The organism is Candidatus Deferrimicrobiaceae bacterium (assembly GCA_036504035.1).
Classification (GTDB): Bacteria; Desulfobacterota; Deferrimicrobia; order Deferrimicrobiales; family Deferrimicrobiaceae; genus JANXPS01.
In genome coordinates this window covers 230,506-288,176 of record DASXVV010000011.1, presented here as the reverse complement: position 1 = coordinate 288,176, position 57,671 = coordinate 230,506, and the positions used below count along the sequence as shown (strand labels likewise).

Annotated in this window: 46 protein-coding genes, 1 tRNA gene and 1 riboswitch (2 of these 48 only partly in view); of the genes, 29 read left to right on the top strand and 18 right to left on the bottom strand. The window is 66.4% G+C overall.

The window, feature by feature from the left end; translation table 11 throughout:
- The 5 genes in view from VGK27_10345 to VGK27_10325 are tightly spaced (at most 25 nt apart) and all read right to left on the bottom strand, a layout consistent with a single transcriptional unit that may run on beyond the window.
- Positions 1-29, bottom strand: the start of a protein-coding gene (locus VGK27_10345; GenBank protein ID HEY3490502.1) for a hypothetical protein. Its footprint begins 853 nt before the window's first position; only the first 29 of its 882 coding nucleotides appear in the window; the start codon lies at positions 27-29; the stop codon falls past the left edge of the window.
- A 25-nt stretch (positions 30-54) separates the two neighbouring features.
- Positions 55-1,005 (bottom strand): NADP-dependent oxidoreductase, encoded by a 951-nt coding sequence (locus tag VGK27_10340; protein HEY3490501.1) that lies wholly within the window; start codon positions 1,003-1,005, stop codon positions 55-57.
- A complete protein-coding gene (locus tag VGK27_10335) occupies positions 1,002-3,542 on the bottom strand; it encodes a response regulator (protein HEY3490500.1) in 2,541 nt (846 codons plus the stop codon). The genes VGK27_10340 and VGK27_10335 overlap by 4 nt, the downstream gene beginning before the upstream one ends.
- Complete coding sequence (locus VGK27_10330) at positions 3,539-3,910, bottom strand: response regulator (GenBank protein HEY3490499.1); 372 nt, start codon at positions 3,908-3,910, stop codon at positions 3,539-3,541. Before VGK27_10330 ends, VGK27_10335 begins: the two co-directional genes overlap by 4 nt.
- Entirely contained in the window at positions 3,907-6,066 is a 2,160-nt protein-coding gene (locus VGK27_10325; protein HEY3490498.1) for an ATP-binding protein, read from the bottom strand. The genes VGK27_10330 and VGK27_10325 overlap by 4 nt, the downstream gene beginning before the upstream one ends.
- Positions 6,067-6,301: 235 nt before the next feature.
- Here VGK27_10325 and VGK27_10320 point away from each other — a divergent pair, with 235 nt between their 5' ends.
- The 8 genes from VGK27_10320 to VGK27_10285 are packed head-to-tail and all read left to right on the top strand — an operon-like array spanning position 6,302 to position 15,339.
- Positions 6,302-7,543, top strand: a complete 1,242-nt coding sequence (locus VGK27_10320; GenBank protein ID HEY3490497.1) for a hypothetical protein — start codon at positions 6,302-6,304, stop codon at positions 7,541-7,543.
- Positions 7,540-8,247, top strand: a complete 708-nt coding sequence (locus VGK27_10315; GenBank protein ID HEY3490496.1) for a hypothetical protein — start codon at positions 7,540-7,542, stop codon at positions 8,245-8,247. Before VGK27_10320 ends, VGK27_10315 begins: the two co-directional genes overlap by 4 nt.
- A gap of 8 nt (positions 8,248-8,255) precedes the next feature.
- The gene (locus VGK27_10310) at positions 8,256-10,805 is read left to right on the top strand and encodes a hypothetical protein (protein HEY3490495.1); all 2,550 of its coding nucleotides are present in this window, start codon (positions 8,256-8,258) and stop codon (positions 10,803-10,805) included.
- The gene (locus tag VGK27_10305; GenBank protein HEY3490494.1) at positions 10,802-12,325 is read left to right on the top strand and encodes a hypothetical protein; all 1,524 of its coding nucleotides are present in this window, start codon (positions 10,802-10,804) and stop codon (positions 12,323-12,325) included. The genes VGK27_10310 and VGK27_10305 overlap by 4 nt, the downstream gene beginning before the upstream one ends.
- On the top strand, positions 12,322-13,071 hold the full coding sequence (locus VGK27_10300; GenBank protein HEY3490493.1) for a hypothetical protein: 750 nt from the start codon (positions 12,322-12,324) through the stop codon (positions 13,069-13,071). The genes VGK27_10305 and VGK27_10300 overlap by 4 nt, the downstream gene beginning before the upstream one ends.
- Before the next feature lie 27 nt (positions 13,072-13,098).
- On the top strand, positions 13,099-13,830 hold the full coding sequence (locus VGK27_10295; protein ID HEY3490492.1) for a hypothetical protein: 732 nt from the start codon (positions 13,099-13,101) through the stop codon (positions 13,828-13,830).
- A 28-nt stretch (positions 13,831-13,858) separates the two neighbouring features.
- Positions 13,859-14,599, top strand: coding sequence for a hypothetical protein (locus VGK27_10290; GenBank protein HEY3490491.1), 741 nt, complete (start codon positions 13,859-13,861; stop codon positions 14,597-14,599).
- Positions 14,596-15,339, top strand: coding sequence for a hypothetical protein (locus tag VGK27_10285; protein ID HEY3490490.1), 744 nt, complete (start codon positions 14,596-14,598; stop codon positions 15,337-15,339). Before VGK27_10290 ends, VGK27_10285 begins: the two co-directional genes overlap by 4 nt.
- Here the strand turns inward: VGK27_10285 and VGK27_10280 are convergent.
- Positions 15,336-15,542, bottom strand: coding sequence for a hypothetical protein (locus VGK27_10280; protein HEY3490489.1), 207 nt, complete (start codon positions 15,540-15,542; stop codon positions 15,336-15,338). The genes VGK27_10285 and VGK27_10280 overlap by 4 nt on opposite strands.
- 95 nt (positions 15,543-15,637) lie before the next feature.
- Between VGK27_10280 and VGK27_10275 the strand changes: the two genes are divergently transcribed.
- The 8 genes from VGK27_10275 (at position 15,638) to VGK27_10240 (ending at position 34,784) form a co-directional block, all read left to right on the top strand.
- Positions 15,638-16,123 (top strand): hypothetical protein, encoded by a 486-nt coding sequence (locus VGK27_10275; GenBank protein HEY3490488.1) that lies wholly within the window; start codon positions 15,638-15,640, stop codon positions 16,121-16,123.
- Positions 16,124-16,269: 146 nt separating this feature from the next.
- Entirely contained in the window at positions 16,270-25,263 is an 8,994-nt protein-coding gene (locus tag VGK27_10270) for a glucoamylase family protein (GenBank protein ID HEY3490487.1), read from the top strand.
- 25 nt (positions 25,264-25,288) lie between these two features.
- Complete coding sequence (locus VGK27_10265) at positions 25,289-25,867, top strand: hypothetical protein (protein ID HEY3490486.1); 579 nt, start codon at positions 25,289-25,291, stop codon at positions 25,865-25,867.
- 86 nt (positions 25,868-25,953) lie between these two features.
- On the top strand, positions 25,954-26,895 hold the full coding sequence (locus VGK27_10260; protein ID HEY3490485.1) for a hypothetical protein: 942 nt from the start codon (positions 25,954-25,956) through the stop codon (positions 26,893-26,895).
- 93 nt (positions 26,896-26,988) lie between these two features.
- Positions 26,989-28,464, top strand: a complete 1,476-nt coding sequence (locus VGK27_10255) for an RNB domain-containing ribonuclease (GenBank protein HEY3490484.1) — start codon at positions 26,989-26,991, stop codon at positions 28,462-28,464.
- Between the two features lie 6 nt (positions 28,465-28,470).
- The gene (mgtA, locus tag VGK27_10250; GenBank protein HEY3490483.1) at positions 28,471-31,002 is read left to right on the top strand and encodes a magnesium-translocating P-type ATPase; all 2,532 of its coding nucleotides are present in this window, start codon (positions 28,471-28,473) and stop codon (positions 31,000-31,002) included.
- 130 nt (positions 31,003-31,132) lie between these two features.
- A complete protein-coding gene (locus tag VGK27_10245; GenBank protein ID HEY3490482.1) occupies positions 31,133-33,403 on the top strand; it encodes an ATP-binding protein in 2,271 nt (756 codons plus the stop codon).
- A gap of 166 nt (positions 33,404-33,569) precedes the next feature.
- A complete protein-coding gene (locus VGK27_10240; protein HEY3490481.1) occupies positions 33,570-34,784 on the top strand; it encodes an ABC transporter permease in 1,215 nt (404 codons plus the stop codon).
- A 221-nt stretch (positions 34,785-35,005) separates the two neighbouring features.
- Here the strand turns inward: VGK27_10240 and VGK27_10235 are convergent.
- Positions 35,006-35,092, bottom strand: a tRNA-Leu gene (locus tag VGK27_10235).
- Positions 35,093-35,179: 87 nt separating this feature from the next.
- Here VGK27_10235 and VGK27_10230 point away from each other — a divergent pair.
- From VGK27_10230 to VGK27_10220, 3 genes are read left to right on the top strand one after another with little or no spacing between them, the layout of a single operon-like run.
- A complete protein-coding gene (locus tag VGK27_10230) occupies positions 35,180-37,219 on the top strand; it encodes a PAS domain S-box protein (protein HEY3490480.1) in 2,040 nt (679 codons plus the stop codon).
- Positions 37,220-37,240: 21 nt separating this feature from the next.
- Positions 37,241-38,653, top strand: a complete 1,413-nt coding sequence (gene pyk, locus VGK27_10225; GenBank protein ID HEY3490479.1) for a pyruvate kinase — start codon at positions 37,241-37,243, stop codon at positions 38,651-38,653.
- Positions 38,654-38,672: 19 nt separating this feature from the next.
- A complete protein-coding gene (locus tag VGK27_10220; protein ID HEY3490478.1) occupies positions 38,673-39,161 on the top strand; it encodes a CvpA family protein in 489 nt (162 codons plus the stop codon).
- A gap of 13 nt (positions 39,162-39,174) precedes the next feature.
- Here VGK27_10220 and VGK27_10215 read toward each other — a convergent pair whose 3' ends face one another.
- The 7 genes from VGK27_10215 to hydG all read right to left on the bottom strand — a co-directional run bounded on the left by VGK27_10215 (position 39,175) and on the right by hydG (position 45,127).
- Entirely contained in the window at positions 39,175-39,951 is a 777-nt protein-coding gene (locus tag VGK27_10215; protein ID HEY3490477.1) for a dienelactone hydrolase family protein, read from the bottom strand.
- 23 nt (positions 39,952-39,974) lie between these two features.
- Entirely contained in the window at positions 39,975-40,661 is a 687-nt protein-coding gene (locus tag VGK27_10210) for a phosphoribosyltransferase (protein HEY3490476.1), read from the bottom strand.
- 121 nt (positions 40,662-40,782) lie between these two features.
- The gene (gene thiC / locus VGK27_10205) at positions 40,783-42,075 is read right to left on the bottom strand and encodes a phosphomethylpyrimidine synthase ThiC (GenBank protein ID HEY3490475.1); all 1,293 of its coding nucleotides are present in this window, start codon (positions 42,073-42,075) and stop codon (positions 40,783-40,785) included.
- Between the two features lie 12 nt (positions 42,076-42,087).
- A complete protein-coding gene (gene thiE, locus VGK27_10200; protein HEY3490474.1) occupies positions 42,088-42,717 on the bottom strand; it encodes a thiamine phosphate synthase in 630 nt (209 codons plus the stop codon).
- 7 nt (positions 42,718-42,724) lie between these two features.
- Positions 42,725-43,495 (bottom strand): thiazole synthase, encoded by a 771-nt coding sequence (locus VGK27_10195; GenBank protein ID HEY3490473.1) that lies wholly within the window; start codon positions 43,493-43,495, stop codon positions 42,725-42,727.
- 5 nt (positions 43,496-43,500) lie between these two features.
- A complete protein-coding gene (gene thiS / locus VGK27_10190; protein ID HEY3490472.1) occupies positions 43,501-43,707 on the bottom strand; it encodes a sulfur carrier protein ThiS in 207 nt (68 codons plus the stop codon).
- Between the two features lie 16 nt (positions 43,708-43,723).
- Positions 43,724-45,127, bottom strand: coding sequence for a [FeFe] hydrogenase H-cluster radical SAM maturase HydG (hydG, locus tag VGK27_10185; GenBank protein ID HEY3490471.1), 1,404 nt, complete (start codon positions 45,125-45,127; stop codon positions 43,724-43,726).
- A 60-nt stretch (positions 45,128-45,187) separates the two neighbouring features.
- Positions 45,188-45,308, bottom strand: a riboswitch (TPP riboswitch).
- A gap of 81 nt (positions 45,309-45,389) precedes the next feature.
- Between hydG and VGK27_10180 the strand changes: the two genes are divergently transcribed.
- Complete coding sequence (locus VGK27_10180) at positions 45,390-45,878, top strand: PDZ domain-containing protein (GenBank protein HEY3490470.1); 489 nt, start codon at positions 45,390-45,392, stop codon at positions 45,876-45,878.
- On the opposite strand, the gene VGK27_10175 is transcribed toward VGK27_10180, so the two are convergent.
- Together VGK27_10175 and bamD are read right to left on the bottom strand one after the other, a co-directional pair.
- On the bottom strand, positions 45,866-46,597 hold the full coding sequence (locus tag VGK27_10175; GenBank protein HEY3490469.1) for a tetratricopeptide repeat protein: 732 nt from the start codon (positions 46,595-46,597) through the stop codon (positions 45,866-45,868). The genes VGK27_10180 and VGK27_10175 overlap by 13 nt on opposite strands.
- On the bottom strand, positions 46,594-47,328 hold the full coding sequence (bamD, locus tag VGK27_10170) for an outer membrane protein assembly factor BamD (protein HEY3490468.1): 735 nt from the start codon (positions 47,326-47,328) through the stop codon (positions 46,594-46,596). The genes VGK27_10175 and bamD overlap by 4 nt, the downstream gene beginning before the upstream one ends.
- A 130-nt stretch (positions 47,329-47,458) precedes the next feature.
- Between bamD and VGK27_10165 the strand changes: the two genes are divergently transcribed.
- Complete coding sequence (locus VGK27_10165) at positions 47,459-48,958, top strand: leucyl aminopeptidase (protein HEY3490467.1); 1,500 nt, start codon at positions 47,459-47,461, stop codon at positions 48,956-48,958.
- A gap of 28 nt (positions 48,959-48,986) precedes the next feature.
- Positions 48,987-49,667: a hypothetical protein gene (locus tag VGK27_10160; protein ID HEY3490466.1), complete on the top strand. Its 681-nt coding sequence runs from the start codon at positions 48,987-48,989 to the stop codon at positions 49,665-49,667.
- On the opposite strand, the gene VGK27_10155 is transcribed toward VGK27_10160, so the two are convergent.
- Positions 49,588-50,313, bottom strand: coding sequence for a TIGR04282 family arsenosugar biosynthesis glycosyltransferase (locus tag VGK27_10155; GenBank protein HEY3490465.1), 726 nt, complete (start codon positions 50,311-50,313; stop codon positions 49,588-49,590). The genes VGK27_10160 and VGK27_10155 overlap by 80 nt on opposite strands.
- An 82-nt stretch (positions 50,314-50,395) precedes the next feature.
- Here VGK27_10155 and VGK27_10150 point away from each other — a divergent pair, with 82 nt between their 5' ends.
- The 7 genes from VGK27_10150 to tatA all read left to right on the top strand — a co-directional run bounded on the left by VGK27_10150 (position 50,396) and on the right by tatA (position 57,462).
- The gene (locus tag VGK27_10150; GenBank protein HEY3490464.1) at positions 50,396-52,015 is read left to right on the top strand and encodes a HEAT repeat domain-containing protein; all 1,620 of its coding nucleotides are present in this window, start codon (positions 50,396-50,398) and stop codon (positions 52,013-52,015) included.
- 58 nt (positions 52,016-52,073) lie between these two features.
- Entirely contained in the window at positions 52,074-52,961 is an 888-nt protein-coding gene (hisG, locus tag VGK27_10145; protein ID HEY3490463.1) for an ATP phosphoribosyltransferase, read from the top strand.
- A 29-nt stretch (positions 52,962-52,990) separates the two neighbouring features.
- Entirely contained in the window at positions 52,991-53,818 is an 828-nt protein-coding gene (locus VGK27_10140) for a TIGR02757 family protein (GenBank protein ID HEY3490462.1), read from the top strand.
- Between the two features lie 66 nt (positions 53,819-53,884).
- A complete protein-coding gene (locus tag VGK27_10135; protein HEY3490461.1) occupies positions 53,885-55,447 on the top strand; it encodes a PilT/PilU family type 4a pilus ATPase in 1,563 nt (520 codons plus the stop codon).
- Positions 55,444-56,253, top strand: coding sequence for a 2-amino-3,7-dideoxy-D-threo-hept-6-ulosonate synthase (locus tag VGK27_10130; protein ID HEY3490460.1), 810 nt, complete (start codon positions 55,444-55,446; stop codon positions 56,251-56,253). The genes VGK27_10135 and VGK27_10130 overlap by 4 nt, the downstream gene beginning before the upstream one ends.
- On the top strand, positions 56,250-57,251 hold the full coding sequence (locus VGK27_10125) for a 3-dehydroquinate synthase II (GenBank protein ID HEY3490459.1): 1,002 nt from the start codon (positions 56,250-56,252) through the stop codon (positions 57,249-57,251). The genes VGK27_10130 and VGK27_10125 overlap by 4 nt, the downstream gene beginning before the upstream one ends.
- 28 nt (positions 57,252-57,279) lie before the next feature.
- The gene (gene tatA, locus VGK27_10120) at positions 57,280-57,462 is read left to right on the top strand and encodes a twin-arginine translocase TatA/TatE family subunit (GenBank protein ID HEY3490458.1); all 183 of its coding nucleotides are present in this window, start codon (positions 57,280-57,282) and stop codon (positions 57,460-57,462) included.
- 50 nt (positions 57,463-57,512) lie between these two features.
- On the opposite strand, the gene VGK27_10115 is transcribed toward tatA, so the two are convergent.
- On the bottom strand, positions 57,513-57,671 hold the 3' end of the coding sequence (locus VGK27_10115) for a DUF3426 domain-containing protein (GenBank protein HEY3490457.1). 1,449 nt of this gene lie beyond the right edge of the window; the window shows 159 of its 1,608 coding nt (coding positions 1,450-1,608); the start codon falls outside the window, past its right edge; it ends in the stop codon at positions 57,513-57,515.

Below are 57,671 nucleotides of genomic sequence, written 5' to 3'. Positions count from 1 at the left end.
AGGATCGATCCGATCAGCAATTTCTTCATATCGTCACCTCTCCTGGCCCGGCTTTTAGCGGACCTTGAGTATGATCTTGCCGCGCACGTGCCCGGCGCGGCTCAGTTCCTGCGCCTTGGCGGCCTCTTCGAGCTTCATCAGCTTGTACGAAGGAGGCTGGATTGCGCCCCCCTCCAGGAGCGTGGATATCTCGCGAAGCTGGTTCCCGTCCGGGGAGACGAAGACGAAATCGGCCTTGACGTCCGGTCTTCCCGCGGCACCGGCATCCGGGATCGAGATGACGGAGACGAGCCGGCCCCCGGGTTTCAGGACCCGGTAGCTGTTTCCCTGCACCTCGCCGCCGATCGTGTCGAAGACGACATCGATCCCCTCGGGGGCGAGTGCCTTGACCCGGTCGACGAAACTTTCCTCCCGGTAATCGATCGCCGCGTCGGCGCCCAGGCCCCGGACGTAATCGTGGTTCTTCCGGCTGGACGTCGTGAAGACCGTCGCTCCCGCGTGCTTCGCGAACTGGATGGCGAGCGAACCCACGCCTCCCGCCCCTGCGTGGATCAGCACCTTTTCGCCGGCCGTCAGGTGCGCCGTGTCGAAGAGCGATTGCCAGGCGGTCAGACCGGCCAGGGGAATGGTCGCGGCGCTCGCAAAGGAGAGGTTGTCGGGGATGCGCGCCGTCACGGCGGCGGGCACGGCGACAAGCTCCGCGTAGGTGCCCAGATGGACCTCCGGCTTCCGGCAGTAGGCGTAGACGCGGTCGCCGGGCGCGAAATCGGCGACCCCCTCGCCGACCGCGCGGATGGTTCCCGCGGCGTCCCACCCGGGGACGATCGGGAAGCGGTGCGGCAGCATGTCGGCCAGCATGCCTTCGCGGACCTTCCAGTCGACCGGGTTGACCCCGGCATATTCGACCGCGATCAGCACCTCGCCCGGCGCGGGGCGCGGGTCGAGGAGCGTGACGAGCCGCAGTCGCTCGATCCCTCCGAATGCGTCGATCGCGATGGCTTTCAAGCGTTTGTCTCCTTTCCGGACCGCCGGATCGCGTCGCCCACCGTCCGCAGGAGCGTCCCGGGGCTGAGAGGCTTCTGGAGGAAGGACGCCGGCGCGTCCTTGCCGCCCCCGTCGGAAAACAGGTTGTCGGGGTAACCGCTCATGAAGACGACCGGGACGCCCGCCGTGACCCGACAGATCCTATCGTACATCTGCCGGCCGTTCATGCGGGGCATGACGAGATCGGACAGCACCAGCGCGATCGTGTCGCGGTTCTCCTCGAACGCGGCCAGCCCGGCCTCGCCGTCCCCGGCATACAGGACGCGATAGCCGTTGCTTTCCAGGATGGTGCCGGTGATTTTCCGGACGGCTTCCTCGTCCTCGACCAGAAGGATCGTTCCCGTGCCGCGGGGGATCTCGGCCTCGGGGGTGACGACCGGGACCTCTTCCCCCTCGGGGAGGAGCGGGAGGTAGACCCGGAATGTTGTCCCCCAATCCTTCTCGCTGTAGAGGTGGATGTACCCCCCATGCTGGGTGACGATGCCGTAGACGATGGAAAGGCCGAGGCCGGTTCCCTTGCCTTGCTCCTTCGTCGTGAAGAACGGCTCGAACGCCCGCTTCTGCGTCTCGGCGTCCATCCCGACGCCGGTGTCGGAGATCGTCAGGACGCCGTACCGGCCGGGGCGCAGCTCGCGGAACAGCTCGGAATCGCGCTCCTCGCGGACCTCGATCGTGGAGGTGGCGATCGACAGGACGCCGCCCGAGGGCATCGCGTCGCGTGCATTGACCACCAGATTGACGATGACCTGCTCGATCTGCCCCCGGTCCAGGAGCACAGGGACGGGATGGTCGTGCCATGTGGCGCGGAACTCGATGTCCTCGCGGATCAGCCGCTTCAGGCTCTTCTTCAACTCAACAAGCACCACATTGATGTCCCACGGGAACAGGTTCGCCGGCTGCTTCCGGCTGAAGGCGAGCAGGCTTCGCGTCATCTCGGAGGCGCGCTCGACCGAGGCGACGATCTCGTTCGCCAGCGACTCGTTCTTCGAGCTCTTTTCGAGCCCCATCTTCAGGAGCGAGGCGCAGCCCAGGATCACGGTCAGGACGTTGTTGAAGTCGTGGGCGACCCCGCCCGCCATCGTGCCGAGCGCCTCCATCTTCTGTGACTGGCGAAGCTGCTCCTCGACGATCCGATGGTCGGTCACGTCGAAGCCGACCAGGGCAACCGCGGTGATCCGGCCTTCGCCGTCCCGCAGGGCGCAGGCGTTCCAGGCAACCAGTCGGCGCTTCTCGCCCAGGGTGAGGACCTCGCCCTCGAACTTCCGGGGGGCGCCCGTCCCGGCGACCGCGTCGATCTCCCGGGATTGAGAAGCCCGCTGCGAAGCGGGGACGAACAGATCGAGCCAGTTCCCGCCGACCGCTTCGGATGCCGTGCGCCCGGCCATCCCCAGGAGGAAGGAATTGCAGAACGTCACCACGCCCGCGGAGGAGACGATGAGCGTCGCCAGGGAAACGCTCTCCATCAGGTCGCTGAAGCGCTTCTCGGACTCGCGGATGGTCCGTTCCATCTGCGTTCGCTCCGCCATACCCCAGATGGTGTCCATCAGGAGCGTCAGCTGGCGCGCGTCCGTCTCGTTGTAGTCGGCCGGCTTGTCGGCCACTCCGAGGACCGCCACGACATACCCGTGCCTGAGGACCGGAACGGTCAGGAAGCGTTCCAACCGGGCGTGTCCTTCCGGCATCCCGTGGCGAAGGGAGTTCTCGGTCCGGAGGTCGTTCAGGAGGATGGGCTTTCGCCGGCGGACCGCTTCGCCCCAAAGGCCGGTCCTGGCAAGCTCGTAGTCGAACGAGGGTTCCGGAATTGGGTAGGAGGCCTTGTCGTCCTGCGCCCAGCCGCTCAGGGAAAAATGCTCCGTGCCTTCGTCGTACCGGAAGAGGTAGCCGATTTGGCTGCCCGTCAGCACAAGCGCTTCGCGGAGAGCGCGGTCGAGCATCTCCTGCGTCGAACCGAAGCGGGCCTGCGCGATCCTCAGCAGACATTCGAGGCGCGCCTCGTCGCGGCGGGTCTTCGCGTTGGCCTTTTCCAGGTCCGAGATCTTGTCGTTGAGCTTCCGGAAGAGCGTCTCGTTGTGCCGGCGAAGGAATTCTTCCTCCGCGTGCGAAGGAGCGATATCGCCTTCGGGCGCCGCTCGGCGGGCGGCGGCCACCTCGTCGATCGACCGGAGGAGATCGGCGGGCTCCATCGGCTTGACCAGGAAACGGTCGGCGCCGAGGCTCATGGCGAAATCGCAATCCTTCGGGTCGGTATAGGTCGCGGTATAGAAGACGAATGGGATCCCCCGGAGCGCCTCGTCCGCGCGTACCGCGCGGCAAAGCTGGAATCCGTCCATCACCGGCATCAGGATGTCCGACACGACCAGGTCGGCTCCCTCGTCCCGGAGCCGACGGAGCGCCTCTTCCCCGTTCCGGGCGGTGAGGATCGCGTGGCCGCTTCCCCGGAAAAGCGATTCGAGCATGTAGACGTTTTCGGGAATATCATCCACGACAAGGATCTTCATGTCTTCTCCTCGAGGAACCCGGCGATATCGCCCATGATCGTTTCGGGATTGATCGGCTTCTCGATGTACCCGGTGCATCCCGAGGACAGGAGGCGCTCGCGGTCGCCCGCCATGGCGAAGGAGGTAATGGCGACGATGGGGACCGCCCGGCCCGCGGCGGATTGCCGGATCTGCCGCGTCGCCTCCTGCCCGTCGATGCCGGGAAGCTGGATGTCCATGAGGATGAGGTCGGGCTGCTCCCGGAGGGCGAGCGCGACGCCATCTTCGCCGGTCCCCGCCCGGATCGCCCGGTGTCCCATCCGCTCCAGGATGAAGCAGATCAGGTACATGTTCTTCTCGTTATCCTCGACCACGAGAACCTTCTTCATGCCCCCTCCGTCGCCCGGGACGCCGGCAGCGTCGCGATGAAGACGCTTCCCCGCCCGAACGTGCTCTCGACCCGGATGTCTCCCTGCATCATCCTCATCAGCTTCCGCGAGAGGTAGAGGCCGAGCCCCGTCCCCTCGTGCTTCGGCGTCTCGGCCAGGCCGACCTGGCTGAACTGCCGGAACAGCTTGCCGAGGTCCTCCGGCCGGATTCCCGGGCCGGTATCCCGGACCGCCACCGTCGCCGTCTCTTCTTCCTGCGTCAAGGAAACCGACACGCTTCCCCCCTCCGTGAACTTGACCGCGTTCCCGACAAGGTTGATGAGTACCTGCCGCACCCTCCGCGCGTCGGCCTCGATCGGGAGGCGATCCGGCGCGTCGATCGACAGGGAGACGGACTTCTGGGCAGCCGCGACGCGGAACTCGCCCAGAACCTCCCGGGCGACCTGGGCCAGGTCGACCGGCCCGAGGTCCAGCCCGATCTTCCCGGCCTCGATCTTGCTCAGGTCGATGATGTCCGTGATCAGGTCGAGCAGGTGCCGCGCGCTCCCCTTGACCATGCCGAGCTGCTTGGCCTGCTCTTCGTTCAGCGGGCCGGCAAAGCCCTGCAGCAGGATGCCCGTGAAGCCGATGATCGAGTTCAGGGGGGTGCGCAGCTCGTGGCTCATCGACGCGATGAACAGCGACTTGAGCCGGTCGAGCTCCGAGAGCGTGGCGTTTGCCTTCTCGAGCTCGGCGGTGCGCGCCCGAACTTTTTGCTCGAGCGTCTCGTTGAGGTTGCGAAGCAGCTCTTCGGCCCGCTTCAGCCCCGAGATGTCGGTGATGACGCCGAGGCGCCCCTTGCGGCCCATGTAGTCGACGTCGTGCGACCGGACCACGATCGTGATCAGCGATCCGTCCTTCAGGCGGTGGTGCCATTCGCCGACGTAGGCGACCCCGGTCAGGCGGGAAGCCATCGCCACGACCGGCGCCTTCTCCTCCTCGGGGTAGAGGTCGGGCAGCCGCATTCCGCGGATATCGTTGTCATCGTAGCCGTACAGGAAATGGAAGGCGTCGTTCACGGCGAGCATGTCGAACGTACCCTTCTCGTAGATCAGCATCGGGGCGGGGTTCTTCTCGAACAGCTCCCGGTATCGCCTCTCGCTCTCCCGCAGTTCCCCCTCGACCCGCCGGCGCTCTCCCTCTTCGCGGACGATCAGCCAGGCCTTCGCGCCCATCGTCGAAAGGACGACAGCGGAGGCCAGCACGGCGACCAGGAACAGCGCCAGCCGGTTCCGGAACGAGGCAAGGGAAGCCAGGACTTCGTCGTCGGAAGAGCCCACGGCGACGGACCAGAAGGTGTTCCAGAGATGGACGGGCAGGTAGACCGCGTGCCGGTTGGCCGGCTTGGCGCCGTTCGGGCGGGCCGGCCCCAGCGTGTACTCCGCGATCCCCTCGCGTCCCGCGAGCATCTGCCGCGTCATCGCGAGGAAAGACGGATTCCCCTTTCCGATCGCCAGGACCGATTGCCCGACGAGATCGGGGTTGGGGTGATAAAGCATCGCCCCGTTTTCGCTTGCGACCCACGCATAGCCGGTCTTGCCGACCCGGATCACCTCGAGATAACGCTTCGCGAGACTCTGGAAATTCACGACGACGGCGATCGTTCCCTTGAACGCATTCCTTCGGAAGACCGGGACGTGGAGCGCCACGCCGTCGAAACCCTGGACCGTGCGGAAGACGTCGCTGACGACCGGCTTCCGTTCGGCCAGGATCCTGCGGACGTGCGCCTGCCCGGCGATGCTGCTCCCGATGGATCCCCTGAAGGGAACCGTGTAGAGGATGACTCCGGTCTCGCTGATCCGGGAGATCGACAGGACCTGGTCCCGGTGGGCTTCCTGGAAGAAGTCGAGGTCCGCCCGGCCGTCGGGCGTGACGTCGACGACATCGTCGATCCGGGCCAGCGAGGCCAGGATGGCGGTCCAGTTCCGGAAGGACTCCTCGATGCCGGACGCGGCTTGCCGGGCATGGATTCGCTGCCGCTCGTTCAATTGCTCCACGGCGTCCCGCTTCGCGTTTTCGAAGATGACGGTGAACAGGCCGACGCAGATGGCGGCCAGGAGGAACAACAGGAGGGCGAAGCCGGCCTTTCGTGCGGGAGCGGACGAAAAACGACCCATGGAGGACCACGCTATTCCTTCCCGTCGCCGGAGACGCCGAACGGTTCGGAGTTTTCCGGGGCGCAACTCACACCGGTTGGATTATATCCGAAATGAATCCTTTTTCCTGCAACTGCCGATATGCCTGGGGCGGAATCCGCGTCGTGTACGGATTTCAAATGAAGTTTCATGCGCTGCGTGACGAAAAGTGTAGATGTGGGCATTCGAACGAGCATTTCCCTTTACGAGGAACCGTATGAACCGATCCCGTGTCGCGATTCTCGCTTTCGCCTTCGCCTTCGCCGGCTGCGCCACCTCCCCGGAAGTCACCTCGTGGAACATGGCCAGGGAGGTCAACACCCCGGCGGCGTACCGGAACTACCTCGAGCGGCATCCCGATAGCGGCCACGCGGCAGAGGCCCGCGAACGTGTCGAATCGTCGAAGATGGAACAGGTCATGAAGGCCGACAGCGTGGCCGAGTGCGTCCGCGCCATGAAGGCGAATCCCGATCCCAAGATCGCAGCCACGGTGGCGGAGCTCGCCGCCAAGGCCGCCCGGAACGAGACGTCCGTCGAGGCGCTCTACGATTTCCTCGTTTATTTCAAGGGAAACGGCAGCGTCCCGGAGATCCGGAGCCGGGTCGAGGAGCTCGAGTTCAAGGGCGCGGGCGCGGATCCCTCCCCCGCGGCGCTCGAGTACTTCCTGCTCCGTTACCCGAAGTCGCGATATGCCGTCGAGGCGCGAACGCTGCTCGCCGAAAAGAGCTATGCGCAGGTCAAGGCCTGGGGAAGCCCGTACGGGTTCAAGGGATTCCTGGAGCGGTTCCCCGACAGCCCCCACGCGGCGGAGGTCCGCGGATTGATCCCGGGCCCGGCGTCCTCGACGGTCTCCCCGGTCTCCGGGGAGTCGCTCGCCCGGGCCGTCGAGAACAGCCCGGCGCTGAAGCGATACGCGGGCGCCCTGGCGCTGTCCGAGCGGATAGGGAAAGATCCCGCCGACGTCGATGCCCTGCGACGCGCGCTCTACGATCTCGAGAAAGGGGGCTCCCCGGGATTGTCGGAAGGCCTGGCGCCCGCTACGCTTGCAGCGAAGCCCGGATCGGGGGAGGCGCTCGGCGAGGCGCTCCGGACGATGGCGCGGATCGAGGAGCACCGGAAGGCGCTGGCGGCCCACTGGAAAGCCTACAGCCAGGGGGAAGAGATGGCCGGCTCCGCCATCGTCGCGAGCGAGAAGGTCGCCGACGAGCTGGAGGCCGCCGAGCTTTCCGAAGACGTGTTGGGCGCCGGTCCCCTCGGGGGGCTGGACGTCGGCAGGGAAAAGGGGTCGGCCTCGGCCCGGAAGGCGCTCGAGCGGTTCCGGCTGGCGCTGCCGGCGATCGCGCGCGACCGGGCCGACATCAAGCGGCAGCTGCTCGAGACCGACGGCTACTTCAAGCCGCTGCAATACTACGTGACCGGCGTCCTGGTCGCGCAATCGCTTCCCGGAGGCGGACGATGAGGCACAAGACCCTCAAGGCGGGCGTTCTCGCGTTGTGCATGCTCGGGGCGCAAGGGGCGGCGCTGGCCGAGAGCCCGCTCTTCCTTCCCAAGTCCGAGGCGGGGCCCGCGCTCATGTCCGGCTCCGAGGTGGACGCGCTCAAGAAGGAAGGGGAGGCGCTAAAGCGGAAGGCGGAGCTGCTGAAGACGGCGGCGGGCAAGAAATACGCGGCCTCGAGCGACCTGCGGAAGAAGGCCGGCGGATTCCGCTCCGATGCCACGGCCAAGGGCGATCTTCTGAGGAACCAGGCCGCGCAGAGCGCCGAGATCTCCGGCCTCCTCGGCGACATGTTCGGCCTCATGTCGGGGATGGGCGGGGGGGGCTTGTCGTCCAACGGGGCGCTCACCCAGGCGCTGACGGGCAAGATGATCCAGGGCATGCAGTCGGTGGACGCCAAGGGCGTGGCCGACGCGCACGGGCAGGCCGGCCAGATCTCAATGGATGCCGAGAAGAAGGCCGGGCCCCTCGAGATGCGCGCCGACGAGCTCGAGAACGAGGGGAATCGGCTCATGGAGGCGCACAACCGCCTCGCTGCCATCGCGAACGCGAAATTCCTGCTCGTCGCCTCCGAGGAGATCCTGAAGAAACTCGACGGCGACAGCCGTCGGCTGGATCGGCTCAAGGAGAGCTCCCGGGATCTCGCCGCCGCGATGGCGAGCCGCTGATCTTCCGCATGCGCGAAGGCACGAAGCGGGCGGGGGCGGCGGGATTCCTGCTCCTGCTCGTCCTCGCGCTGCCGGTCCCGCCCGCCCGGGCGGATGCCGACAGGGCCCGGGCCGACCGGTTCTGCGAAAAGGCCGAGGCCGCCGAGCGGGATGCCGGAGTCGCCGACCGGGAATCCGAAAAGCGCCGGCGGTTCCTGACGGGCAAGGGCGGTATTGCACCCGGGACCACGTCCGCTCCGAAAGTCGACACGTCCGTCGCCCGGCAGTCCATCAAGGCCCAGACCGCGCAGGCCCGGGCGATCCTCGCGCAGCTCCGGCAGGGCGCGGAATCCGCCACCCGGGACCGGGGAATCGTCCCCGGCCTCGCCCAATACTTCAACCAGATGGAAAGCAGCCTCGGCCGGATGCTCCAGGCGGTCGACGCCTGCCTCGACAATCCCGGCGCCTGCAACATCCCGGCGACCGTTTGTCCCCCGCCCCCCCCAATGCCGTCCTTCAGCCACTCGGGCAGCGCCGAGTTCATCCGGCAGGTCCAGCAGACCTATGCCCAGGCGGCGAACCAGGCTCGCCAGTCCTGCCTGGATCTGAGCGGAGGGGTACGGGGAGAGGTCGAACGCCTCAAGCGGGAGGGCCGGGCTTCGGCGGCAGGCGCGGGGAGCGCCGGAAACGAACCGGCGGAACGCTTCGGGGAGGTGGACCTTCAACTGCGCCGGGCCGAAACGCTTCGGCGGGAAGCGCAGCAGGATCGGCAGGAGGCCGACCGGGCATCGGGCGTGCGGGGTTACTGCGCCATCCGGTCGCGTCATCGGACGGATGCGCCGAAGGCCCGGGCCGCGGTGGCCGCCCTCCGCGCCGCCGGAACGCGGGAGCGGAAGCCCGACCGGGAAATTCCCATCGAAGGGAAGGTCGTCGACCTCAAGGCGGGATGGGAGCAGCCGTGGGAAAAGGGGACGCGCCTGGAGGCGCCCGGCGTGCCGCTTCCGAAAGTGTCCGTTTGGGCGAACGGCGAAGCGGGGCCTGCCTCGACCGGCGATCCGGAGGGCGAGGGCGGGTCCTGGTGGCGGGACAAGGCGAAGGCCGGCGGCACCGCGTTCTTCGGGTTGGGCGGCGGGCCCGGGCCGGACAAGACGATTCTCCAGCCGGAGCCGGGGAACGACCCGATGGTGGTCGACCTCCGCCACCTCCGGCAAGCGTCCACCACGGTCCAGGCGGTCGAGACGGCGACGGCCGAACAGGTGCCGGCACTGTTGGATAAGGCGCTGGGCGCCGCGACCGGCGAGATTTCCGAACCCCCCGCCGGAACCGTCGCGCCCGCCGTCGACGAGAAGGGGCTCCATGCGTTCCGGAAGGTCCACGACGAATACGCCTGGGCGCGCGACGCCCTCGCGAAGAGCGAGGCCGCGCTGAAGGAGGCGAGGGCGCGGAAGAAAGGTGGCGGGCCCGAAGTTGACGCCGCGTGGGAGAAGGCGAGGTCGGCGCACGACGCCGCGAAAAAGCGTGCCGGCGAGTCGAGGGAGGAAGCGGTCCGCGTCCTGCGCGCCCTCGGCGCCGGCAAGGACCCTGAGTCGTTCCGTCCGCCGGTCCCCTCCATCCCATCCCTGCGCGAGGAGACGTGGCTCGAGATGCAGAAGCGGATGATGGCCGAGCGGGCGGCATACGACGCCCGCCAGGTGCGCACGCAGAAGGAACTGCTCTCGGCGGTCCCGCCATTGAAGAAGTCTTTCGAGAAGGTGCACGAGATGGTTGTCCTCGGGTTCGGCACAGACAACAACGACGCGAGTCGGATGATGACGAACGGCGTCAGCCCCTGGAGCGGGAAGACGTACGCGAGCATGAACGAAGCAGCGAAGAAGGCCGGCGCGGAAGGCAAGGACGGAGTCGGCGGCGCGGTCGTCGTCTCGTTCGGCATGGACAAGGAAAAGGAGTACCGGGCAGGCTACGGCCTGACCGAGTCGGGACGCATCGTCGGCGACCACCTCACCGACGGGGCGATCTCCCTGAACACCCCCCAGGCCCGCAAGGCGCTCGAGCAGGTCTCGGGGAAGGAGTGCGACAGGCTCGTCGCCCACAGCAACGGAGCGACCGTCGCCGAAGCGCTGATACGGGAAGACCTCGTCCGGGTGAACGAGCTGGACATCGTCGGCGGCGACCTGTCGCTGGCGAAGAGCGGCCATTACCAGGAGCTGGTCGATTCCGGAAAGGTGAAGCGGGTCGTCGTCTGGGTCAACCTGAACGATCCCGTTCCCTGGGGGACGAGCATCGCCCCGGCGGAGTTGATGGCGAGCGGCGCCGACGCGATGGAGTCGATGGCGAGGAAGGTCGTCGGCGTACCATCCTCGGGCGTCGACTATCGGTTCATGTGGGGCGCCGACTACCGGATCCTGGGCAAGCCGGACGGCGTCATCGGCAGCGGGAAACGGATGGCCGAGACGCTCATCGCCCCCCACTATGTCGAGTCGTCGTACTTCCCCGGCATCGCGAACGAACTGGGCGTCGACGGCTACACCCTCCCGGCCCGGGTGCGCGACGACAAGCCAAAAGAGGTCAAGGGCAGATGATCTGCATACGCCGAGCCTGGATCGTGTTCGCCTTGCCGGCGCTGACGGTCCTTTTCGGGATGCCGACCGGGTCGTTCGCCGCGCCGCGTGTCGAGGCCCGGAAAGTGCTCGATACCGCCACGCTCGGCGATCCCCTCGCCTTCGACGTCGGTCCGGGAGGCGCCGTTCTTTTTCTCACCCGCGACAACGTGTTCGAAGCCGGATCGGGGAAGTCTCTCTTCGGGGAGCCGCTTGTGAATCCCGCATGGCTCGGCTTCGCGGGCGGTAAACTCCAGTTGATTTCGGGCGGCGCGCTCTTCGTCGTGGACGGAGGAAAGCCGAGGCAGCTCATCGAGGTTCCCTTGGAAAAGAGCGTCTTCGCTTCCGAAGGCGAGCGGACCTTCATCAGCGGCGTCACGTCGTCCGGCAAGCCGGTCCTTTACATCTACAAGGAAGGCTCGGGGCACAAACCGCTGCTCGAGCTCGACGCCCCGATCGACGCGATGGCGCTCGCGCAGGGAGCGCTGTATTTTTCCGCCGGTTCCAGGATCTATACCCTCCGGGAGGGCGGCCCCGCTAGGCTCCTCGCGCATCTTCCCGGCTTTTCTCACATTCGTTCCCTGGCGGTGGACGGCCGGGACGGCGTGCTCTATTTCTCCGACGGCGACCACCTTTACGCCGTTCGCGGGAAGGACTTCGGCATCGTCCGGCGAGGCGTCGGGGGGATGCTTCGCTGGCGGGACGGAAGCCTCTATATCCTTTCCGCGCGCGATCACGTCCTGCTCCGGATGGACGGCCTGCCCGAGGCGCTTGCCTCCGCAGGGACGCTCGTTCCGCCCGAGGACCCTTGCCGGCCGCCCGTCCTGTCGCTCTACTGCGAGGCGGAAGAGAAGCGGGCGTTCTTCAAGGCGTTCGCGACGCTTGAAGGCTCGCTCGAACCCGGGGACGTCGCATCGCGAAACGATCTCGCCGCCGGTATGGCGGAGCAGAAAAAGGAGTTTGAGCGGATCCGCGCCGGGCTCGGGAAAGAAGCGGTATCGGGCGCGCAGGCGGCCCTGTGGGGCGGCGGTCTCGAACCGAAGACGATTCGCGCCGGCTTCTTGATCGCGACGGAGGAGAAAGGCGTCGGGATCTCCCTGTGGGACGGCAGCGGCATCCGGATCGGCCCCGACTCGAAGGCGGTCCTCGATGCGTGCGGGCCGTCGGGCGAATGCCGGCTGACGCTAGGGAACGGCCTTCTCTATTTCGAGCCGTATGTGCCGCCGGTCGAGGGAATGCCGCCCCCGGCAAATCGGGATTACGAGGTCGCCATTGAGGCGGTGCGCCTGCGGTTCGGCGCGGCGCGGTTTGCGGCCTTCGTCTCGGGGGGCACGGCCACCGTCGCCGTCCTCGATGGCCGTGTGAAGGCGGTGACCCGGGAGGGCGAGACGGTGATCGTCTCATCCGGCGAGACGTTCGAGGTGAAGCGAGGCGAGCATCCCGGAAATCCCGTGCCGGCCGATCTGGATCGACTCAACAAATGGTGGGAGGAGATCCGATGACGCGTTGCTTGCGGGGGCGTTCCGCCATGATGGCCGCGCTGCTTCTCGCTGTGGCGGGAGGCTGCTCGTACAATTTCAACTTCGTATACAAGCCCCCCGCGCCGGTGGCCGGCGTTCGGAAACTTCCGGTGAAGGTGGCGGTCCTCCCCTTCAAGGACGGAACCGAGGATTTCACGAGGCGCGGCTCGGTCCTGAACGGGGGCTACTTCAACCTCGCGAAATCCGGCTATTCCGGGATGATCGAGGCGCTTCCCCCCCCGGTATGGGCGAAGTTCTTCGCCGACGACCTGGCGGCTTCGGGCAACTTCCGGTCGGCCAGGTTCGTTTCCGACGTATCGGAAGCAGCCGACGACGAAGTGATCGTCGAGGGAACCGTCACGAAGGCGTACTTTGCGATCCACAGGACCGACCCGAGCCGGTTTGCCGTTGCCCTGAACGCAAGGGTCGGCGGGCAGGGCAAGCCGTTCTGGGAGAAGCCGGTTTCGCGCGAGATGGCGCTCGGCAAGAAATACGGGGCGGGGTGCGGCTTATCCGTCCAGTGCTCGCTCGACCTGGTCCACGGGCATCACAACCGGATGATGCAGGAACTCTTTGCGGAAGCCCGGGCGGGCCTTGTCGAGAAGCTGGCGTCCCTTTCCGGTAGCCTGCCCGGGGATGTTGTGCCGCCCTCCGCCATCGCACCCGTGCAACCGCAGTCTCACGAGTCGGTGGACGGAGAGATTGATCGGATTCTCAAGGGAAACTGAAATAAGAACATTGAGAGGGATGGGCCGATGAAGCGATATCTTGTTGCCGCGGTGATCCTGTTGATGATCGCGGGTTGCGCACCGATCGCGACGTTCGTCTACAAGCCGGCTGCATCTCCGGCGGGCGAGACGAAGTTGCCGGTGAAGGTCGCAGTGCTCCCGTTCCAGGACGCCACGGAGGATTTCACGACGCGTGGAAGCCTCTTCGTCCCGTCCGGGTTGACGCTCAACCTCGTGAAAGCCGGCATCCCCGGCACCGCAAGCGCCCTGACGCCGGAGCTGTGGGGGAAAGCCTTTGCCGACGACCTGACGGCCTCGGGGGACTTCCGGTCGGCCGGCTTCTTTTTCAACTTGTCGGAGCTGGTGGACGAAGATCTCTATATCGAGGGGACGGTGAGGAAGGCCTACGGCATCGGAACCTGGGACCAGCCGACCGAAATCGCGCTTGCCTTCCGCGCGCTGCGGAAGGCGGACAACCGGGTGGTCTGGGAAAAGGGAGTCGCGCGGGTGTGGACCCCGAGGATAAAACGGAATTGCGGGTTCGGACTAAAGTGCGTGATCGACCAGCGATACGAGGATATCAACCGGGCGATGCAGGAGCTCTTCGCGGAGGCCCGGACCGATTTCGTGCGGACGCTGGCGCGTCTCCCGGGGAGCCGGGTCGGGGAAGACGGGGCTTCGCAAGCCGAATCGCCTGCGACGCCGCCATCCTCGGGATCGGTGTACGAGACGATCGAAGGGATCCTGAAAGGAAATTGAGATGGAAACCGGGAGGACTAAATTGTCGATGAAGAGCTGCCTTGTTGCCGGATTGGTCCTGTGGGTGCTGGCAGGCTGCTCGGTCAACGACCGGTTCGTGTTCAAGCCGGGAATGCCTCCGGTGGCGGGGGCGAAGCTGCCGATGAAGGTTGCGGTCCTTCCGTTCGGTGACGGCACCGAGGACTTCACGCAGCGTGGAGGATTCCTGGTCGATCAGAAAAACCTGATCTTCAACCTCGCGAAGACCGGCTACAGCGGTTTCATCACCGCCCTCCCGCCGGAACTGTGGGCGAAGGCCCTTGCCGAAGACCTGGCCGCCTCCGGAATCTTCCGGGAGGTCCGGTTCGTCTACAGCCCTTCCGAACTGGTGGACGAAGAGATCAGCATCGAGGGGACGGTCGAGAAGGCTTACGCCTTCGGGGCGTTCTACACGCCGAACCGGTTTGCGCTCCGCCTCCGCGCCTCGTGGAGGAAGGACCGTAAACCGTTCTGGGAAAAGGGGGTCGAAAGGGTCTGGAATACCGATGAGGCGGCTTTCACCCGATGCGGGATCAGCAGGCAATGCATCGCGGATGAAAGCCACGCGGAGGTGAACCGGGTGATGCGCGAGCTCTTCGCGGAGGCAGGGTCCGACCTCGCCAGGACGCTTGCGTCACTTCCGGGCGGCCAGACGGGCGGGGATGAACGCACGCCCGCTGCAACGCCCGCGCAGTCGCCGGTCCCGGGATCGGTGGACGAGACGATCGAAGCAATCCTCAAGGGGAAATGATGAAGCGAATACCGATTGTCGCGTTGGGGCTGATATTGCTGTCGGGTTGTTCGACCAACTCGACGTTCGTCTACAAGCCGGTCGGCTCGGTAGAGGGCTGGACGAGGTTGCCGGTGAAGGTCGCGGTCCTGCCCTTCAAGGACGGCACCGAGGATTTCACGAAGCGCGGAAGCGTGCTCGCCCCGGAAACCCTCTTCTACAACATGGCGAAAGCGGGGATCGGCGGCCAGATGACCGCCCTGACGCCGGACCTGTGGGCGAAGGCCTTTTCCGACGAATTGGCGGCCTCGGGCGGCTTTCAGGCGGTCCGATTCGTTTTCGGCCCCTCCGAACTGGTGGACGAAGAGCTGGCCATCGATGGAACGCTGGAAAAGGCCATCATCGCAGGCGCCTGGACCTCGTCGAACGAATTCGCGATCCGCATGCGGGCCGTGCGTCGTGCGGACAACCGGCCGGTCTGGGAGAAGGAAGTCGCAAGGAGCTGGAAAAATTCAGCCGCCACGCTCTACGAAGGATGCGGCCCGTTCTCGATCCAGTGCATGGTGGACCGGCATCACGCGGATGCGAACCGGGTGATGCAGGGGATGTTCGCGGAGGCAACGGCGGATCTCATGGGGACGCTTGCCGCCACTTCGGGAAGCCGGGGCGGAGCGAAAGAACGGCCACCCGCGGCTTCGCCCAGGCCGGCGTCGTCTCCGGAATCGGTCGATGGGGAGATCGAGCGGATCCTGAAGGACTAGTCCGGCCTGGAGAGCTCGCTTTCGATCATGCAGTCGTCTCGCCAGATGCAGGCGGCCTGGTCGCAATACGACGCCGAGGCCGAGCCGTAGCAATCGAAATTTCCCTCCGACCGCTGGATCGCGCGAATGAGGTCGGCCTTGCCCATGCGGGCGGATTTGATCCCTTTCTCTTTCGCGACCGTGCGCACGTCCTGGATTTTCATCGATCCTCCTGTGAACGGCAGATTGCGTCCTTGCCGGGACGGAAGCCGGGGGACGAAAATGATTGTATGCCAAGTCCCGGAGGGGAGAAATGCCCGTGAAAAAGTTATTGTTCCTGGCGTTCCTGATATCGACGGTGGCCTTCGCCTATGCGGATGCGTTCGAGAAGCCGGCGGCGCTCGCGGGGCGGAAGGAGGTCAAGGCCGCCTTCGACTTCACCGAGGGAAGCGCCAGGGTGCTGCTCACCAAGCTCGAGACCGTCGACGAGACGCGCCGGTCTCTCCTTGCGCAGGGCATCCGGCCGCGCCTCGTCCTGGCCTTCCGGGGCGGCGCCACGCGCCTTGTGCAAACAGACCCGGAGATGATCCGGGACGAAGACCGGGAGATCGCCGCCCGGATCGAAAAGAAGATCGCTGAGCTGGCCCGCTCAGAGGGGGTGGAAGCTCTGGAGCAGTGCGCCGTCGCGATCCGCCTCCAGGGGACGAGTGCGGAGAAGGTGCTCCCGGGGATCAAGGTCGTCGAGAACGGATGGATCTCCCTGATGGCCCTCCAGGCCCGGGGCTACGCCTACATCTATCCCTAGCCGCATCGCCTCCGTGGGCACCGAAATCCTCGGGGAGGATGGCCCATTCGTGACATGATCATTCCCTCCCTTCGGTAACTCGTACCGACGACCCCGGCCAACTGCCTTGCAGCGGTTTGCGCACGCAACCCAGTAAAGGACAAATAGTGGGCCAAGCCGTTCTGATCGGTTATTTCGCCAGACAGGAGGAAGCCCGCAGCGCCCTTCGGGAACTCGCGGGCCGGGGCTATCGACGCGCCGCCCTGATCCACATGGGGACGGACGGCGAGGTCCGGATCAATCGTTCGTGGTACCGGGTGTCGCCGGAAGTCTTGCGGGATCAAGCGCGTCGTCTCGTGTCGGGGGAAACCGCACTGATTCTCGAGGCGCCCGTCGAATCGTTGCAGCGACCGGTGGCATTGCTGCGGGAAAAAGGCGACATCCCTCCGACGCTGTTCATCCTGCACCCCGTGCTCGAGCGGCGGACGGAACCCCGTTCTTCCGGGGGCAGGCTATCCCCGGCGCAGGTTCTTGATCATTCCCGGCGCCATGCCCGGGAGCAGCAGGTGGATCCGAAACCGCCGCATACGGCCGAGCTTCTCCGGCGCATGAAGCTTTCCCGTCAAAGGGTCCGCCGGATCTGTGCGGATCTCGCCGCGGCGAGTCGTCTGGAACAGAAAGCCACGCCGGCCGCCGACTGGATCCTCGACAACGAGTACATCCTGGAGGGGACCGCCCGCGATGTCCTGCTGAACCTCCCCCTGCGTTTTTACCGGCAGCTGCCCACGCTGGCTTCCGATCCCCACCGGGGGCTTCCGTGCATCTACGGGCTGGCCAAAAATATCGTTTCCCACACGGAGATGCGGCTGGACCGGGAGAATATCCTGGCGTTCATCGGCGCTTTCCAGGACGTCCGGCACTTGACGATCGGCGAGCTCTGGGCGATTCCCCAGATGCTGCGCATCGCGCTGGTCGAAAGCATCGAGAGCCTGGCGGTCACCGCGCTTTCGGACCTGCACGAACGACAGCTCGCCGACTTCTGGGCGAACCGCCTGATCGCCGCCAACCGCCGCGATTCCAACCGGCTCTTCGTGATCCTTGCGGAACTTGCGAACGCGGAACCGTCTCCCAGCCCCTATTTCGGGTCGCAGCTGGTCGGCCTGCTCTACGACGAGGCGGCTGTGCTGGCGCCGGTCCGGAGCTGGCTGGAGCGCACTCTCAAGACCCCCCTGCACGACCTGACGCTGCGCGAGCAGAACCGGCAGACCAGCGAGCAGCTGTCCTGCGGGAATGCGTTCACAAGCCTGCGCCGGCTCGCTCTGATGGATTGGCGGAAGATCTTCGAGCAGCTCTGTCGGGTGGAGCACGTGCTCCGCGGCGATCCGTCCGGCGTCTACGCCGGGATGGATTTCGCGACGCGGGACCAGTGCCGGCGCGCGGTCGAAGCGCTTGCCCGGGCTACCGGCATGGCCGAGGAGCGGGTCGCCGAGGCCGCGGTCGCCCAGGCGGCGAAGGCAAAGCAGGAATCGGCGACCGACGAACGGCGCATCCACGTCGGCAGCTGGCTGATCGGGGAAGGACGCGCCGAGCTGGTCCGACAGCTCGGCGGCCGCGAATCGCTTCGTCCCCGGGCATTCGGCTGGATTCGTCGACACCCCGGCGCCGTCTATTCCCTCGGCATCGCCGGTTTCTCGGCGCTGTTCGTTTCCCTGATCCGGGCCTGGTCGGAAGGCCTTCCATGCCTCGTGCTGCTGCTCTTGCTGATTCCGGTCAGCCAGCTGGCGATCGAGGTGGTCAACTATCTGATCACGCGACTCCTGCCGCCCCTGACCTTGCCGAAGATGGATTTCGAGGAATCGGGGATTCCGGATGCGTTTCGCACGCTGGTGGTCGTGCCGATGATGCTCTCGAACCCGGAGACGGTGCGCGCCGAGGTGGAGAAGCTGGAAATCCGTTTCCTGGCGAACAAGGAAGCGAACCTGCTCTTCAGCCTGTTCACCGACTACACCGATTCCGCGACGCCCTCGCGCGACGACGACAGCCGACTGCTCGAGACCGCGGTCGCGAGCCTGTCGGAGCTCAATCGACGCCATGGCGGCGAGCGCTTCTTCCTCTTCCACCGGGAACGCCGCTGGAGCGAATCCGAGCAGAAATACATCGGATGGGAGCGCAAACGCGGGAAGCTCGAGGAACTGAACCGGCTGATCGACGGCACGCGTCCGGTATCCTCCCCGCGCATGGTCTACGTGGGCGAGGCGGATCGCCTGGCGGACGTTCGTTTCGTCATCACCCTGGACAGCGACACCCAGCTGCCGCACGGCGCGGCCCGCAGGATGATCGAGACGCTGGCGCACCCCTTGAACCAGCCCCGCTTCGGCGCGGACGGAAGCATCGAGGCCGGCTCCTACACCATCATCCAGCCGCGGGTGAGCCCGACGCTGCCGAGCACGAGCGCCTCGACCTTCAGCCGGCTGTTCAGCGACGCGGTCGGGATCGATCCCTATACCCAGGCGATCTCGGATGTCTATCAGGATCTGAGCGGCGAGGGCTCCTACCACGGAAAGGGAATCTACGACGTCCGCGCCTTCAGCCGCGTGCTGTCGGAGCGATTCCCCGAGGGAAGAATTCTGAGCCACGACCTGATCGAGGGGGCGCATGTCCGGGTCGGGCTGGCCAGCGATATCGAGCTCTTCGACGAATTTCCGCAGGGCTACCAAAGCTACAGCAGCCGGGCCCATCGCTGGATTCGCGGCGACTGGCAGATCGCCGGGTGGATCTTTCCCCGGGTTCCGGATGCTTCCGGCGGCCGCGTGCGAAACCCGCTCTCCATGCTCGACCGCTGGAAGATCATCGACAATCTTCGGCGCAGCGTCCTGCCCGCCGCGAGCCTCGCGCTGCTCGCGACCTCATGGCTCGTCTCGCCGAAGACCGGCGGAATCGCCTCGATGGTGGTCGGTGTCCAGCTTCTCTTCCACCCGCTGTCGCAGCCCTTCACCATGGCGACCACCCGCAAGGGGCTGGCCTACTTTTCTTTGTCGAAGCTTGGGCACGATCTGCTGCGGGCGACGGCCGACGCCGCCCTGCTGCCCCACCAGGCCTCGGTGGCGCTGGATGCGATCGCCCGGGTCGTCTACCGGCGGCACGTCTCCCGGCGCCACCTGCTGGAGTGGGCGGCCCAGGCAAGCCATCTGAGCGCATCCCGCAGGCAGCCGGTCTTCGTCGCGGCGCTTGCGCCGGGAAGTTTCTTCAGCGTCCTCGTGGCGTTGGCCATCCTGCACTTCATGCCGGCCAGCCTTCCGCAGGCCGCCCCCTGGCTGCTTCTGTGGTTTATCTCCCCCTTGCTGGGCCGGCTCCTGAACCGGCCCAGCAAGGGCGAGCCGGGCCTCACGCTCGGGCTGCCGGAGAGGGATCTTCGCTTCCTTCGGCAGGTCGCAAGGCGGACTTGGCGCTATTTCTCGGCGTTTGTCGACGTCGATTCCTCCTGGCTGCCGCCCGACAACTATCAGGTCTCCCACCAGAGCCGGCTGGCCATGCGCACCAGTCCGACCAATATCGGGCTTTGGATGAGCAGCGTCCTGGGAGCCCACGATTCCGGCTACCTGACGCTCGACCAGGTGGTCGAGACGCTGACCCTCACGATGGAGACCATCGTTCGCCTTGAGCGACACGAAGGCCATCTCCTGAACTGGTACGACATCCGGAGCCTGGCGCCGCTCGAGCCGCGCTACGTCTCTACCGTCGACAGCGGGAACCTGCTGGGCGCCTTGTGGGCGCTGGAGCAGGGGCTTGCCGAGCTGGCGCATGCCCCGCTCCTCGCCGGGAATGCCTTTGCCGGCCTTGCCGATACCCTGGATATCCTGAGCCCGGGCCGGGTGGACGCGCCGCCTTTCACGGAGCTGAATGCGCCGCCTGCCGGAATCGCCGCGCTCCTCGGGCTGCAACGGCGGATGCAGGTCGAGCTGGGGGCCGCCGTTGCAGCCGCGGGCGATGCGCGCTGGGCCGCCGAGCTGGACCGGCAGCTTTCCGCCTGGCGCCGGAACAGCGACAGCTACCTGGGCTGGATGGAAATCCTCGCGGAAAAAAGCGCAGATGCGCTGGCCCCGCTGGGGCCGGACGCGCTCGCCGCCATCCAACGGGATCTTTCGCAGGCGCCCTCCCTCTTCGACCTGGCGCAAGATCGGGTCGGCGCGATCACAATGCTTCGCGCGATGCGCGCCGCATCTCCCGAGGATTGCGCATCGATCCGCCCGTGGATCGACCGGGTGATCGACGCCTTCGCCACGTCGCAGTGGCTGGCCGGGGAAACGCTGGGCAAGCTCGAACGTCTGACCCGCGACATCGCCTTGCTTTCGGCCGGAATGGACATGCGGTTCCTCTACGATCCAAAGCGCAAGCTGTTTGCCATCGGCTACAACGTCTCCGAGGCCCGGCTGGACGTTTCCAGCTACGACCTGCTGGCGAGCGAGGCGCGGCTCGGCAGCTTCGTCGCGATCGCCCGGGGCGACGTTCCCATGGAGCACTGGTTCTCGCTGGGGCGTCCCTACGGAGGCATCGGAAAGCGGCGTGTTCTGCTCAGCTGGACCGGGACGATGTTCGAATACCTGATGCCGCTCCTGTTCCAGCGCTCCTACGGCCACTCGCTCCTGGACAAGGCGGCACGCGAAGCGGTGAAGGTCCAGATCGCCTACGGCCGGCAGCGGCGCGTGCCGTGGGGGATTTCCGAGTCTGCCTATGCCGATCTCGACCTGGCCAAGACCTACCAGTACAAGGCCTTCGGCGTGCCGGCGCTCGGCTTGAAGCGCGGCCTCGAGGAACAGCTGGTCGTGGCGCCCTATGCCACCCTGCTGGCGCTGAACCTGGCGCCGGCCGAGTCCGTGGAGAACCTGAGGCGGCTGGGCGGGCTGGGGCTGCTCGGCGATTACGGCTATTTCGAGGCGATGGATTTCAGCCGGCAAACGCAGCGCGAGGGCCGGCGCGGGGTGGTGGTCGAGGCGTACATGGCCCATCACCAGGGGATGGCGTTCCTGTCGCTGACGAACTTCCTGCACGGCAATCCGTTCCCGCGCCGTTTTCATGCCGACCCGCGGGTGCGTGCGTTCGAGGCGCTCCTTCAGGAACGGATCCCGACGCTCCCGCCGCTGCACCTGATCTCGACGCGGACGGGCGAGCCGCTGCTTCCGGGCGGAGAGCCGGTCGCGCCGGCCGGGACCACCTTCGATACGCCTCATACCGCTACGCCCAGGAGCCTGCTGCTCAGCAACGGACGTTACGGGTTGATGATCACCAACAGCGGCGGCGGATACAGCCGGTGGGGGAACATGGAATTGACCCGCTGGCGATCGGATCCGACCTGCGACGCGGGGGGAATCTTCTGCTACATCCACGAGGCCGATACGGATCGCGTCTGGTCCGCCGGCTATCACCCGGTCGGCGGGAAGGCCGACGGGTATTCCGTCGAATTTGCGCCCGACCGGGCCGTCTTTCGCAGGGAAGACCACGGGATCCACACCGAGACCGAGATCATCGTTTCGCCGGAAGACGATGTGGAAGTCCGCCGGATCACCCTGGTCAACCGCTCCACCCAGGTGCGCCGCCTCAACCTGACCAGCTACGTCGAGCTGTCGATGGCGCCGCACAACGCGGACCGGCAGCACCCGGCCTTCAACAAGCTGTTCATCCGGACCGAGGCGCTCCCGGAGCAGCAGGCGCTCCTGGCCTTTCGGAGGGCGCGCAGCGAAGGCGAGCCGCCGCTGTTCGTGGCGCACTGCCTGACGCTCCATCAGGACGGCGTCGATCTTCCACCGGATAGCGGCTGGCAGTTCGAGACCGACCGGGGGCGGTTCATCGGCCGCGGCCGGACGCCGGCGGATCCCATGGGCGCCGTGCAGGATCTCGGCAACAGCCAGGGGTTCGTCCTCGATCCGATGCTCGGCCTTCGGCGGAGCATCACGCTGGAGCCCGGCCGGCGCGCCCGGCTTTCCCTGGTGCTTGCGGCCGGGGCGACCCGCGAGGCGGTCGTGCCGATGATGAACAAGTACAGCGACCCCCATGCGACCGAGCGCGCCCTGGATTTCGCCTGGCGCTCGGCCCAGCAACAGATGCAGATGCTGCACATCCAGCCCGACGAGGCGCGCCGTTTCCAGCAGCTGGCGAGCCACCTTCTGTTTCCGGGGCACCTCCTGCGCGCACCCCCCGAACGGCTTGAAGAAAACCGGAAGGGGCAGGCCGGGCTGTGGCCCTACGCGATCTCGGGCGACCTGCCGATTGCTCTGGTCACCATTGGCGAGGTCCGGGATATCGGGCTTGTCCGCCAGGTGCTGCAGGCGCACACCTATTGGCGGATGCACGGTTTCTCGACCGACCTGGTCATCCTGAACGAGGAGGCCGGGTCCTACGAACGGCCGCTCCAGGAACGGCTGGAGCAGCTGATCCGGCTCCATGCCCTTTCCGGGGCGACCGACCGGGCTGGGGCGATCTTCCTGATGCAGGTGGCGCAGATCCCGGAGGATGACCTGAAGCTCCTCAAGGCCGCGGCCGGCGTCGTGCTGGTGGCGGCGCGCGGCACGCTGCCCCAGCAGCTGGGAGGGCTGGCGGAAGCGCCCGAGCGACCCGAGACGTTGGTCCGGAGACGTCCTTCCCGGGAGCCCTCGGCCCCGCTTCCCTTCATGGAGCTGGACTACTTCAACAGCCTCGGCGGCTTCACGCGGGACGGTCGCGAATACGCGATCTACCTCGGCCCGGGCACCCACACGCCGGCGCCCTGGGTCAATGTCATCGCCAACCCGACCTTCGGCACGCTGGTCAGCGAAACGGGATCCGGCTTCACCTGGTACGGCAACAGCCAGCGCAATCGCCTGTCTTCCTGGTCGAACGACCCGGTGCTGGACCCGGCGTCGGAGGCGCTCTACATCCGCGACGAGGAGAGCGGCAGCTTCTGGTCGCCGACCGCGGCGCCGATCCGTGAGGAAAGCGCATATCGCGCCCGGCACGGGGCCGGCTACACCGTCTTCGAGCACAACAGCCACGGGATCGAGCAGGAGCTGACCGTTTTCGTCCCCGTGGACGACGAAGGGGGAAAGCCCGTCAAGCTTCAGCGGCTGCGGCTCAAGAACGCTTCTTCCAGAAGGCGCAGCCTCTCGGTCACCTATTACACGGACATGACGCTCGGCGAGAACCGCGAGAGCACGCAGATGCATGTCGCGACCCAATGGGACGAGGAATCCTGCGGGCTGTTCGCACGAAACCGGTACAACCCCGACTACGGCGAGCGGGTGGCCTTCGCGGCGATCACCCCCCGGGCCGAATCGTACGGCGGCGACCGCACCGCCTTCATCGGCCGCAACCGTTCGATGACCGACCCGGCGGGCATGGAACAGACCCGCCTGTCGCAACGGACCGGGGCGGGGCTGGACCCGTGCGCCGTGCTCCGCGTCACCATCGAATTGGCTCCGGGCGAGCAGCGGGACATCCACTGTGTGCTGGGCCAGGCGGGGTCCGCTACGGAGGCCCGGGAGCTGTTGGAAGGCTGTCGCGAGGAGATGGCTTTCGAGAGCGCGTTCGATCGGACCCGGGACTGGTGGAACGCCCTGCTCGGCACGGTCGAAGTGCATACGCCCGAACCGTCCGCCGACCTCCTGGTCAATCGCTGGCTCCTGTACCAGGCGTTGAGCTGCCGCATCTGGGGGCGCTCCGCGTTCTATCAATCCGGCGGCGCGTTCGGCTATCGCGACCAGCTGCAGGACGCCCTGGCCTTTCTCCATGCCCGATCCGGCCTGGCGCGCGACCAGATTCTCCTGGCCGCCGGCCGGCAATTCAGGGAGGGGGATGTCCAGCACTGGTGGCATCCGCCGGGCGGCTCCGGGATCCGATCGCGAATTTCCGACGACCTCCTCTGGCTGCCCCACGCCGTCGCGGCTTACGTAAAGACAACCGGAGATATCGACATCCTTGCGGCCGAGGTGCCTTTTCTCGATGCCCCCGCCCTGGCGGAGGGTCAGAACGAGCAGTTCCTGGCGCCGGATACTTCCCGCGAGCGGGGGACGCTCTTCGACCACTGCCGGCGCGCGGTCGCCCGCGGCTTGACAACCGGCCCCCACGGCCTGCCCCTGATGGGGACGGGCGACTGGAACGACGGGATGAACCGGGTGGGTGCCGGGGGAAAAGGAGAGAGCGTGTGGCTGGGCTGGTTCCTGTGCGACGTGTTGCAGGGGATGGCCGAGCTGTCGGGCCTGGTGCGGCAGCCGGAGCTGGCCGAAATCTACCGTGCGGACCGTCTTGCCCTGATCCGGAGGATCGAGCAGGCGGGGTGGGACGGGGAGTGGTATCTGCGGGGCACCTTCGACGACGGAACCCCGCTCGGCTCCGCGGCCAATGCGGAGGCGCGGATCGATTCGCTGCCGCAGTCGTGGGCCTGGCTTTCCGGCGCCGCCGACCCGGCACGCGCTACCCAGGCGCTGGAGTCGGCCTGGCGACAGCTCGTCCGCGAGGATGAAGGGCTGGTGCTGCTCTTTACGCCTCCCTTCGACCGCTCGGACCCCTCCCCCGGATACATCCAGGGGTATCCGCCCGGCGTGCGCGAGAACGGCGGGCAGTATACCCACGCCGCCCTCTGGATGGCCATGGCCATGGCTCGAAAAGGGGACGGGGAACGTGCGGTCGGGGTGCTGCGCATGCTCAACCCGATCGAGCATGCCCGCGATGCGGCCGCAGTCTGGCACTACGGGATCGAGCCGTACGTGGTCGCGGCCGATGTCTACCGCCTGCCCGGACGGATCGGGCAGGGGGGATGGTCCTGGTACACCGGATCGGCGGCCTGGATGTACCGGGCCTGGGTCGAAGAGGTGCTGGGGCTGAAGGTGCAGGCTGGACAGATGCGGATCGATCCGGTCATTCCCGCGTCCTGGCCGGGCTTCAGCCTTCGCTATCGGCACGGTGAATCGGTGTACGAGGTCCAGGTGGAGAATCCGGACGGCATCGGGCGCGGAATCGGCTGGGTCGAACTCGACGGCCGGCGCCTGTCCGGCGACACGATTCCGCTGGAGCGGGGGCTCGTGATCCACCGCGTCGTCGTCCGGCTTGGCGTAACGCCGCGCGATCCTCATCGGATCCGGGATGTAACCTTTTCCTCCGACGCATTGCCTATGCAGGGCAACAGCGAGTGAACACCAGGAATCCGAAGGGGGAATCATGTCCACGATCGGGAGTATCAACGGAAACCAGCAATCGATCTACCAATGGCTGTCCCAGGCGGCCGGAGGCGCCGTCAGAAAAGGCGACGACGGCGACAACGACGCCACGCGGACGGGCGTTGCGGGTGCTGCGGCAGCGCAAGGAAGCCAGGCCGGCGGTCTCGGGGCCCTGCGTCAGCAGATCCTCTCGGCGGTGTCGGACGCGGTCGGAAAGCTCGACAAGACGAGCAGCCCCCAGGAAGTGGCTTCGGCCATCCAGGGAGCCGTCCAGAACACGCTGAAGCAGAACGGGATCGATCCCGCGCAGTTCCAGCAAGGATCGGGCACCGGCGGAGGGCATCACCACGGCCACGCGCACGGCGGGGGCGGCAAGGGGGGCTCGAAGAACGCGATCGACCAGATCCTTCAGCAGAACGGTTTCGACCCGCAAGCGGTCCGGCAGGCATTTGCAGACCAGACGAATTCGTCGACATCGGATATCCCGGCGGCATCCGCGGTTGACGCCAGCCAGGCGACAGACCTTCTTCAGGTGGCGCAGACCATCGCGAGCGGTTCGGGCGTGGACACGAAGGCGTGATGCGGCGATATGTATTCCGGCTCTGCCTGCCGGTTCTTGCCGCAATTCTGATCGCCGTTCCCCCCGTTATGGCCGGGGGATATCACGTGACCGGCAAGATTCCGGTGGGGGGCACGGGAGGGTGGGATTACCTGGTGGCCGATGCATCGTCGCGTCGGCTATACGTCTCGCACGCAACGCAGGTCGAGGTGATCGACATCGATCACGGCGCGGTCGCCGGGCGGGTGTCCGGCACCGCCGGCGTCCACGGCATCGCCCTCGCGCCCGACCTGGGGCGGGGCTTCACGAGCAACGGGCGCGCGGCAACGGCCACCATCTTCGACTTGAAGACGCTGGCCGTGCTTGGCGAGGTGTCTACCGGGAAAAACCCGGACGCTATCGTCTACGATCCGTCCACGCATCAGGTCTTTACCTTCAACCGGGGCAGCGACGATGCCACCGTTTTCGACGCGGCCAAGGGCGTCGTCACCGGCACGCTCCCGCTCGGCGGGAAGCCGGAATTCGCCGCGGCGGACGGCGAGGGGCACCTATTCGTGAATCTCCAGGACAAGAACATCGTGGCGCGTATCGATTCAAGCGCGAAGGCGATCGATGCCCGATGGCCGCTCGCGCCCGGGGAGGATCCCACCGGCATGGCGATCGACATCCGGAACCATCGGCTGTTCGTCGGCTGCGGAAACAAGCTGATGGCGGTGATGGATTCACGGAACGGGAAGCTGATGACGACGCTGCCGATCGGAACCGGCGTCGACGCCAACGCGTTCGACCCGATAACCGGGCTGGCGTTCAGCTCCGATGGGGATGGAACGCTGATCGTGACCCGTGAGGATTCTCCCGATGCGTTCCATGTCGAAGAAACGGTCGCGACGCAACGCGGCGCCAGAACCATGGCGCTCGATCCGAAAACGCACAAGGTGTTTCTGCCCGTCGCCGAATACGATCCCGCGCCGACTCCCACGAAGGAAAACCCGCGCCCGCGTCCCCCGGTCCGGGCCGGGACATTCGCGATTCTCGTTCTGGAGCCTTAAGGCGCCGGGATCTCCTCGATGGCCTGGTTGCGGGCACGGGAGGAGTACACTGAGGGGCGGGATCGCATGCCGATCCGAAAGGGGGCCCCCATCATGACGATGAAGCCAGGGGATACGCACCGCTCGATCCTCCGGGGCATCGCCCGCCGGGCCATGCTCGAACGCGGGCTGCTGCCCGACTTCTCTCCCGAGGTGCTGGCCGAGCTTGGCGGGATCCTCCCTTTCCCCCTCCCCGCCGATGCGACCGTGCAGGACTTGAGAGCCCTTCCCTGGTGCTCCATCGACAATGACGACTCCCGCGACCTGGACCAGCTCAGCGTCGCCGAGGCGCTTCCCGGGGACGCAGCGAAGCTTCTCGTCGCCATTGCCGACGTCGACGCCCTCGTGAAGCGGGGAGCGCCTCTCGACGACCATGCGCGGCACAACACGACCTCCGTCTACACCGCCGGCGGCATCTTCCCCATGCTCCCCGAGAAGCTCTCGACCGACCTGACGTCCCTCAATCCCGGCGAGGACCGCCGCGCGATCGTCGTCGAGATGGTGATCGCCGGGGACGGTTCCCTCCGTTCCTCCGATATCCGGGCGGCGATCGTCCGGAACCAGGCGAAACTCGCGTACGACAGCCTGGCCGCCTGGCTCGAGGGAACCGGGGTGATGCCCGAAGGAATCGCGGCCGTCGACGGATTGGCCGGGAACCTGATGCTGCAGGACCGCACGGCCCAAAAGATGAAAAGCGTCCGGCAAGCCCACGGCGCCCTGAACCTGGAAACCATCAAGGCGCGCGCGGTGTTCGATGCCGACGACCTGGTGGATCTCGCGGTCGAAAGCCGGAACCGGGCGAAGGACATCATCGAGGATTTCATGATCGGGGCGAACGGCGTGACGGCCCGCTATCTCGCGTCCAGGAATCTTCCCTCGGTCCGGCGAGTCGTCAGAAAGCCGAAGCGCTGGGAGCGGATCGTGGAACTGGCCGCCGAATCGGGCGTCACCCTTCCCGGAGACCCGGATTCGCGGGCGCTGGAAGCGTTCCTCCTGAAAGCGAAGGCATCGGACCCACTTCGCTTTCCCGATCTTTCGCTCTCGATCATCAAGCTGATGGGCGCCGGGGAGTACACGGTCGAGTTCCCGGGGGAACAAGCGGAAGGACACTTCGGGCTTGCGGTCCGGGACTACACCCACTCGACGGCGCCTAATCGCCGTTACCCGGACCTGGTGACCCAGAGGCTGCTGAAAGCCGCGATGTCGGGGACGCCCGTTCCCTACGGCCGGGAGGAGCTGGAGGGGCTCGGGGCTCACTGCACCGAAGAGGAGGATGCGGCCCGGAAAGTGGAGCGGCAGGTCGAAAAATCCGCGGCCGCCTTGCTGGTGGAATCCCGGATCGGGGAGACGTTCGACGCCCTCGTCACCGGCGCCGCCGACAAGGGGACATGGGTCCGCATTCTTCATCCTCCGATCGAGGGGAAATTGGTCGGAGGCTTCGAGGGGGTCGACGTCGGGCACCGGGTTCGCGTGAGGCTGGTGCATACCGATGTGGAACGGGGCTTCATCGATTTCAAGCGGATCGGGTGATTCGTCTTGAAGCCGGATTTTCCTTTCTGGCGGCTCCCCTATAAGGAACTCCTGGAACGGCTTGACGCCGGTCCCGACGGACTGACCGGAGCCGAAGCGACGATCCGACTGGCAAGGTTCGGTCCGAACCTGATCCACGGAGAGCGCAAGCGGGCCCTCGCCCTTCAGTTCCTCGCCAAGTTCAAGAATCCCCTGGTCATCATCCTCCTGGTCGCCAGCGCGCTCTCCGCGTTCACCGGGGACGCGACCAGCTTCTTCATCATCGGCGCTATCGTCCTGGCCAGCGTGACCCTCGACTTCGTCCAGGAATACCGGGCAGGACAGGCCGCGGACCGCCTGCGCCGGTCCGTGGCGGTGCGCGGCCACGTGCTGCGGGACGGCAGGGTCACTGAGATCCCTCTTGCGGAGTTGGTACCGGGCGACGTGACGCTCCTTTCGGCCGGCGACCTGGTTCCCTGCGACGGCCGGTTGCTGGAGGCGAAAGACTTTTTCGTCAACGAGGCGCTGCTGACCGGGGAAGCGTTTCCGGTGGAAAAAATGCCGGCGGATTCGGCTGATGAGACCGAGGTGCTTGCGGCCGGCAACACCGTGCTCATGGGCACCTCGGTGATCAGCGGCACGGCCCGGGTGCTGATGTGCCGCACCGGGCAGGACACCGAGCTCGGCGAGATCGCCGACACGCTGATCGCCAAGGCTCCCCCCACCGACTTCGAGCAGGGAACCCGCCGGTTCGGGCTGCTCATCATGCGGATGACGATCCTGCTCGTCCTGTTCGTCCTGCTGGTCAACGCCTTCTTCCACCGTCCCTGGCTCGAATCGTTCCTGTTCGCCGTGGCCCTTGCGGTAGGGCTGACGCCCGAGCTGCTCCCCATGGTGGTCTCGGTGACGCTGTCGCGGGGCGCGATGCGCATGGCGGCCAGCAAGGTGATCGTCAAGCGTCTTGCGGCGATCCAGAACCTGGGGAGCATGGACGTCTTCTGCACCGACAAGACCGGTACGCTGACCGAGGCGCGCATCCACCTGGAACGCCACCTGGCGCCGTCGGGAAAGGAAAGCGAGCGGGTCCTGGCGCTGGCCTACTACAACAGCTATTTCGAGACCGGGGTGAAGAGCACCCTGGACGACGCCATCCTGGAGCACAAGGAGATCGACGTCAGCGGCTGGAAAAAGATCGACGAAGTGCCGTTCGACTTCGAGCGCCGCCGGATCTCGGTGCTTCTCGAAAACGGTTCCGGCCGGTTGCTGGTGGTCAAGGGGGCGCCCGAAGATGTCCTTCGGCTGTCAGTCGCCTACGAGGTGGACGAGGGGACCGAGCCGCTTCCCATGAACGATGCGGCGCGGGCGAAGATCAATGCGCAATGCGATGCGCTCGGGAACGACGGTTTCCGCGTGCTGGGAATCGCCGTGCGAAACGTGGGGATGGACCATCCCCACGCCGTGGTCGGCGATGAGTCGGAGCTGGTCTTCGCGGGCTTTGCCGCTTTTCTCGATCCCCCCAAGAAAAGCGCCGGCGCGGCGCTCGCCGGACTCGCCTCCGACCGGGTCGCGGTCAAGGTGATTACCGGCGACAACGAGCTGGTGACCCAGCACGTCTTCGCGCAGCTCGGCATTCCCGTGACGGGGGTGCTGACGGGCGCGGAGATCCAGCAGCTGGACGACCCGACACTCGCCGCGCGGGTCGAGCAGGCGAACCTGTTCTGCCGCGTGGCGCCCGCCCAGAAGAACCGGATCATCCTCGCCCTCAAGCGGCGGGGCCATGTCGTGGGGTATCTCGGCGACGGCATCAACGATGCCCCGTCGCTCCATTCCGCCGACGTGGGCATCTCGGTGGACAGCGCGGTGGACGTGGCGAAGGCGGCTGCGGACATGATCCTCATGGAGCAGGACCTGGGGGTGCTCCACGCGGGCGTTTTGGAAGGACGCCGTACCTTCGGCAACATCATGAAGTACATCATGATGGGGACCAGTTCCAATTTCGGCAACATGTTCAGCATGGCCGGCGCCTCGCTCTTTCTTCCCTTCCTGCCGATGCTGCCGGTGCAGATCCTGCTCAACAACCTGCTCTACGACGTCTCCGAGCTGCCCATTCCGCTGGACCGGGTGGATGAAGACTACCTGAGCCATCCCCGCCACTGGGACATGAACTTCATCCGGAACTTCATGCTGTGCATCGGCCCGGTCAGCTCGGTCTTCGATTTCCTCACGTTCTTCGTCATGCTGAAGCTCTTCCATGCCGGGGAGTCGCTGTTCCACACCGGCTGGTTCATCGAGTCGATGGCCACGCAGGTGCTGGTCATCTTCGTCATCCGCACCCGCAGGAACCCCTTCAAGAGCCGCCCCAACCCCTGGCTGATCGCCTGTTCGCTGGCCATGGTGGCGGTAGCCGCCGCGCTGCCGTTCACGTTCGTCGGCAGATATCTCGGGTTCACGGCGCCGCCGGCCCTGTTTTTCCTGGTCCTGGCCGCCATGCTGGTCGCCTATCTCCTGGCCGTGGAAGGGATGAAGCGGTGGTTCTTCCGCCGGTTTGCCGCGGAGTGAACCCGCCGTCCGTTCATTGTGGAACTCTCCGCTTACCTCTGACATTATCTGATTGCGGTGGGTTGGCGAGCCCTCCGGCCGAAATTGACGCCGTAGCGAAACTTATCGACACGGGAGACGATTGGAGACGATGATTCCCCCGCCCTGCCTTGCGACCCTTTCCATCCGATCGTTGCTTCTGCTGATCACACTCGTGGTTGCCCTGCCTGCGGCGGGCCTCATCCTTTATTCGGGGATCCAGTTCCGCAACGCGATGTTCAATGAAGCGAAAAACGATACCGCCAAGCTTGCCGACCGGATCGCCACCGATCAGCAGAACCTGGTCGCCGGCGCCGAACAGTTGATGGCCGCCCTGAGCCTGCTTCCGGAGGTCAGGGGGCGCGATGCCGCCCGTGTCGAGCCGGTCCTTCGGGAGCTGCGCAAGCTGAACCCGATGTATTCGAACATCTTCATCGCGGACCCGAGGGGGACCGTCTGGGCGACGGCTGTTCCGGTCAAGCCCCCTTTCGTCATCGGGGACCGGCGGTACTTCCGGAATGCCCTGGCCAGCGGACGGCTGTCGTCCGGAGAATACGTCGTCAGCCGGGCCACCGCCAGGCCGGCGCTGAACCTGGCCTATCCCTTGAGAAACGTTCATGGTGCGATCGTCGGGGTCATCAGCGTCGGTTTCGTCATCGACCGGTATCGGCAGCTGCCGGAGCAGATGAAGCTGCCTGCAGGGTCCAGCTTCGTGCTCCTCGATCATCGCGGGGTGGTCCTGTCCAGAGCCATCAACCCGGAATCGTTCATCGGCAAACCCTACCCCGAAGATGAATTCATGAAGATGGAGAGGGGGCCGGAATCGGGCACGACTGTGCGAACCTCGATCGGGGGGGACAAGCGGATCATTTCCTACCGGAAGATTCGCCTTCCCGGGGAGCAGAGCCCCTATTTGTACGTCGGGGCCGGAATACCGGTGGCGATGGCTGCGCGCGAGGCCAACAAGGCGCTCACGAAAACCGTGGCGCTGTTCACTTCGTTCCTGGTCCTGGCCTGTTTCGCCGCGGCGCTGATCGGCAAGCGCTCGATCGTGGATCGCTTCAAGCTGCTGGAGGACGCTTCCCAGCGACTCGCAGCCGGCGATCTGCAGGTAAGGGTGTCCGAGCTGGTGGCGGGGGGAGAACTCGGCAGCCTCGGGAAGACGTTCGACGCGATGGCGGAGCAGCTTGCCGTGCGCGAGGCGGAGCGCCTGAAGGCCGAGGCCGAGAAGGATCTCCTGACCGGCCAGCTGATCCAGGCGCACAAGATGGAATCGATCGGGCGGCTGGCCGGCGGGGTGGCCCACGATTTCAACAACCTGCTGACGCCGATCATCGGCTACTCGGAATTGTTGAAGAAAGACCTGAAGGGCGATGAATCGGCGCTCGGAAGGGTCGGAAATATCCTGAGCGCCGCCAACCGGTCCAAGGAGATCGTCCAGCAGCTCTTGAGCTTCAGCCGCAAACAGGTCATGGAGATGAAGATCGTCGACCTCAATCAGGTCGTAAAGGCTTTCCAGGGCATCCTTCGACACACCATTCGCGAGAGCATCGACATCCGCCTCGATCTGACCGAAGAGGGGCTCTGTATCCGCGCGGACGGCAACCAGATCGAGCAGGTCATCATGAACCTGGCCGTCAACGCACAGGATGCCATCGGCGCGCGCGGAAGCATCACCATCGGAACGTCTCCCGTGCGGATCGACGACGAGGATGCGCGCCGGCATCCGGGAGCGCCCCCCGGACGCTACCTGGTGCTGGCGATCACCGACGACGGCTGCGGGATGGCTCCGGAAACGCTCCAGCGGATCTTCGAGCCGTTCTTTACCTCAAAGGGGGTCGGAAAAGGGACCGGACTGGGACTGGCTACCGTGTACGGGATCGTCCGGCAGCACGGAGGGAACATCCGGGTCGAGAGCGAGCCGGGCAAAGGAACGGCGTTCAGATGCTACTTCCCCCTCGTCGACGAGCTGCCGGCAAGCGAACAGCCTGCTATGCACATTCCGGACTTGCCGGCCGGCGATCGACGGACCATCCTTCTGGTGGAAGACAACGAGATGGTCCGGACGCTTGTGAGCGAACTTCTGAAGCGGCAGGGGTTCGACCTGCTGGTGGCGGAAGATCCGAAACAGGCGCTGCAGCTCAGCGAGAACCGATCGCTCGACCTGCTCGTCACCGACGTCGTCATGCCCGGCATGACCGGCCCGGAGCTGCACGCCAGACTGCTTGACCGATATCAGGGACTGAAGGTGCTGTTCATGTCCGGCTACTCCGACAACGTCATTGCGCGGCAGGGGGTGCCGGACGGCGGGATGCAATTCATCCAGAAGCCGTTCTCCATCGACGAGTTCGCGAGAAGGGTCGAGACATCCCTGGCGGAATAGCCGTTCATCCTCCCTGGCGGGTCTGCCGGTCTATACTGTACGTGAAGCCCGGATTGCAGCCGGCGCCGGCCGCAACGAAGGATAATCCCAAGCCCCGGCCGCCGATCAAGCCGGACACGTTCTCCATCATGGTGCTGGGGCGGTAAGTCCGCCCCGGGGGAAACGAATGGATCTCGCGACGGAACTCCGATTCGGATTGCGGACGCTGGGGCGCCACAAGGTCCGAAGCACGCTCTCGATCCTGGGGATCTGCATCGGGGTGGGCGCCTTCATCTGCAGCGTGGCCATCGGCCGGGGAGCCTCTGCCCGGATCGACGAGCAGGTCCGGAACCTGAGCGACGACCTTATCCAGATCGAGGCCGGGTCACGGAACGTCAACGGGGTCCGGAGCGGCTCGCATGGCGAGACAAGCCTCACGTATAAAGACGTGCGGGCGATCGAGCAGCAGATTCCGCTCGTGATGTATGTTTCCCCGAACGTGGACATGCGGGTGCAGGTGGTCTACCAGAACCAGAACTGGGGGACGCAGGTGCGCGGCGTGTCGCCGGAGTATCTGGAGATCCAGCGGTGGCCGGTCGCCGGCGGCGCTGCCTTTACCGCGGCTCAGGTGACGTATGATGCGAAAGTCTGCCTGCTGGGCCAGACATTGGCGACGACGCTGTTCGCCACGGAGGACCCTGTCGGGCGGATCGTCCGCGTGCAAGGGATTCCGTGCAAGGTCGCCGGCGTCCTCGCAGTCAAGGGGTCTTCACCGAGCGGCCAGGATCGGGACGACGTTCTTTTGATGCCTTTCACGACGGTCATGAAGAAACTGCGGGGGGTCACGTATCTCGACGACATCTTCTGTTCGGCGATCACGCCGGAAGATGTGCCGGATGCGGAAAAGGAAATCGCCTCGCTGATGCGGGAACGGCATCGGATCCAGAATGGGCAAGAGGACGATTTCAACTTGCGCCACACCTCGGAGATCGCGAAGGCCCGCGCCGAGACCCAGCATACGATGACGATTCTCCTGGGGTGCATCGCGGCGGTTGCGCTCGTGGTCGCCGGGATCGGGATCATGAACATCATGCTGGTCTCCGTGGCGGAACGCACGCGGGAGATCGGCATCCGGATGGCGGTCGGGGCGCGCGGCCGGGACATCCTCGTCCAGTTCCTGCTCGAATCCGTAATCCTGTCGGTGATCGGGGGGGTGATCGGAACAGGATTGGGGGTCGCCGGGGCGTTCGGCATCGCCTCCGCATCGGGGTGGCTGGTGCAGGTCCGGCCCGATGCGATCGTCGTCGGATTCGGGTTTTCAGGCGCGGTGGGCATCTTTTTCGGCATCTACCCCGCCCAGCGCGCCTCGCTTCTCGACCCCATCGAGGCGCTTCGCAGTTAGAAGGGCAATATGATTCCGAAGTCATCTTTTCGATGTCGATCGCCGGCCCTTTATACCCGGTGCGCCCGACCCCTCGGCGCTTCGCAGGCCTTCCGCCGCCATCCTGGCGGCTCTTCCTCGCGATTCGCTCGGCGGCCTGCTCCGTGTTCGACCCCCTCCATGAGCACCATGCTCCATTGAAAAAGCCCCAAGCGCGTGCGCTTGGGGCTTTGGGTATCGCATGGTGCCGGAGGAGGGGGTCGAACCCTCATGTCCTTGCGGACACGGGATTTTGAGTCCCGCGCGTCTGCCAGTTCCACCACTCCGGCGGAGAGGTCGAATAGTAACACAAAATCGGCTAATGTTGACGGCTTCTCCCGCCGATAAGTAACTGACCAGGGGGTTCAAGGGATCCGATGGCGTTGTCGCAAAAGCTGTCCTTCTTACCGAGCGCTTACCAGCGCGTCCGCACGCTTCTGGGCAACGGCTCCCCGGCGGACGATTCCGCAGGGGACGGCCGCTTCCCCGGCGAGCAGGGAGAGCTGGCCGGCCGGCTGATCTCGCTCATGAACAACGTGCCGGGCGCGGTCTACCGGGGGAGGCCCGACTGGTCGATCTCGATGATCTCGGCCGACGTCAGGCGGATGACCGGGTACTCGGCCGCCGATTTCCTCTCGGGTGCGCTCTCCTGGAAATCGTTGATCCACCCAGAAGATCAGGCCGGACTCCTAGCCATCTTCCGCGAATCGGTGCGGAAGCGCAAAAAAGTGCTGCGCGTCGAATACCGGATCCGCCACGAAGACGGCCGCTACGTATGGATCGCCGACCGCCGGCAGCACGTCTACGACGCCGACGGGAGCTTCCTCTACGTCGACGGCCTCCTCCTCGACATCAACCGCCGGAAGAAATACGAGGAACAGCTTCGGCTGACGCAGTTTGCCGTCGATCATTCCGGCGACATCGCCTACTGGATCGATCGGTCGGGACGAATCCTCTATGTGAACGAGATGGCCTGCCGGGCGCTGGGCTACTCGCGCGACGAGCTGCTGTCGATGACCATCCACGACATCAATCCGCAGTTCCCGGCCGCCAGGTGGGGCGAGCATTGGGACCGTCTCCGGAAAGAGAAGCACCTCATCCTCGAAACCTCCCACCAGGCGAAGGACGGCCGGCTCATCCCCCTCGAGGTCACCGCGAATCACGTCTCGTTCGACGGTCACGAATACAATTGCGCGTCGGCGCGCGACATCTCTCTTCGCCTCGAGGCGCAGGAGGAGAGCCGGGCGCTCGAGGCGCAGCTGATCCAGTCCCAGAAGATGGAGGCGATCGGCCTCCTGGCGGGGGGGATCGCGCACGATTTCAACAACCTGCTCACGGGGATCATGGGGTACGCCAATCTGCTGTTGCAAAGCGAATCCCGGGACCCCGAGACGCTCAAGGCGGCCGGCGTCATCCAGGGGGCGGCCGAGCGGGCGTCGCGGCTGACCGCCCAGCTTCTCGGCTTTGCCCGCAAGGGGAAGCACCGTGCCGTTTCCGTCGACCTGCACAAGATGATCGGGAGCGTCATCGGCCTGCTCGACCGGACGCTCGACAAGAAGGTCACCATCGTGTCGCGCTTCGAGACCGAACCGCTGCCGACGGTCGGCGATCCCTCCCAGCTCGAGCAGGTGTTGATGAACCTGGCGATGAACGCGTGCGACGCGATGCCCGAGGGCGGCGAGCTGCGATTTTACACCGAGCGCGTCGCGTTCGACGACGCCTGGTGCCGAATGCACCGGGGCGCCCGGCCCGGGCAATATGCCGCGTTCTACGTCGGCGACACCGGGACCGGCATCGCCCCCGACCTGATCGGCAAGATCTTCGACCCGTTCTTCACGACCAAGGAGCCGGGCAAGGGGACCGGGCTCGGTCTGTCCATGGTGTTCGGGATCGTCAAGAACCACGGCGGCTACATCGACGTCGACAGCCGCCCCGGCTGCGGCGCCGTCTTCAGGGTCTACCTGCCGCTTTCCGACGAAGTCGAGGAAGCGCCCGAGGAGCGGGTGCCGTTCCGGTTCGTGCCGGGCTCGGCCAGCGGGAAGATCCTTTTGATCGACGACCAGGAAGAGGTGCGCGATGTCTGCAGCGCGATGCTGTCGACACTCGGCTACACCGTGGTGACGGCGGTCGATGGTGTCGATGGGGTCGAGACCTATTCCCGGATCGGGCACGACGTCGACCTCGTGGTCATCGACATGGTGATGCCCAATCTCTCCGGGCGCGATTGCTTCCGGCAGATTCGCGATATCCGGCCTGACGTCCGCGCCGTCCTCTCGACCGGCTACAGCCTCGACGGCGTCGTTGAAGAAACGCTGCGCGAGGGGATCCTGGGCTTCATCCAGAAACCGTATCGGCTCGAGCAGCTTGCCCGGGTTGTCGAAGAGGCGCTCGCCGCGCCACTGGAAAAAAGGGGCTGAACGGGGGAGAATGGGGACGCCATGACGCCCCCCCAGTTGCCCGCGACCAAGATCGTCTGCACCATCGGACCGGCCAGTGCCTCACCGGCCGTCATCGCCGGCCTGGTCTCTTCGGGCATGTCGGTTGCCCGCCTCAACTTCTCGCACGGCACCCAGCAGGATCATGCCAAGGTGGTTTCCATGGTCCGAAAGGAAGCGCGCCGCCAAGGCCGCTTCGTTGCCGTCCTGCAGGACCTGCAGGGGCCCAAGATCCGGCTCGGCGTTTTTGCCGCCGGGCGCGTGGTGCTCCCGACGGGCGCCCCCTTCACCCTGACGACCGAAGCGGTGTCCGGCGATGCCTCGATCGCCTCCGTGTCCCACCGCGGTTTCCCGGGCGATGTCCGGGTGGGCGACGAGGTCCGGATCAACGACGGGCTCGTCCGGCTCAAGGTCCGCGGAATCAAGGAACAGCGTGTGATGTGCACGGTGATCGAGGGGGGAGAGATCGGCGACCGGAAGGGGATCAACCTGCCCGGCCGCGACGTGTCGCTCCCCTCGCTGACCCGGAAGGATGTCGCCGATCTCGCCTTCGGACTTGCGCTTGGCATCGACTCTGTCGCGCTGTCGTTCGTCCGGACCGCCGCCGATATCGCCGGCCTGAAGAAAAGGATTCGCGCTGCGGGGAAGGATACCCCCGTCATCGCGAAGCTCGAGAAGGCCCAGGCGATCGCCAATCTGGCGTCGATCCTCTCCGTGGCCGACGGCATCCTCGTGGCGCGAGGCGACCTGGGGGTCGAGACCGAGCTGTCCGAGCTGCCCATGCTGCAGAAGCGCATCCTGCAGGAGGCGTCGCGGGCCGGGGTGGTCGCGATCACCGCAACCCAGATGCTCGAATCGATGACGCACAACCCGATGCCCACACGCGCCGAGGTGTCCGATGTCGCCAACGCGGTGCTCGACGGGACCGATGCCGTGATGCTCTCGGGCGAAACGGCGTCCGGCGATTTTCCGGTCGAGGCCGCAGCCATGATGCGCAAGGTGGCGCTTTCAGCCGAAGCGGAACGGTCGCCGGTTCCCGCCGATCTCTCCGAGGCGCTCGGGATTCCGGGCGTCGTGGCCGAGGCGGCTTGCCGGGCGGCAATCAAGGCGTGCGCCCGCCGGATCGTCGTGTTCACCCGGTCGGGTCTGACCGCCCGCATCCTGTCGAAGTTCCGTCCGTCGACGCCGGTCGTCGCCTTCACCGCATTCGAGCCGGCCGCATGCCGGATGGCGCTCTACCGGGGGGTCGAGCCGTTCCTGCTCCCCGAGACCGAGACCCTGGGCGCCGACCGGGTGGTCGATCTGACGGTCGCTTTCCTCCTGTCGCGCCGGCTGATCGCCCGCGGCGACCGGCTGGTGTTCGTCTACGGTTCCAGCGGCGGGCATTGCGACAAGATGCGCGTGGTCCAGGCATGAACGATAAACGGAGGGCAGCGTGAACCTGATCGACATCCTCATCGCGGCATTCTGCATCGGTTTTGCGGTTTCGGGGCTACTCAACGGGTTGGTCCGCCAGGCGGCGGGCTGGGCCGGGCTGATCCTGGGGCACCTGGCGGGGCTGAAATTCGGCGGGGTCGTCCAGCGTATGCTCGGGTTCGAATTCTCGCGCGCCGAGACGGTCGCCTACCTGGTGACCTTCCTGGCGGTCTATATCGCGGTGCGCGTCGTGGGGTCGATGGCCGAGCGCCGCGTGCGCGGGTCGAAACTCTCGGGGGCCGACCGGCTCACGGGTGGGGCGGCGGGGCTGCTCAAGGGCCTCCTGCTGTCCATCCTGCTGGTGTTCCTGCTGGTGTCGCTGCTGCCCAGGGACACCCAGTATCTGCGCAACTCGAAACTGACCCCCAAGATCGTCGTCGCCGCGCGATGGATGGCGCCCGCATTTCCCGACAAGGTGCGCGAAGCGTTCATGGAAAAGCTGCGCTAGCGACGTCTGCCGGTTACTTGAACGCCTCGGCCAGGAACAGCTTCATCGCCTCCCAGGAGCGCTTGTCGGCCTTCTCGTTGTAGACCGCCCCGTCGAGCTTGTACCGGTCGACGCCCGGGTTCGTGAAGCTGTGCTTCGCACCCCCATAGAGAACGACCTGCCAGTCGGTCCCGGCGTTCCGCATCTCGTCCTCGAAAGCGCTCACCTGGGCCGGGGGCACGAACGGGTCGTCCCCGCCCGCCAGCACGAGAACCTTCCCCTTGATGTTCTTCGCATCCTCGGGATGCGCCGTCTGCAGTCCGCCATGGAAACTCACCACGCCGCGCACGGGGGCCCCGCTGCGGGCGAGCTCGAGCACGGTGGTCCCGCCGAAGCAGTAGCCGATGGCCGCGATCCGCTTCGGATCGACGCGGGGGTCCTTTCGCAGGACGTTCAGCGCTTCGTTGATGCGCGCGCGCATCAGGGCGGGGTCCTGCTTGAACTGGCCGGAAAGCTCGCCGGCCCGCTTGGCGTCGTCCGTCACGACGCCCTTGCCGTACATGTCGACCGCGAGCGCGACATACCCCAGCGCCGCGACCATATCTGCCCGGTGGTCCGCATAGGCGTTGCGGCCCCACCACTCGTGCACGACCAGCACGCCGGGTCGCCTGCCCTTGACGGCGTCGTTCCAGGCGAGGTGCCCTTCGAGCACCGCATCCCCCTGCTTGTAGGCGATCCGCTTGCCCTTGACGGCCGCGCTACCGGCGGTCGCAAGGGTCATGACGAGCATCAGCGCAACGAAATATCGCATGGTTTCCTCCGTGACAACCCGGTTTACGACTTCGATGCCCGGGATCGGGAAGGGATTCCCGTTTTCCGGACGGAAAGCGCCTCGGCCATGACGCGGCACACCTCGGCGTCGGACACCTGGTCGAATTCGCGGTAAAGTTGGCCGACAGCGTGGAAAAGGGGAGGGGTCTCGAGGACAATCATCTCGTCGGCCTCGCGTGCGATCGCTGCCGCCGTATCCGGTGGCGCGCCCGGGACGGCCACGACGACCCGGGCGGCCCCGCCCGCTTTCGCGACAGCGATCGCGGCCCGCATCGTGGCGCCGGTCGCGAGCCCGTCATCGACGAGGAGGACAATCCGACCCGATAGCGCCAGCGGCGGCTGGTCGCCACGGTAGGCCCGCTCGCGTCGCACGATCTCGGCCTGTTCGACCCGGGCGACTTCCTCGATCTGGCGATCGGTGATGCCCAAGGGCCGGATCACCTGCCGGTTCAACACCCGGATTCCGCCCGGGCCGATCGCCCCCATCGCCAGCTCCTCCTGCCCGGGTGCCCCCAGCTTTCGGACGACGAGCACGTCGAGCGGTGCCGCCAGCGCCCGGGCGATCTCGTCCGCGACGATGACGCCGCCCCGGGGGAGGGCGGCCACGAGCAGCCCCGCCTGCCCGACAAGATGGATCAACTTTTCGGCCAGCTTTCTCCCCGCATCACGACGGTCCCGGAAACGCGGCATGATCTTCCCCTCAACGAGTTAGATGCCGGGAGGAAGCGCGAGTGTCCCGTCGCGCGAATAAAAAAAGGGCCGCGGTCGGTTGCCCCGCGGCCCCTCTTGTCCATGCCCGCGGACGGGCGGGTTATTTTGCGTGTCGGATCGCCTTCTGCGACGTCTTGATCGCGCACAGGTCCGCGCACATCGTGCAGGTGGTGTCGTCGGTGGTGGGCATCGTGCCGCCCCGCATCTCGCGCGCCATGTCGGGGTCGATCGACAGCTCGATCTGGGCTTTCCAGTCGAGACGCTGCCGCGCGTCGGCCATCTTGTTGTCCCAGTCGATCGCGCCGGGGATGCCGCGAGCGATGTCGGCCGCGTGCCCGGCGATGCGGGAGGCGATGACGCCGGTGCGGACGTCCTCGAGCGGCGGGAGCCGCAAATGTTCGGAGGGCGTGACGTAGCAGAGGAAGTCGGCGCCGTGCCAGGCGGCGATTGCGCCGCCGATGGCCGCGGTGATGTGGTCGTAGCCCGGGGCGACGTCGGTGACGAGCGGCCCGAGGACGTAGAAGGGCGCCCCGTGGCACAGCCGCTTCTGAAGCTGCATGTTGGTGACGATCTGGTTGAGGGGGACGTGTCCCGGCCCCTCGATCATCACCTGGACGTCGCGCGCCCACGCCCGCTCGGTCAGCTCGCCCAGGGTGGACAGCTCGTGGATCTGCGCCCGGTCGGTCGCGTCGGAGAGGCAGCCGGGGCGCAGCCCGTCTCCCAGGGATAGCGTGATGTCGTATTCCCGGCACAGGTCGAGCAGCCGGTCGTACTGCTCGTAAAACGGATTTTCCTTGCCGTTGACGTCCATCCACTCGGCGAGCAGCGATCCGCCGCGGGAGACGATGTCGAGCCGACGGCCTTCGCGTTGGAGCCGCTCGATCGTGGCGCGCGTGACGCCGCAGTGGATCGTCATGAAGTCGACGCCGTCCTCGGCCTGCTTCTCGACTCCCTTGAAGAAATCGTCGGCGGTCAGCTCGACCCAAGATTTCTTCGACAGGATGCCGTCGGAGGCGGCCTGGTAGATCGGGACCGTCCCGATCATCACGGGGCAGTCGGCCAGAATCGCCCGGCGGATCTCGTCGATCGGCCCGCCGGTCGAGAGATCCATCACGGCGTCCGCGCCGGCCGCCACGGCCACCCGCATCTTTTCGAGCTCGAGGGCGACGTCGGCCCGGTCGCGGGACGAACCGATGTTGGCGTTGACCTTGACCTTGAGCCCTTCGCCTACGGCGATCGGCGCGATCGGGCGCCGCCTTATGTTTTTAGGGATGACGACTTTCCCCTCCGCGACCTTGCGGCGGAGCATCTCGGGGTCGACGTTTTCGCGCTGCGCCGCCGCGAGGATTTCTGGAACCGGCTTTCCGTTGCGTGCGCGGTGCATGAGAGTCATGGGGTACCTTCCTTATTCGTCGGTAAGAAGCAGGAGCAAATTTCGAACGGCGGCGGCCGGATCGGGCGCCGCCATGACTTCCGTGATCAGGGCGACGCCGTACGCGCCCGCGTTCAATGTTTCCGAAATCTGCGCCGCGCCGATGCCGCCCAGGGCGAACACCGGCAGACGGGTCGCGCGGCATGCCGCGTCCAGCGCCGACAGTCCGACGGGGGCGCCGTACGCCGCCTTCGAGGCGGTGAAGAAGACCGGACCGAAGGTAACGAAGTCGGCGCCGCCGTCCTCGGCGGCCCGAAGCTCGCAATGCGAATGCGTCGAGCAGCCGATCAGGGCGCCCGGGCCGAGCAGCCGCCGCGCCTCGGCCGGCGGGATCGAGGCCGCCCCCAGGTGGACGCCGTCGGCGCCGACCGCCATCGCGATGTCGACGCGGTCGTTGACCAGGAGTGTCGCGCCGTACCGGCCGGTCAGCGTCCGCATCCGATCGGCGAGCCGGATCAGCGCGCGTGCGCCCAGATCCTTCTCGCGAAGCTGGACGCAGCGGAGGCCCCCGTCGAGCGCGCTCTCGACCGCCCGGAGCAGGTCGCCTTCGGGCGCCGCTTTCCGGTCAGTGACCAGGCAGAGACGAAAGCCGGCGCGCCGCATGCCCGGGCTAGAAAAACATTCCGTCGAGCGGCGACGAGGCGGTCGCGTACAGCTTCTTCGGGATCCGCCCGGAGAGGAGGGCCTTGCGCCCGGCTGAAACCGCCTCGCGCATCGCTTCGGCCATCATCACGGGATCCTTCGCCGAGGCGATCGCCGTATTCATCAGGATACCATCACAGCCGAGCTCCAGCGCGACGGCCGCGTCTGAGGCAGTCCCCACGCCGGCGTCGACGATGACCGGCACTTTGACCGTTTCGAGGATGATCTTGAGGTTGAACGGGTTGCGGATGCCCAGCCCGGATCCGATCGGCGCGGCGAGCGGCATGACGGCCGCGCAGCCGGCATCCTCGAGCTTTCGTGCGGTTATGGGGTCGTCGTTCGTGTACGGCAAAACGACGAACCCTTCCCGGACCAGGACCCGGGCCGCTTCGAGCAGCGCCTCGACGTCGGGGAAAAGCGTTTTCTCGTCGCCCAGCACCTCGAGCTTGACCATGTTCGACATGCCCGCCTCGCGTGCCAGCATGCAGGTCCGGATGGCGTCGTCCGCGGTGAAGCAGCCGGCCGTATTGGGCAACAGCGTGTATTTCTTCAGGTCGATGTGGTCGAGCAGCGACGCCTTGCCCCGGTCGAGCTCGACGCGGCGAACCGCGACGGTGACAATCTCGGCGCCCGACGCTTCAAGCGCCCGGACCATGGTCTGATTGTTCGGATATTTCCCGGTCCCGACCAGCAGCCGCGAACCGAACGTCTTTCCACCGATGACCAATGGCTTGTCCATTTGCTTCAACCACCTCCCACGAATGTGACGATCTCGATCCGGTCTCCGTCGGCCAGCGCCGTCGTCCCGTAATCGCTTTTGCGAATGATGGCCCGGTTGCGTTCGACGGCGACCCGGGTCGCGGGCAGCGACAGCGAAGCGACCAGCGACAGGACGGTCGCGCCCGCTTCGACCGCGCGCGGCTCGCCGTTGAGCACGATCTCCATATTCATTTCCTCTCGCATCGGACTAGAAAAACAGATCGCGCTCGCCCGAAAGGATGCGAGAAAGCTTCCGCCCGAACTCGGCTTCGAGCGGGGCGCCCGACATTTCGCCGCGCCCGGACTCGACCGCGTCGAGGCACGCCTTCCGGAGCGCCGGGTCTTCGGCCGACGTACCGAACTCGGCCAGCGTCAGCAGCGCGTTGGGCAGACAGAAGCCGCGGATCTCGCCGCGGGTCGCCATCCCGGTGAACGTCCGTCCGGTCCGCGCGCTCCGGTAGCAGCTCGTGCACAGCGAGGGGAGATAGCCGCGGTCCAGGACCACGCGAAGCATCGTCTCGATGGGGCGGGTATCGCCGACGACGAACTGCTCGGATGCCGCCTTCCGCTCTCCCGCGACGTAGCCGCCGGGATCGACCTTGGAGCCGGCACTGATCTGGGAAGCGCCGATGTCGAGCGTCCGCTCGCGCAGCGCGGCCGGCTCGCGGGTAGAGACGACGACGCCCGCGGAGGGGACGCAGAGCCGGTAGAGGATGACGGCCTTTTCGAAATCCGCGTCGGAGACGGGGCAGGGAGCGGCGGCGAGCGCCGACCCGAACGCCTCCTTGAAGCGAGGGACCGAGATCGTGTGCGGGAAAGCCCCGAATTTGTCCAGCAGGTGCTCGGCGTGGCGGATCGCGGCTAGCACTTCGAACCGGAAATCGTAAAGCCCCAGCAGCGGCCCGATCCCGACGTCCTCGAACCCGGCTTCGAACGCCCGGTCCATGACGGTGAGCCTCCATGCGTAATCGGCCTTGGGGCCCGACGGGTGCATGACCTTGTACGTCTCCGGGTGGTACGTCTCCTGGAAGACCTGGAAAACGCCCGCGCCCGCGGCCTTGAGCTCGCGGAGCTGCTCGACGGCCATCGGCGCGGCGTTGACGTGCAGGATGCGCATGCCGGTGTCGCGATAGATCGTCCGCAGGACGTCGCACAGGTAATCGATCTGCGTTCTCGCCGGGTGCTCCCCGGTGACGAGCAGCAGCCGGCGGAACCCCTTCTTCACGAGGAAGGCCGCCTCGGCCGCAGCCTGGGCGGGGGTCAGAGATACCCGTTTCTCGCGCAGGTTGTCGCGGCGGAACCCGCAATAGAGGCAGTTGTTGCCGCAGTGGTTCGAAAGGTAGAGCGGGGCGAAGAGGACGACCCGCCGGCCGAATACCGCCTGGCGGATGCGGCCCGCGGTCCTTGCGGCGGCCTCCCAGGTCGGGATGTCGTCGGTCGCGAGCAGCCGGGCCGCCTCGGTGCAGGCGAGTCGCCGCCCAGGCGAAAGCGATTCGAGGAGTGCGAGCGCTTCGGTGCGCGCGTAAGGGGGAGACGAGGCCAGCAGCGTCGAGACGGCATCGGCGTCGACCGGCAAGGGCATGGCGCCGGACGGGCAGTTCGGGGGGTTCATGGGGGGCACGACCTTCCTTCGAAAATGAAAAAACCGCGCGCCATGGAATACGGTTTGCGGTTCGTCGAAGGACCACGCTCCCTAACGCCGGCATTATCCGGATCAGGTTCGACGGGTTGCCCGCGCGCGACTGGCGAAAACGGCGCGCGGACTCTCAGCAAAAGCACCCCTGGCGGTTATGGCGGGAGAGCATATTCCCATGTGTCCCGCTTGTCAATGGGGGCGGTTGTTGCCGCCGGCCGGCAGGGGTTATAGTCGATATATGGGAAGCGTCGGACGAAAAGACAGGACGGGAAGGTGGGCCGGGCGCGGCGCGGCGGCGCTGTTCCTGCTGCTGGCGGCCGGGTGCGCCCCCGCGTCCCGGACGCTGGTGAGCGCGGGGGGCGACGTCCGCGCGTGTCCCCCCCGCGAGGAAAGCGCATGCATCGCAGGAGCGCGGGCGGCGGGCTACGTCGAGCAGGAGCAGATCGGCGTGGTCGGCATCACGGTCGCCGAATCGGCCGAGCCGGGGAAGGGGTTGAGGATCCTCAAGGTGGTGCCGGGGTCACCGGCCGCCGCGTCCGGGGTCGCGGCGGGAGATTACCTGGTGCGGATCAAGGGGCAGCCGGTGCGGGGCAGGCGCGAGGCGCGGATGCTCATGTTCGGCCGGGCCGGCACGAAGGTGGAATTCACGGTGCGGCGGGGAATTCGGGTCGAGACGGTGAAGGTGGAACGCGTGCCCGCCGGGAAGATGGGCGGTCAGGGGAGGTGAATCTCTCCGCCGTCGCGGTCGAGCGTGTTCAGGTAAAGCTGGACCAGTTTGTTGAGCGGCTCGCGGAAGAGAGCGGTTTCCCAGGCGCGCCGGGCGTCGTTCTTCCGCCCGAGCAGATAGTTGATGATTCCCTCCTGCACGAGCGCGGTCACGTTCTCGGGATGCTCGGCGATGACGCGGCCCGTTTCGACGAGCGCGTCCTCGAGGCGTCCCGCCTCCCGGAGGGCGGTCGCCAGCCGGATGCGCAGGTCGGGGAATCCCGGCGCGACCGTCAGCGCCTGCCGATATTCCCGGATGGCGTCGTCGTGCTGGCCGAGCGCCATGTATAGTTCTCCGAGCTCGGCGTGCAGGTTCGCGATCCTGCCGCGGAAAAGGTTGCCTTGGGCGGACGGCTCCTCGGCGGGCGCCGAAATGGAGGCGTTGGCGCGGCGGTAGGCATCCTTTGCCTCCTCGTAGCGCCCCAACTCGTTGAGCGTGATCGAGAGCGACAGCAGCGCCTCGGTGTAGGAGGGGTTGAGGACGAGCGCCTGCTCGAAGCATGCGATCGCCCGTTCGAAGTCGCCCCACTGGTGGTGGATGAGCCCCAAAGTGTGATGGAGGTCGGCGTAGGCGGCGCCCCCGTCGACGGCCTCCCGCAGCAGCCGCTCTGCGCGCGGGAAATCCTTCTCTTCGAAGGCGCGCTTTCCCATCATGATCAGGGTGGACAGGTCGCTGCTCATTTCTTGCCTCCCGGGAAGGCGGGGAACCGCTTGGCGAGGTCGGCGCGGATCGTCGCGGCGTCGGAGGATTTCCCCTGCCGGTCGAGTGCATCGGCCTGGAGCGAGAGGAGTACCGGCGTCGCGGGGACGTCGGGATAATCGGCCGCAGCCCGCATGGCGCGCAACGCGGCGCTTTCGGGGAGCTTCCGCTTCAGGTAATGCCGGACGACCAGCACCTCGTGCTCGGCGAGACGGCCACGCAGCGTCCGGATCTGCCCGCTCGCGACGGCGGCACGCGGCCCGGCCGGCTCCTTCTGCAGGAACTGCCCGTAGGCGCGGATCGCCTCGACGGTCTTGACCTGGTCGCGGCCGGGATCGGCCGCTTCGCGGCCCAGCAGCTCGCCTTTCCGGTAGAGGGCGTATGGGACGTTGTCGTCGGAAGGGTAGAGCCGCAGGAAATCGTCGAACGCGGCCTCGGCCTCGATGTCGTCGCCCCGTTCCATGCGGGCGTCGGCCAGGCAGAGCTGCGCGCGGGAGGCGATCGGCGAAGCGGGGTATTTCTCGAGCATGACCTGGAAATGCTCGGCCGCGGCCCGGTAAGATTTTTGAGAATAAAAGCGGCTCCCCCGCGCGAAGATCTCGGCGTCGGGCAGCTTGGTCTGGCGGGTGATCTTTTCGGAGCAGCCGGCCTGGGCGAAAACGAGCAGAGCCAGGAGCGGCGTGAAGACGGCGAGGAAGTGCGTTCGGCGCATGGGCTGACGGTAGTATAGCCATGGCGGATTGTCAACGTTCCGCCCCGCGTCATCCTTGACAATTCCCACTGATAACAAATAACTTGAATAAAGTAGTTGATATCGGCTGACCTGGGGGGAATTCCACGCAATGAGGATCGAACTGGTCTCTGGAGATATCGTCCGCCGGAAGGCGGACCTGCTGGCCTTGGGACTCTTCGAGGGAGCGAAAAAAACGTCCGGCGCTTCTGCGACGATCGACACCGCGTTGGGCGGCGCCGTCTCGGCTGCGATCGCCGACGGCGACTTCAAGGGCGAACTCGGCGAGACGCTGCTGATGAGGCCCGGGAAGGGGATCGCCTCCCCCCGGCTGCTTCTCGTCGGGCTGGGGAGGAAGGACCGTTTCACAGCCGACCACGTGCGACAGGCGATGCTGCCCATCCTGCGGGCAGCGAAGAAATGCAAGGCGAAAACGGTCGCGACGCTCCTCAACGGCGCGGGGGAGGGCGGGGTCGATCCCGCATCCTGCGCACGGTTCACTGCTCTGGGGGCTGTCCTTTCGGCGTACGAATACGACCTTTACAAGCCCGAGAAGGCGCACCGGGTCGAGCGGCTGGTCGTCGTCGCTTCCGATGCGAAGACGGTGTCCGCCGCGTCGGCGGCGCTGGAGAAGGGCGTCCTTCTCGGCGAATCGATCAACTGGGGGCGTGACCTCGTCGCCGCCCCGCCTGCCGACATGCGGCCGGATGACCTCGCCCGCGCGGCGAAAACGCTCGCCGGCGGCAAGGTGAGCGTGACGGTCCACGGACGGAAAGAGCTCGAGAAGATGAAGGCGGGCGGCATCCTGGCGGTCGGCCGTGGCAGCGAGATCCCCCCGCGCCTGATCGTCGCCGAGTACCGGGGAGGGAAGAAGGGGGCGCCCTGGATCGCCCTGGTCGGCAAGGGCGTCACGTTCGACACCGGCGGCATCTCCCTCAAGAAGCCCGACGGGATGGACAAGATGAAGTACGACATGGCGGGCGCCGCCGCGATGCTGTCGACGCTCCGGGCCGCCGCCGCGCTCGCGATCCCGCTGAACGTCGTGGCGATCGTGCCGGCCGTCGAGAACATGCCCTCGGGCACCGCCTACCGTCCGGGTGATGTACTGAGGGCCATGTCGGGCAAGACGATCGAGGTGCTCTCGACCGACGCGGAGGGACGGCTGATCCTGGCCGACGCGCTCACCTACGCCCGCGGGCAGTACGCCCCTGCCGAGATGATCGACGCCGCGACGCTGACGGGCGCCTGCGTCGTCGCGCTGGGCAGCGTCTCGATGGGGCTCATGGGCAACGACGCGGGGCTCGTCGAAAAATTGAAGGATGCCTCCGCCGCCAGCGGCGAAAAGGCGTGGGAGCTGCCGCTCCACGAGGAATATTTCGAGCAGATCAAGAGCGACATCGGCGAGATCAAGAACACCGGAGGGCCGGAGGCGGGCACGATCACGGCCGGGTGCTTCCTCAAGGAGTTCGCCGGCGACACGCCGTGGGCCCACTTCGACATCGCGGGCGTCGCCTGGCGCGAAAAGGACCGGATGGGGTACGCACCCGGGCCGACCTGCGCCCCGGTGCGTCTCCTCGTCGAGCACCTCGAGCGCTCCGCGGCTCGCCGGTAGACGGCGCCGTTTCCAGGAGACCGCAAAGATGAGCGGGCCCGCCGACATTCCCCCGATTTTCGACCTGCCCTCCCTGGAGGAGCGCCAGGAGCCCGATTACACGACCTGCCCGTTCTGCACGATGCAGATGGCGCCCAATCTGCCGGTCTGCCCGCACTGCCATTCCCGGAACCCGGCGGTGCGCGAGTTCCGCGAGCTGCTCGTGGAACCCGAGCGATTCCCGGCGGTCAAGGCGTTCTTTCGCCGGAACTGGCAGGCGGTCGCGCTGGGCGCGGCGATCGCGCTGGCGTTCCTGGTCGCAGCCATCGTCTACTACGGCTGGGCCGGTCACCGTCTGGTCGTCGTCGGTAATCCGTCCTTCCACATGAAGGTCGACTACAAGATCGAGGACGGCATGCTGATCCTCGACGGGACCATCCGCAACCTGGGAGAGGACGTCCCCGACCTGTCGCTCAAGTCGATCCGGGTGACCGCGACCTTCGAACTCGAAGGCGGGCGCAAGCGGATCGAATCGGTCTTTCCCCGATCCCGGGACCGGGGAGAGGGCTCCCTGCTCCGCGGCGAGACCGGGACCTTCCGGTTTACGGTCCCCGAGAAAGAGGTCGAGGAGGCCACCCTGTCCTCCGAGGTCATCGACCTGACGTGCGGCCAGCCGAGCCAGCGATGCGAAAATCCTCCGGTCGCCCGAACCCGGAAAAAATCCCGCTGATCCGCCTTCGCGTTTCCGGGCAGCGGGGGCTTCGCCCGCCCGCCACCTGGTCCCGCAGCCAAGCCAGGTCGTCCATCGTGTCGATATCCCGCTCCTCCGCCAGCAGCGACCAGGCCATCCCCCGTTTACGGCACCGTTCCGTGACGGTCGACAGCACCGATCCGGTGCTCCAGGCCACGCCCTTCCCGAAGATCTCCCCCGGGTCCGAAACAAAGCCGGCGAGGTAAAAACCGCCATCGGAGGTCGGCCCGAAGACGGCCTCCGCCCCGTCGCGCAGCTCGCGAAACGCCTGACGGATCCGGCGGGGCGAGAGGGCCGGGCAATCCGCGCCCACGACGGCCACGCGCCGCGCGCCTTCCGCGAACGCCGCCCCGATCGCATGCGACATCCGTTCACCGAGGTCGGCGCCCTGTTGCCGATCGGCCCGGAAGACGTCGAACGGCTCGCGGCCGAAGTACGGTGCGGATTCGCGCGGCGAGAAAAAGACGCGGCATCGGATTCCGGGAGGCGAGGCGAGACAGGCGGCCGTATCCCATAGCATCCCCTCGTAGAGCGAAGAGGCCTCTTCGGATGAGAGCGGGGGGGAAAGACGCGTCTTGACCCGTCCCGCCACCGGCGCCTTGGCCATGAGGACCACGGTTTCCATTCCGCCATGATACACGTCGCGATTGCCTCGAATCCCGTTTCGGTCTAGATTGGGGCCATTCCATGCAAAAGGGCGAATCATCATGGGGAAAAACGCTCTCGCGCCATTTCTGGCTGCACTCATTGCCGTTGCGGCGATTCAGGGGCCTGTCGCCTTCGCAGGCGATTCCGGGGAGGTCCTCAATCCTCAGGCGCGCATGACGCGGGTCGACACCCTGTTCAAGGAAGGCGGCGAGGCAGGCGCAACCGGCATCACGATTTTCCTGCGCGATCCCGACCCGGATGTCCGTACGCACGCGATGACCCGACTCGTGGACCTGGGCAAGAGCGCCGTACCGCCGCTTATCGCCATCGTCGACCAGGAGGATATCCGCTGGTTGGTCAGCGGTGCGTTGATCAATATCGGGTCCCCCGCGGTTCCCGCCACGATCGAGGCGCTCGACAACGCGTCGCCGGCGGTCCGCCGCAATTCGCTGTTCATCCTTCGCCAGCTCGAGGCGAGCGAGGCGCTCCCGGCGATCCGCAAGGCGCTCTCGGATCCCGACCGTACCGTGCAGACCCAGGCGATCCAGGCGGTCGCCCAGTTCGGCGGGGAAGAGGGGCTCCAGGCGATCCGGGACAAGATCGAAAGCGACAGCCCGACGGTGCGCGACGCGGCCGTGGCCGCCCTGCCCAGGTTCGGCCCCTCCGGGATCACGACACTGACCTCGCTCATGGCCTACGGAAGCCCCGACGTCCGCTCCGCGGCCATGCGGGAGATCGGGATGCTGGGAACGCCCGAGACGCGCTCCCTCATCCGGAAGGGGCTCACCGACCCTTCCCCCGCGGTGCGTTTCTACGCCACCGAGGCGCTTGGGGATACGAACGACCCCGAGGTGCTTCCCGATATCGCGACCCGGTTCGACGATCCCGACGCGACCGTTCGCGAGGCGGCGAGCGAAGCCGCATCCCGGATGGTGCAGGCGGCCCAGCCGATCCTGTTCCGCTTCCTGCGGGAGGGGAATGCGAACCAGAAGATCAGCGCGACGGTCACGCTCCGGAAGGCCCGCCACCGCCCCGCCGTCCGGCTTCTCTCCGAGGCGATGCGCGACCGGACGCCCGAGGTCAAGGTCTCGGCCGTCGCGGCCTTGATGGCCATCGCCGATCCCGCGTCGGTCGAGGACCTGGTCAACGGCCTGGGAGACCCCGAGGTCCGCTGGATTTGTGTGATGGCGCTCCGAAAGTTCGGGGAGACGAACCTGCGCCCGCTGCTTCGGCGCGGCAGCGATCCGCTCATGAACCACTGGAAGCAGTATGTCCTCGACGGCATGGGCAACCGGATCCTCGAGGGCTGCCTCGATTCCCTCGATACCGAAGAGAACACCGACGTGCGGATCGCCACCGTCTGTTCGATGCGACAGATCAAGGACACTCGGGCCGTTTATCCGCTGATCGCGATGCTCGGCGACGAGAAGCTGGGCTACCTGGCCGCTTCCGTGCTCGGGCAGATGGGGGAGATCGCGGTCGAGCCGCTGATCGCCGTCCTCAAGGACGAGAACGCCGCCAAGCGGGCGCGTGCGGCGTCCGCCCTCGGCGAGATCGGATTGAGCCGGGTCGTCAAGCCGCTCCGCGACCTGCTGCGCGACACCGATCCGGAAGTCCGGCAAGCGGCCCAGCGGGCGGTTCAGAAGATGTCGGGGGAAGATGGCCCCGCGTTGCAATGACGGTACTTTTATATTAGAATACCGCGTTTATTTACTGTTCAGTCCCGAGAGGAGCGTCATGAAAGAGAAGCCGAACAACGTGCTCAATATCGGCCTGCCCAAGGGCAGCCTGCAGGATTCCACCTTCCACCTGTTCAAGAAGGCGGGCTACAACATCACCGTCGGGTCGCGCAGCTACTTCCCGAGCATCGACGACGCAGAGCTTTCCGGCATGCTGATCCGCGCCCAGGAAATGGCCCGCTACGTCCAGGACGGCATTCTCGACGTCGGCCTGACCGGCCGCGACTGGGTGCTCGAGAACAACGCCAAGGTCAAGGAAGTGTGCACGCTCAACTATGCCAAGGGCGGGCTTCGGCCGGTCCGCTGGGTGGTCGCGGTTCCCAACGACTCGCCAATCAAGAAGGTCGAAGACCTCGACGGCAAGCGGGTCGCCACCGAGTTGGTGCAGTTCACCCGCCGCTACCTCAAGGAAAAGGGGCTCGACGTCCTGGTCGAGTTTTCCTGGGGGGCGACCGAGGTCAAGCCGCCGCGCCTGGCCGACGCCATCGTCGAGCTGACCGAGACCGGCAGCTCGCTGCGCGCCAACAACCTGCGCATCGTCGAGACGATCCTCGAATCCACAACGCTGCTCATCGCCAACAAGGAATCCTGGAAAGATCCCTGGAAGCGGCAGAAGATCGAGACGCTCGCGATGCTGCTCAACGGCGCACTGGCAGCCGAAGAGAAAGTGGGCCTCAAGATGAACGTCAACCGCAACGACCTCGACGGGATCCTCAAGGTGCTGCCATCGATGCAGAACCCGACCATCTCCTCGCTCTCCGAGGCGGGCTGGTTCAGCATCGAGGTCATCGTCGACGAAAAGATCGTGCGCGACCTGATTCCCGTGCTCAAGAAAGAGGGCGCCTCGGGCATCGTCGAGTACCCACTCAACAAGGTGATCGCATAGACGCAGCCGGAAGTGTTCGCTTGGGCGAGGTGCTCCAGGGCGTCCTCGCCGGCCGGGGCGGGGCCGACCTGTCCACCGATCCGGTCGAGTTCGCGCACCGGTACAAAAATCCGGAAGACATCGAGGCCGCGGCGTTCGCCGCGGCCTCGTTCGCTTTCGGCGGCGTGCCGCAGATCCGGGCCTTCCTCGAGCGGCTCTTCGCCGTCCTGTCCCCCTCCCCGCACGCTGCGCTGACCGCGCATCGGCCGCTTCCCGCGTCCCGTACCGCGTCGCTTAGGCACCGGTTCATCTCGCCCGCGGGAGTCCACCGGTTCCTGCGTGCGATGCGCTCGGCCTACCTTGGGCACGGCACCCTCGAGCGGCTTTATGCCGCCGGGATGCGCGAGGGGGATGCGCGCGGCAACCTGGCCCGGTTCCTCGCGTTCTTCCGGTCGAGCTGGGGCGACGATCTCCCGCGGGAGCGCAACTTCCTCTTTCCCGATCCGGCGCTCGGGAGCGCCTGCAAGCGGCACCACCTGTTCCTCCGCTGGATGGTGCGCCCGGGAGACGGCGTCGACCTGGGCGTCTGGACTTCGGTGCCCCCATCGGGGCTGATCGTCCCGGTCGACACCCACATGGCGCGCCTGGCGCGTTGTCTCGGGCTCACGCAGCGCACGACAGCCGACTGGCGGGCGGCCGAGGAGATCACCGAGGCGTTTCGCGCCGTTTGCCCTGCCGACCCGGTCCGTTTCGACTATGCTCTCACCCGGATCGGCATCATGGGCGACTGCACCGCGAGGCGCGTCGGGGATTGCACCCGGTGTCCGCTTGCGCCGCTCTGCCGGCGCGCCCGGGGGGCGGAGGGGGCGGGAAAATGATATTGCCGTCCTGTCCCCCACGCGATAGATTTGAACCTCGACCACTATCGGGATTTCGGGGGCGGCATGGCTGAGCGCAAGGTCAAGATCGGGACGCTTCTCATCAAGGCCGGCGTGATTCGCGACGATCAGCTTCAGGACGCCCTCAAGAGCCAGAGCCAGCTCGGGGGAACGCTGGGCGAGAACCTGATCCGGATGGGGTACGTGACCGAGGACGCGCTGCTGGCCGCGCTCTCCGAGCAGATGGGGCTTCAGCACATCAACCTCAACAAGATCGAGGTGCCCGTTTCCATCCAGAAACTGATCAAGTTCGAGACCGTGCGGCTTCGCCGCGTGCTCCCGATCGGCTTCGAGGGGAAGATGCTCGTGGTGGGGATGGTCGACCCGACCGACCTGACGGCCCTTTCCGACATCGAGTTCCAGTCGGGCCACAGCACCAAGCCGGTCGTTCTGCCGTCGATCCAGTTCGAGCAGGCGCTCGCCTTCTTCAACAAGCATGAATACGGCATGGTCCCGCTCGTTCTCCAAGGCGAGCATCCCGTGCGCAGCGTCAAGCTCGACAGCAACCTGGCCAGCTTCCTCTCGGCGCTGGTGACCTGGAAGGGGCAGGACCTCCACCTGTCGGCGGGAGCGGTTCCCTCGATCCGGATCGACAACGAGCTCCGGCGGCTCAACCTGCCGGCGGTCAAGCCGGGCGAGATCGAAGAGATGATCTTCGGCATCCTGTCTCCCGACCAGAAGGAGATCTTCAACCGGCTGCTCGAGCTCGACTTCGCCTATTCCCTCGAAGGGGTAGGCCGCTTCCGCTGCAACGTCTACCGCCAGCGACATTCGATCGGGTTCACTGCGCGCCACGTCGCCGAGAACGTTCCGACGGCCGCCGAACTGGGCCTCCCCGACTTCCTGCGCGAATTCGCCCTGAAGACGCAAGGGCTCATCCTCGTCACGGGCCCCAACGGGCACGGCAAGTCCACGACGCTCGCTTATATGATCGACGTCATCAACCGGGAGCGGAAGGCCAACGTCATCTCGATCGAGGACCCGATCGAATTCACGCACAAGCACAAGAACTCGAACATCAACCAGCGCGAGGTCGGCACGGACACCCGCTCCTTCGCCGAGGGGCTGCGCCACATCTTCCGGCAGAACCCCGACGTGATCGTCATCGGCGAGCTGCGCGACTACGAGAGCATGTCGATCGCGATCTCGGCGGCCGAGACGGGGCACCTCGTGATGGCCACGCTCCACTCCAACAACGCGACCTCGGCGGTCGACCGGCTGATCGACTGCTTCCCGGGCAACCAGCAGTCGCAGGTCCGCGCCCAGCTCGCCGACTGCCTCCAGCTCGTGTTCTCCCAGCGGCTGCTCCAGCGCGCGAGCGGCGCAGGCCGTGTCCTTGCGTGGGAAAAGATGACCAGCTCGGTCAGGGTGCGCAACGCCATCCGCGAAGGCAAGGTACACATGCTGCGCAACATGATGCAGTCCAACATCGACGAGATGACCAGCATCGACTGGACGCTCGCCGACCTCGTCGCCGCCGGTCGGGTCCGCTACGACGAGGCGATCAAGTACGCCGACAACAGTTCCTACCTCAATGACCTGCTCAAGGTGCGTGGAGCCCTCAAATGATCGGGAAGAAGATTCGTATCGAACGCATCATGGACCGCCGGACCCGCCGGACCGTCATCGTCCCGATGGACCACGGGGTGACCGTCGGCCCGATCCCGGGCCTCAAACAGATTCCCCCCGCGGCCAACCTCATTGCCGAGGGCGGGGCCAACGCCGTCGTCCTGCACCGGGGCGCCGCCATGTTCGGCCACCGGGGCTACGGCCCCGATCTCGGCTTCATCCTGCACCTTTCCGGCAGCACCAGCATGTCGCCCGACGCCAACCGGAAGGTGCTGGTCGCCGGCGTCGAGGATGCGCTGCGGATGGGCGCCGACGCGGTCTCGATCCACGTCAACCTGGGGGCCGAGGACGAAGCGCAGATGCTGCACGATTTCGGCCGCGTCTCGTCCGACTGCTTCCGCTGGGGCATGCCGCTCCTGGCCATGATCTACACGCGCGGGCCCCGGATCGACGACGAGTTCGAGGTGCACAGGATCGCGCACGCCGCGCGCGTGGGCGCCGAGATGGGCGCCGACCTGGTCAAGGTGGGCTACACGGGCTCGCCCGAGACGTTCCGGGAAGTCGTCGAGGGATGCGCGGTGCCCGTGCTCATCGCGGGCGGCGAAAAGATGGAGAGCGACGAGGACGTCCTCCGGATGGTCAAGGATTCGATCGACGTGGGCGGGGCGGGCGCTTCCATCGGCCGCAACGTGTTCCAGCATGGCACGCCGGCCGCGATGGTCCGCGCGATCGCGGCCATCGTCCATCTCGACGCCTCCGTCGAGGACGCGCTATCCATCCTGTCAGGCGGTGTCGGCCCTTCATGAGCCATCGCATCCTCTGGGCCCGGATCGATCCCTGGGACAAGGAGATGGCCATCGCGGCGCTCGAGTCGGGCGTCTCGACGCTCTGGCTGCCGGATGGATGCGCCCCGTTGGCGCGCGAGCTGGGCCGCGTCACCGTCGTCGCCGCCGACGGCGACCTGGCCGAGGGCCGCGATTTCCACACGGCCGGCATCGAGACCGCCGCCGACGAGGCACGCATCGCTGCCTCGCCCGAGGGGGCGCTCTGGGTGGTCCGCCCGTCGGGCCGCGAGATCATCCCGCTCGAAAACCTGGTGGCGTGGCGGCGGCGCATCCTGGTCGAGGCGCGCACGACCGACGAAATCTCCCTTTATCTTGGCGTCCTCGAGAAGGGCGTCGCCGGCCTGGTGCTTCGCGCCGACAGTCCCGAGGCGATGCGGAAGCTCGCATCGGCCGCACTGGCCGAACCCGAGCGGATCCCGCTTGTCGAGGCACGGGTGACCGCGATCGAGCTTTTGGGCGTCGGCGACCGCGTGTGCGTCGATACCTGTTCCCTCATCGCGGGGAGCAAGGGGATGCTGGTCGGGAACTCGAGCGCCGGCCTGTTCCTGGTTTGCGCCGAGAACATCGCCAACCCCTACGTCCTCCCCCGGCCGTTCCGGGTCAATGCCGGCGCGGTCCACTCTTATTGCCGCGTCGGGGGCGGGAAGACGGCCTACTTGTCCGAGCTCGCCGCGGGCAACGAGCTTCTGCTGGTCGACGAGCAGGGAATCTGCGAGACGGCGACCGTCGGCCGTGCGAAAATAGAAAGAAGACCGCTGCTCTTGATCCGGGCGAAGACGCCATCAGGGCGCGAGCACACCGTGATCCTCCAGAACGCCGAGACGATCCGCGTGGTGGGGGAAGGCGGGAAGGCGGTCTCGGTCGCGGCGCTGGCGGCGGGCGACACGGTGCTTGTCGCCGAAGAGGCTGCCGGGCGCCACTTCGGCGTCGCGGTCGAAGAGTCGATCCGGGAAAACTGAGGGGGGCGCTGCCCCCGATGGAGGTCACATGTTCGGACTGGGATTGCCGGAACTGCTGATTATCTTGGTGATCGTCGTGCTGCTTTTCGGGGCCGGGAGGCTCCAGGGCGTGGGCAAGGGGTTGGGCGAGGGAATCCGGGGCTTCAAGGATGCGCTCAAGGGCGACGAGCCCCCCACAAAGGAAGAAAACAGGAAGAACGAACCCCGCTGATCGAAAATCCGGGGGGCGTCGATCGACGCCCCCCCCGATTTTCTTCCCTTCTATTCTCCCTCTTTCGCCTCGAGTCGGTAGGCGTCGATCCCTTCGGGAATGTCCAGGAACACGACCATGAAAGGCACCGATTTGCCCGGGGCGATGTCGAGGTTGACGAGCTTTTCGCCGAACGGGGACGATAGCGTCTTCTCGATCGTTTCCCGATC

Bases quoted from the DNA above. Each gene is read 5' to 3' on its own strand.
- VGK27_10335 (HEY3490500.1), bottom strand. From the start codon at position 3,542: ATGAAGATCCTTGTCGTGGATGATATTCCCGAAAACGTCTACATGCTC.
- VGK27_10330 (HEY3490499.1), bottom strand. From the start codon at position 3,910: ATGAAGAAGGTTCTCGTGGTCGAGGATAACGAGAAGAACATGTACCTG.
- VGK27_10325 (HEY3490498.1), bottom strand. From the start codon at position 6,066: ATGGGTCGTTTTTCGTCCGCTCCCGCACGAAAGGCCGGCTTCGCCCTC.
- VGK27_10320 (HEY3490497.1), top strand. From the start codon at position 6,302: ATGAACCGATCCCGTGTCGCGATTCTCGCTTTCGCCTTCGCCTTCGCC.
- VGK27_10315 (HEY3490496.1), top strand. From the start codon at position 7,540: ATGAGGCACAAGACCCTCAAGGCGGGCGTTCTCGCGTTGTGCATGCTC.
- VGK27_10310 (HEY3490495.1), top strand. From the start codon at position 8,256: ATGCGCGAAGGCACGAAGCGGGCGGGGGCGGCGGGATTCCTGCTCCTG.
- VGK27_10305 (HEY3490494.1), top strand. From the start codon at position 10,802: ATGATCTGCATACGCCGAGCCTGGATCGTGTTCGCCTTGCCGGCGCTG.
- VGK27_10300 (HEY3490493.1), top strand. From the start codon at position 12,322: ATGACGCGTTGCTTGCGGGGGCGTTCCGCCATGATGGCCGCGCTGCTT.
- VGK27_10295 (HEY3490492.1), top strand. From the start codon at position 13,099: ATGAAGCGATATCTTGTTGCCGCGGTGATCCTGTTGATGATCGCGGGT.
- VGK27_10290 (HEY3490491.1), top strand. From the start codon at position 13,859: ATGAAGAGCTGCCTTGTTGCCGGATTGGTCCTGTGGGTGCTGGCAGGC.
- VGK27_10285 (HEY3490490.1), top strand. From the start codon at position 14,596: ATGATGAAGCGAATACCGATTGTCGCGTTGGGGCTGATATTGCTGTCG.
- VGK27_10280 (HEY3490489.1), bottom strand. From the start codon at position 15,542: ATGAAAATCCAGGACGTGCGCACGGTCGCGAAAGAGAAAGGGATCAAA.
- VGK27_10265 (HEY3490486.1), top strand. From the start codon at position 25,289: ATGTCCACGATCGGGAGTATCAACGGAAACCAGCAATCGATCTACCAA.
- VGK27_10255 (HEY3490484.1), top strand. From the start codon at position 26,989: ATGACGATGAAGCCAGGGGATACGCACCGCTCGATCCTCCGGGGCATC.
- VGK27_10245 (HEY3490482.1), top strand. From the start codon at position 31,133: ATGATTCCCCCGCCCTGCCTTGCGACCCTTTCCATCCGATCGTTGCTT.
- VGK27_10240 (HEY3490481.1), top strand. From the start codon at position 33,570: ATGGATCTCGCGACGGAACTCCGATTCGGATTGCGGACGCTGGGGCGC.
- VGK27_10230 (HEY3490480.1), top strand. From the start codon at position 35,180: ATGGCGTTGTCGCAAAAGCTGTCCTTCTTACCGAGCGCTTACCAGCGC.
- pyk (HEY3490479.1), top strand. From the start codon at position 37,241: ATGACGCCCCCCCAGTTGCCCGCGACCAAGATCGTCTGCACCATCGGA.
- VGK27_10215 (HEY3490477.1), bottom strand. From the start codon at position 39,951: ATGCGATATTTCGTTGCGCTGATGCTCGTCATGACCCTTGCGACCGCC.
- VGK27_10210 (HEY3490476.1), bottom strand. From the start codon at position 40,661: ATGCCGCGTTTCCGGGACCGTCGTGATGCGGGGAGAAAGCTGGCCGAA.
- thiC (HEY3490475.1), bottom strand. From the start codon at position 42,075: ATGACTCTCATGCACCGCGCACGCAACGGAAAGCCGGTTCCAGAAATC.
- thiE (HEY3490474.1), bottom strand. From the start codon at position 42,717: ATGCGGCGCGCCGGCTTTCGTCTCTGCCTGGTCACTGACCGGAAAGCG.
- VGK27_10195 (HEY3490473.1), bottom strand. From the start codon at position 43,495: ATGGACAAGCCATTGGTCATCGGTGGAAAGACGTTCGGTTCGCGGCTG.
- thiS (HEY3490472.1), bottom strand. From the start codon at position 43,707: ATGAATATGGAGATCGTGCTCAACGGCGAGCCGCGCGCGGTCGAAGCG.
- hydG (HEY3490471.1), bottom strand. From the start codon at position 45,127: ATGAACCCCCCGAACTGCCCGTCCGGCGCCATGCCCTTGCCGGTCGAC.
- VGK27_10180 (HEY3490470.1), top strand. From the start codon at position 45,390: ATGGGAAGCGTCGGACGAAAAGACAGGACGGGAAGGTGGGCCGGGCGC.
- VGK27_10175 (HEY3490469.1), bottom strand. From the start codon at position 46,597: ATGAGCAGCGACCTGTCCACCCTGATCATGATGGGAAAGCGCGCCTTC.
- bamD (HEY3490468.1), bottom strand. From the start codon at position 47,328: ATGCGCCGAACGCACTTCCTCGCCGTCTTCACGCCGCTCCTGGCTCTG.
- VGK27_10165 (HEY3490467.1), top strand. From the start codon at position 47,459: ATGAGGATCGAACTGGTCTCTGGAGATATCGTCCGCCGGAAGGCGGAC.
- VGK27_10160 (HEY3490466.1), top strand. From the start codon at position 48,987: ATGAGCGGGCCCGCCGACATTCCCCCGATTTTCGACCTGCCCTCCCTG.
- VGK27_10155 (HEY3490465.1), bottom strand. From the start codon at position 50,313: ATGGAAACCGTGGTCCTCATGGCCAAGGCGCCGGTGGCGGGACGGGTC.
- VGK27_10150 (HEY3490464.1), top strand. From the start codon at position 50,396: ATGGGGAAAAACGCTCTCGCGCCATTTCTGGCTGCACTCATTGCCGTT.
- hisG (HEY3490463.1), top strand. From the start codon at position 52,074: ATGAAAGAGAAGCCGAACAACGTGCTCAATATCGGCCTGCCCAAGGGC.
- VGK27_10135 (HEY3490461.1), top strand. From the start codon at position 53,885: ATGGCTGAGCGCAAGGTCAAGATCGGGACGCTTCTCATCAAGGCCGGC.
- VGK27_10130 (HEY3490460.1), top strand. From the start codon at position 55,444: ATGATCGGGAAGAAGATTCGTATCGAACGCATCATGGACCGCCGGACC.
- VGK27_10125 (HEY3490459.1), top strand. From the start codon at position 56,250: ATGAGCCATCGCATCCTCTGGGCCCGGATCGATCCCTGGGACAAGGAG.
- tatA (HEY3490458.1), top strand. From the start codon at position 57,280: ATGTTCGGACTGGGATTGCCGGAACTGCTGATTATCTTGGTGATCGTC.